Source organism: Psychrobacillus sp. 05T411, assembly GCF_056396485.1.
In genome coordinates, this window is the sequence record NZ_JBFTLO010000012.1 from 1 (window position 1) to 57,671 (window position 57,671).

Genomic DNA, 57,671 nt, shown 5'->3' on the forward strand with positions numbered 1-57,671 from the left:
TTATTCAGAAAAAAGCAGCCAAAGATGCAAAATTGGCTGCTCTTTCATTCCCACAAATATTTGCTTTTTTATTTTGAACTTTTTGGTACGTGACGGACAAATATCCACAACAAGATTAACGAAAAAAGTGTAGTAGGAAGTGACACAGTCACTTCCTACTACACTTTTCCCACGATAATGATGTAGTGATCATTTCGTCCAAAGCGTACCAAAAACGTAAACTACAAAATGGTTAATCGACAGTTGTGTTAATTTTTACAAGTGCCATTGGTGATATATTCCATCTTTCTGGAACCTACAAGCTTCGAAAATCTACAGCAGATATTACGACATTATTCTATTTTTATAATATTACAATTCTATGACATTGGATTTAATTACATTAGTTGGATTGTTTTATGGGGATAGGTGCATTAAAATGGAGAAAACACAGGTTTCAAGGAGGAACAAATGAAAAAAGTAATCGCATCATCTGTCTTAGCAACTTCCGTTCTTTTGCCACTAAATCTTCTTGTGAATGATTCACCAACAGCATATGCTACTTCTAACACATCTGTCGTATTAGATCAAATTGTAGGCTCAAAAGCTCAAATTACAGCGACAAATGTCAATGTACGAACTGGTGCTGGCACGGAATTTGATAGCATTGGAAAAGTACAAACCGGTCAAGCGGTATCCGTTATTGGCTACGAGAAAAATAATAAAGGAGAAGCTTGGTATAAAGTTTCCTATAATAGTGCAGAAGGCTGGGTTATTAGTGACTATGTAAAGCCAATCGCACAAACTGCCGTAAAAGCTGCATCTGCTTCTACTGGCATTTCTTACGCGGGCACGACGCAAAAAATAGGAAAAAATGCGGCGAATATGCGCAGTGGGGCAACAACTTCGTATAAAGTAGTTGCTACAATTCCAGCAGGCACTTCATTGAAAGTATTAAGTGCATTTACAAATGCGCAAAAAGAAATATGGTTTAACGTAGAATATAATGGTAAAAAAGGCTGGGTCACTTCGGAACTATTTGCACTAAATGCAACAGCTGGTGAAACCGCGACTTCGATGAAAGTGGTCCAACAAACTACTGTTCATAAAGGTGCGACAAATAGTTATGCAATCGTTTCCACAGTAAAGCCTGGGACAACTCTAGTAATCCATCAAGAGTTTACAAATGCATCTAAAGAAAAATGGGTGCAGGTTACTTATGCAACAGGTAAAAAAGGTTGGATGTTTGCTTCTGCATTCGAAGAGTCATCGATTGCAAGTAAAGTAGTGAGCACAACATCCACTGTTCACTCTGGCGCTACGAAAAGCTATAAAACCGTAGCGACGATTCAAGTAGGGACAAAACTATCAATCCATCAAGAGTTTACAAACGCATCTAAAGAAAAATGGTACCAAGTAAGCTATGCAGTAGGAAAAAAAGGTTGGATTCCTGCAGAAGCATTTGAAACTGTTTCTACTGTACCCGAAAATCCAACACCTGAAACTCCATCTACAGATGCTAGTGTAGTAGAAGAGAATAATAGCTTGAAAGTTTCTGTATCTGTTGCAAATATGCGTTCAGGCCCAGGCACTAATTTTGATGTAGTGACACAATCGAGAGAAAATGATCGATTCGAGTCAAAACAATATGCAACGGACGCAAAATCAGAAAAATGGTATAAAGTGAGCACGACAAGCGGAGATGCTTGGTTGCATCAATCAGTTGTAACCATCGTAGATGCTGCGGAAGATACACCTATTGTTACGCCTGGTGCGGGAGAAACAGGGACCATTAAACGAGCGAATGCTTTACTGTACGCAAACAGCAATTATAGCTCTGCCGTTCTACAAGGTCTTGCTAAAAACACAAGCTTTACCGTATTAAACAAAGTAGTCGCAACAGACGGTACTACTTGGATCCAAATTAATGCTGGTGGTAAAGAGGGCTGGATTCCAGACTTTGAAGTAAATGATAATATCCCGACTAAATACGGGACGAAAACAGCTACTGTTTACAATGGTGCAAGTGCAACTGCGAAAAAAGTGGATACGATTTATTTAAGCACGCCAGTACGAATACTTCGTTCATTGAATGGTTGGTTAAATATTGAAACACAAAGTGAAAAACGTGGTTGGATTCAAGCTTCCATGCTGTCGGATATTTCACCGATCCAACTATCAAATGGTCGAACAGAAGTAAGAAATGGTCAAAACTATATGGTATGGACTAAACCTTCTAAATTCGATATTACTTATTCGACGCCATCTGCAAACGTTTTGCGTATATTTGGTAATCTATCAGATATAAACGAGATTAAATCATCTGTTACTGGCGTGAAAAGTATGAAAGTGGAAAAAGTATCTGGTGGTACTTCCGTTTTATTAATCACCTTTGACCCGAATTACACATATACAATTCGAGATTACGATAAAGAATTGACGATTAAAGTTGTTGAAAAAGGATTAGCAGGTAAGAAAATCATCTTAGATGCAGGACATGGTGCAAAAGATCCTGGCGCAGTAGGACCAAATGGAAAAAGAGAAAAAGACGTAGTGCTTGCAACTGCTAAAGCCTTACAAGCTGAGTTAGAAGCTGCTGGCGCGGAAGTGGTCTTAACGAGAAGCACGGATGTCTTCTTAGAGCTAAAACAACGCACGGATATTGCAAATAAATCGGATTACGATGCATTTATTAGTATTCATGCAGATGCATTTAATGCCTCATCTAAAGGAACAACAACCTATTACAATGCGACGGTTAACTTTAACGGTCCGAGAAGTTTGACGTTAGCAAAAAGCATCCAATCGGACTTAGTAAAAGCAATAGGTACTTATAATCGTGGAGTAAAAGAACAAGTATTTTACGTCAATCGTATGAACGAGCTTCCTTCTGTTCTTGTAGAGCTTGCATTTATATCGAATCCAACGGAAGAAGCACAACTAGCTTCAGCCGCATTCCAGAAAAAAGCAGCAGCAGGAATTCGAAAAGGACTAGAAAACTATTTCAAACAATAAAAGGGAGAATTGTATACGATGAAAAAGAAACTTTTAGCAACAATTGGAGCAGTACTAGGTTTAAGTTTACTATTAACAATTACATTGCCTAGCGCAACAAAAGCAAATTCTAATCTTTTACTAGCTTCTGTAGAATGGGTACAAGCTCAACTAAATCCAATAAACACAAAAGTAACAGCACTAGAAAAACAAGTGGCAGAACAAGATGCGATTATTAAGCAATTACAAAAAGCAGTTGCAGAAGGTGGATCAGTTGTAACACCACCACCAACGACTGCACCCGATTCTTCTACTGGTCTACCATCTACGGTATACACAACTGGTAGCAATGTAAAAGTACATAGTGGCGCAACACGTGACTACAAAGTACTAGCAACTTTCGGAGCAAATAAAGGATTAAAAGTGATCGATCAACATAAAGCGGCTGCTGGCATTTGGTACCGTGTAGAAGTATCCGCTACGGTAAAAGGCTGGGTATTCTCTGGTGATGTGACGACAACAAAACCGAGCAATGTCCTACCATCCGAAGTAGTAACAAAACAAGCAGTGAACATAAGAAAAGGTGCTACGACAAACTACAAATCACTTGAATTAATAGCAAAAGGAACTTCTTTAAAATATTTAGACTCATTCAAAAATGCAAATGGTGAAATATGGTACAATGTGCAAACAGCTAAAGGAACTAAAGGTTGGGTGCTAAGTACGCTAACTGAGGTGAAATAATTGTTTAAACAAATAATAACCGGTCTATCAGTAGTGGCACTTAGTTTAGCAGTTTCGAATACGGCCTTTGCATACAAGCAAGAAAGTTATTCTAAGCAAGTCCAAGTAGAAGTCCACAACGCTACTACGACTTCGCTTCACTTAACTGGTGTCTATAAATTAGAAAACTTGACGACAAAAGAAATGTTTTTTGCCTTGCCAAATACACCCGTTACATTTTCGCAAGTAAACGGGGAAGTATCGATTTATCAAACAGGTGCCTCGATGTTTTCTGCGAACGGTTTTGCGCTACATGCACTAACTGGTAATGAAAAAATTGTAGTCTTCACATCAGATGTCGATGGAAAAAAAGGCGCAACTGCTGATTATGAAACAATAAAATCGTATAAAGCATTTCAAGGTGCCAACTTCGTCAATGAATTTACAAATGCAAACGGCGAAGTATGGTACTCCATTACAGACGAACAAGGTGCATCCTCATGGGTACCAGCAACGTCTGCAAAAGTAGCGGAAGTTTCATCACAACCACTTGGAAAAACACCAAATGGTACACAGTTTCGAGGAAGCTTTAGTGTTGTTAAATCCGGTGCTAGCGTACAAATCGTCAATCGTCTAGACTTGGAAAACTACTTAAAAGGAGTTATTCCAAACGAAGCGTATGCATCTTGGCACCAAGAAGCACTTAAAGCACAAACAGTTGCCGCAAGAAGCTATACTTTAAGTAAGGCTGGTATTTTAAGCAGTACAACAAAAGACCAAATGTACAAAGGCCATACTTCTGAACAAAAAAGTACCAACTCAGCTGTAGATGCGACAAAAGATTTAGTCATCAAATCTAATGGCAAACTTGTACAAGCGTATTACTATGCTGCAAGTGGCGGTAAAACAGCAAATATCGGAGAAGTTTGGGATTCTGCTCAAGTGCCACAATTCGTATCTGTAGATGATTCTATTGAAAAATCACCTTACGATAACTGGTCAGTAACAATTCCTACGGCAAATATTCTCAAGAAATTCGGATTTTCTAGCTCCGATGCTCTATTAGATGTGAAGTTAACAAAAGGTGGTTCTAATGGGGAAGTAACAGCTGTAACAGCTGTCACTACTTCAGGAGAAAAAACGATCAAGGGCAATGAAACTGTGATGAGAAACGTATTTTTAGATGCCAATAATGCATCCTTAAAATCTAGCTGGTATGATATAAGTTTCAATAAACCATCTGGCGGCATCACAGAACTTTCCGTACAACAAAAAAATGGAACAACTGATATCACTTCCTTAACAGGCGCTTCCGTGCAAACCGCAATAGGCGTGGAAACCATTCCAAATGGAGATATCAATATTCAAACAAATGAAGGAATCGTATCGACAAGCGGCACAACCGGCGGCATCGACTCCGTTACGGTAAAAGGAAAAGGATACGGCCATCGCATCGGCATGAGCCAATGGGGAGCAAAAGCTCGCGCTGACGCCGGCTGGACATACGACCGCATCCTAAAACACTACTACCAAGGCACGACAATCGAGAAGTACTAATAAAAAGGTGATCACAGATGTGGTCACCTTTTTATATTAGGAAAAGAAAATGAAAGTGAGCTTAACTATATACTTTGAAGAAGAAGATAGGATACTAAACTCTTTTGCATCAGTGATTCTAACTTAAAAGAATGACATTATAAAAGTTGGAAAGGGGAATAGCAATAGAGAGGTGTTGAGCAGCCAAAATTGCATCTTTGGCTGCCTTGGATCATATAAGAAAGTAGTTATTCTCTAATTTACCTAAAGTATTTAAAGCTTATTTAATTACGTTGTAGGTGTACGACGGACGAATGTTAATAATAGGATTACCGAAATATAGAAGGAGGCGCTAGATTTGCTAGCGCCTCCTTCTATATAAAAAAACTAGGTAAAGGTATTACTATACGTTCAGGTTTAAAGTACACCGTATACGTATTTAATAAGTAGTTAAGGCTTAATAAAATTCTCCGTATAATAAGGAATCGAACCATAGGTCCACTTAGCAAAAAATACACCAACACCTACATGCGTATAGGCAGTACTTACAATATTCTTCCGGTGACCAAGCGAATTCATCAACGCCTCATGCGCAAAATATGCATTCGTATAACCAGTCGCTATATTCTCGCCAGCATTTCTAAACGTCACACCATCCATTGCAAGTCGATCAAATGGTGATTGACCCTTTAAATTATCATGGCTAAAATATTCATTTGTCCCCATATCAGCACTATGTTTTCTAGCAACTGTCGCCACTTTAGCTGCATTTTGCAAAACAGGGACACCTTGAACCTTTCTTTCCGCATTGATTAATTCGAATAATAAAGTTTCATAATTTGCTTCTAGAGTAGTAGATTTTTTCGGATATAAATTTGGGTTTTTATTCATCAATTGATAATCTACTAATAGAATGGCAGAAACTTTATTGTCATTATGTACATCGATAAAAAAGGTTGCTTCGTATTTTGGCAATTGGTAGGTGATGATTTCGACTGGATATGTGTTGCCGGTCGTTTGATAATTGGCGCCTAGTTTATTTTCTAGGTCGCTAATGGTACTCGAAATCGATATACCATTTACTTGGTAGTGCTTATCTTTCGTATAAAGGGACGCAATTTTATTGTTTAATAAACTGATTGCATAAAAGTTTTGATAATTTTTGTGATAAATAGAAGTGGAAGTTCCAAATTCATTGTTTACCATTTTTTGCGCTATGCCCAGTTTAGTTGAAACAGATGTTGCCGAGTCCCCAATTGATAACGATGTAGATGCATTTTTAGCACAATTCAATTTGTGCTTGGAAGGCGTTTGATATAAAATCGATGCGTCCTCTTTAATTACCAAGCCRCCGCCAAGATGGTAATAGGTCGATTTATTTGCATAAACGCGATAATTTTCACCAGGTTTAACCGTTCGAGAAAATTCGAAAGTCCCATGAACATTTTTGTAAATGGTCGTCGGTTTTTGAATAAGCACTCGCCCGATTTGCCCTGACTTGAGTTCCACACCGTCCCAATAGACAGGTGTCGGACAAGCAGCAGAAGAAATCATGGGAGCCGCACTTAAACTAAAAAGCAACAGGATCAATATGGATATCTTTTTCATGTAATCACCTCTTATGTAAAAGTATAATTCAATTCACATCAAATTCCAAAAATTCTTTTTCAACAACTTCCGTTTTTGCTTGCCCATTGGTCATTTCCGTCACCCATTCTGTAAATACAGTTTCCTCATTTGCTGGCGTGTAAACAAAAAATTCGACCGTCTCTGCATAATTTATTTCTTTGAGCGGATAGTTTGAATTTCGAATTTCATTTTCTACTTTACCGAGCCAAGTGTAATCTACTTGTATTTTCACTAAATGATGCAACTTTCGCTCTACTACTTTTGCTGCGTCAATACCTTCTGTCGTCGCTTTCCCGTAAGCGCGAATAAGACCGCCACCACCAAGTTTGATGCCTCCAAAGTAACGCGTAACAACGACCACTGTATCTTTTAACCCTTGTTTTTTTAGTACTTCAAGCATAGGCACCCCTGCAGTACCACTAGGTTCACCGTCATCGTTGGCTTTTTGGACATTATCATGCTCCCCAATTATGTAAGCAGAACAGTTATGAGTAGCAACTTTATGTAGTTGTTTGATATTATTAATAAAATCCTGGGCTTCTTGTTCGGTATCGGCACGGTCGACAAAAGTGAGGAAGCGTGACTTTTGAATAATAATCTCGCTCTCTCCGTAGCCTTTCACTGTCTGGTAATCATTTCTCATAAAAAATTCCTCCCTGTATCATTTGAAATATATCTGTAAAGTAATTTTAATTTATTTTTAGTTATTAAGTGCTATAATAAGGTTTGTCAGCATTTATGAATGGACACTCATTTGCATGCTTAAAGGAGAAAAAAACAGATGACGAAAAAGAATCTAAATACTCAATCGTTAGATGTTATTTTCGATCGAATGGTTGAAGTAATGGATCATTCGAAAAGGGATATATTCATTATAAGCGAACAAAGTCGACAAAGCTTCGAAGAAATGAAAGTTGAGTTAGAAGTAATAAGAAGTAATATCGAAATAGTTATTTCAGAAGGGGATACGCTGGAAAAGAACTCAAGGCTAGCGCGAAACCGATTAGCTGAAGTCTCCAAAAACTTTGATTCGTATGATGAACCGCAAGTCCGTAGCGCTTACGAAACTGCGAACGAACTTCAAATAAACCTGCTTATTAAACGAAACGAAGAAAAACAGTTAAGACAACGAAGAGATGAGTTAGAACGTAGGTTACAAGGGCTTTTAGAAATGATTGAGCGTGCAGATCAATTAGTTAATCAAGTAAATATCGTGATGAATTATTTAACATCGGACTTGAAAAATGTAGGACAAGCACTAGAAAACGCTAAGATTAAACAAGATTTTACACTTAAAATTATCGAAGCACAGGAGGAAGAACGTAAAAGACTTTCTCGTGAAATACATGATGGTCCTGCACAAATGCTTGCCAATGTATTACTTAGAACAGATTTGATCAATCTTACATACGAGCAGCGTGGTGGAGACGAAGCAATGAAAGAAATTATCGAACTAAAGTCAATGGTTCGGGATGCGCTTTCAGAAGTTCGTCGAATCATTTACGATCTGCGTCCTATGGCACTCGATGATTTAGGACTAATTCCAACACTTCGAAAATACATATCAACGATAGAGGAATATAATCCAACGAAAAAGATCAATTTCCAAGCATTCGGAGAAGATCAAAGAATGCCAACCAATTTCGAAGTAGCCATTTTCCGATTAGTACAAGAATGTTTAACAAACAGTATTAAACACGGAAAATTTGGAGAAGCATGGGTGAAAGTAGAATGGTTGCAACAAAAAATAAATATTATCGTCAAAGATAATGGGGTCGGCTTTGACCCACAAGTGGCAAAAGAAAAATCATTTGGTTTAATCGGCATGCAAGAACGAGTGGACTTGCTCGAAGGAACGATGAAAATCATTTCATCCCCGGGCAAAGGAACAACCATTTTGTTTGGCATTCCGATCAAAGAGGAATAATAACTATTGCGCTTTTAATTTAGGAGGAAATGAACATGACAAAAATTATCATTATAGATGATCACCAACTATTCCGTGAAGGAGTAAAACGTATCTTAGATTTTGAAGATTCATTCGAAGTAGTAGCAGAAGGCAACGACGGCAATGACGTACTTCGTCTATACGAACAACATATTCCAGACGTAGTACTTATGGATATTAATATGCCAACCAAAAATGGTGTAGAAGCAACAGCAGAGCTATTAGAAAAATTTCCAGAAGCAAAAGTAATCATCTTATCCATTCACGATGATGAGTCATACGTATCCCACGCCCTAAAAACAGGTGCACTAGGATACATGCTAAAAGAAATGGATGCAAACGCAATCGTCTCAGCAATTAAAGTAGTAGCAAAAGGCGGCTCTTACCTACATCCAAAAGTAACACGCAACCTAGTAACAGAATTCCGTCGCCTAAGCGAACGTGAAAACAAAGGCAACTTCCATCAAACAGAAATTCGCCGCCCATTCCACTTACTAACAAAGCGCGAATGCGAAGTGCTTCAACTGCTAACAGATGGTCAAAGCAACCGCACCATCGGAGAAACACTATTCATCTCCGAAAAAACAGTAAAAAACCACGTTTCCAGCATTTTAMAAAAAATGAACGTAAACGACCGCACCCAAGCCGTAGTAACCGGCATCAAAAATGGCTGGGTAGAAGTACGATAATAGATAGTGAATCCTTTTGCCCACGGGCGAGAGGATTTTTTTGTAGAGAAGAGAGGTGGATCTTGCGATTTGGAGAGTCCATCTTGCGATTCGCATTTTCTATTTTGCGATTCTGGCATAGTATCCTGCGATTCGGAGGTGCTACCTTGCGATTCACAAAAAATGTCAGCGGATCTTGCGATTAAGAGAATCTATCTTGCGATTTGCAGGCCCCATTTTGCGATTCCGGCATAGTATCTTGCGATTCGGAGATGCTACCTTGCGAATCACAAAAAGTGTCACTGAATCCAGTCATTCACTACTAACTACAACAGAAAAAAGGACCGATTTTCATCGATCCTTTTTCTCTGTATAAAATGTCTTTGGTCCTGCCCTATGAATTTGTAAATCCATACCACTTAACATGCGGGAGGCTGCATAAATAGAATCTACCTGACAGAAAACACGAAAATCTTTATTTCGCATTTCTTTACTCACCAGCCAAAAGTACTCTTGCACAGCGTTTTTATGTGCTTCACGAGAACTATGCTTGCATTTAGTGCAAGTCCAAGTTTTTCCTGTCCGCTTCATTCCTAAGGTGCTACAGTTTGGGCATTCCACTCCGAATACCAACTCATTTGGAGAAATATGATAGTTTTCACAAAGGGGGCGGGGGATAAAAGTAGATTGCTTTTTCCATATCATTTGCTCAACGAAGTTTAATTGTTCCCTACTCAATCGAAGGGAAGATGGAAGGTCATACATTTGCAATATTTTCTCAATAATACTTTCTAACTTGAATATGGGATAATTGGCAGGTTTCTGGCGGATTCTACAGGACTTGGCGGTTAATACTACAGCACCTGTTACGTTCATTTCGGGGAAATTTAATAATCGGAAGAACTCTTTCATAAAGCGGATATGTTTCATCAGTTGAAAATATGGATTTCGATAAACTATTTCTCTACCATTTCTATCTACTTTGTAAAACTCATCAGAGCCCTCATTAAAATACAAATCGTCACTAATATTTTTGGACTCCAACACGATGCAACAGCGGTCAGTAACTATTAAACAATCAATCTGCACTTTCCACTCACCAGATTGCAACCTCACATCCGGGAAAATTTGATACGATCCAGGCAAGCGCAATTCGTTTAATTTTTGCAAAAGTCGATTTTCTCCTCGAACACCAGACTCGATTTGGTGAATATCTTGACGTATTTCCTCTTCTTTCAAATGTGGTGTTCGTAATCTTTTTAATAAAGCAAGTTGTCTTCTAACCAAAAACTTCACCTCCCTCCCAAAAATCATACAACAAACTAACAGAAGATTCCACCTAGTCTAACAGGAAACTAAATAATTGAGTTTTCGTCATAAGTATGACAAAATATCCACAGCAGGAGGGAAATTCACACATGAAAATCATACAAACACTAACTATCGCAACCCTAGCACTACTTCTAGCGGCATGTAATAGTACTGAAGATACAAACGAAAACACAGGATCCGTAAACGACATCGCACCAACAGACACCCAAAAAACGACCGACCACGGCGCAAACGACAAATCTGAAGTCGGCTTCGAAATGGCTGGTGGCAACATCGAAGAAGCAGCAAACGTTCCAGCAAAAGAAAAGGATTCAATTCTAGCAGCCTTTGATGAATATATGGAGGCATTTAACGACGAAGACATCGATCGCTACATGAAGACCATCGCCAAAAATCCTGAAGGCTTCAACTATGACGATGAAAAAATAGTCGTCGAGCAAACATTTAACGACTACGACACAATTCGAACTGCCGACAAAACAACCATCATCAAATACGATAAAACACAAGCACAAGTTTTCGCCAACATCCATATCGCACTAGAACAACCAGACTCCGGCGCAAAACTAGAGCGTGAAGGACGCCAAGTAACCGTATTCGTAAAAGAAGACGGAAAATGGCTAGTGACAAGCGTATACTTTATCGGAGATTCAGCAGCTGAATAAACCACACCCCGGACATATATGACAAATATCATGTCCGGGGTATTTTTATGCTTCCAATTCCTACCCCAATTCAGTAAAATTAACAATAGGAGTGTGATTCACAAAATGAAGACAGCAATCGTAACAGACAGCACCGCCTATATCCCAAAAGAAATTCGCGAAAAACTCGACATTGGCATGGTGCCACTTAGCGTTGTTATCGGAAACGACACTTTCAAAGAAGAAATCGACATTAGCGCAACCGAATTTTACGACAAAGTACGAAACGAGCGCACGCTACCAAAAACGTCGCAACCTGCCCTAGGGGACTTTGTCAGCACTTTTGAGGAACTATCTAAAAACTACGACGCAGTCATTTCCATCCACCTATCGAGCGGCATTAGCGGAACACTGGCGGGTGCCAAACAAGCTGGTCAAATCGTAGACAACATAGATGTATATACATTCGACTCGGAAATTTCCTGTATGGTACAAGGATTTTACGTGCTCAAAGCTGCACAAATGGCGAAAGAAGGAACGCATCCAGACGCAATCCTACAAGAACTAAACACGATGAAACAAACAATACGCGCCTACTTCATGGTGGACAACCTGGACCATCTGCACCGCGGCGGTCGTCTAAACGGCATCGAACGCGTCATCGGCAACGTCCTGCAAGTGAAACCAATCCTTCACTTCAAAAAAAAAATCATTGTCCCATTTGAAAAAGTCCGAACACGTAAAAAAGCGATGAAACGCATTGCAGACCTTCTCCAAGAAGACGCAAACAAACACGCTAAACTACAAGCGACCATCATCCATGCAAACAACGAACAAGAAGCAAACGCATGGAAAACCGACTTAGAAGCAACTCTACCAAACGTTGAATTCACGATCAGCTACTTCGGTCCCGTAATTGGCACGCATCTGGGCGAAGGCTCGATGGGTCTTGGATGGGTAAAAACCAACTAAGGAGAATGCCTATGGACAAACAACTGCAGCAATTTCTCACTGGCCGCATCTGGCTTCGCGAACATACCCCATTCCCGCGCGAAGCTATCGACGCCCACATCGAAAGTGGCCACATTCACCTCAAACCCGGCATCCAAACAGACCAAAACCAAGCCTTTTTTGGTCAATTAAAGAAGCACGTCTGCAACCGATGCCACAACACAAACCAGAACTTATTTCACACATTTCACTGTGCACGCTGTAACAAAAACTGCACCTATTGCCGCCACTGCATAAGGATGGGGCGGGTGAGTAGTTGTTCCGAGTTGCTACTTTGGAAAGGAGAACATGCTCGCGGCGCGAACGCTCATGTGTTTGCATGGAGCGGCCAATTAACCCCTCTACAGCAAAAAGCAAGCGAAGAACAACTAACAAGCGTTGAACAAAACAAATCCCACCTTTTACATGCAGTCTGCGGAGCAGGAAAAACCGAGCTACTATTTCCATCCATCTATCAATGCCTAAAACAAGGCAAACGAGTATGCCTTGCAGCGCCAAGAACCGACGTCATCCTAGAACTATTCCCACGTTTCCAAAAAGTGTTTCCAAAAACAACCATTCACGCCCTATACGGCGGAGCACCAGACCAACAAGGCTTCGCCGAACTAATACTTGCAACAACTCATCAGCTATACCGATTTGAAAACGCATTCGACGTTGTATTTGTCGACGAAGCGGACGCTTTTCCCTATTACGCAGACGAAACACTCCAACGCGCAGTGAAAAAAGCAGCAAAACAAGACGCTGCCATTCACTACGTAACCGCAACACCAACAAGATCACTTCAAACAACAAACCAATCCGTGCTCTCCAGAAGATATCATGGACATGACCTACCCGTACCTAGATTTGACAGTCTATGGGGATACGCAAGACAACTAAACAAAGGAAAAGTCCCACACAAACTAAAGCAATGGATCGAAGAAAAAACAAAAAACAAGATCCCATTTTTAGTATTCCTACCAACAATTGAAATGCTCGAAAACTTCCCGGGAGACCTACCAAGAGTACATGCAGAACACCCAGACAGAAAAGAACTTGTCATGCAGCTCAGGGAAAAGAAAATACCTGGACTCCTCACCACAACCATCTTAGAACGTGGCATCACCATCGAAAATGTCCATGTAGCAGTAGTAGGAGCAGAACAAAAAATCTTCACTTCAAGCGCACTAATCCAAATAAGTGGTCGAGTCGGTCGCTCCGCACAATATCCAAATGGAGACATCGCCTTTTTCCATCACGGCATCTCCCGTGAAATGGACAAAGCACAAGCTGCAATCGAAGGGTGGAATCGCTCATGAATTGCTTACTATGCGGTACAAATTTCCAACCAGCCCCGACATGGCGAAGACTATTTCTCCATGAAAAAGAGTCCTCTACATGCAATAGATGTTTTAGTAAATTTATAAAATCCGACGTAGAAATCCATTTCCATGATTTTAAAGATACTCGCTACGATGGAGCAGTCGATGCGGTGGTAGCACTTTATATGTACAACGAGGCGATGAAGAGCTACTTACATCAATACAAGTTCTTACAAGACCTAGCACTAGCGCAAGTATTTTCGACAAACTTGCACGATGCATTCGAAGGAAAAGAGAGCATCGTCGTCCCAATCCCCATGCACCCTGAAAAACTTTTCCAAAGAACATTCGCCCAAGTCGACGAACTACTCACCAGTGCTGGCATTCCTTTTCAACATTTGCTCACTAAAACAGCAAAAAACGAACAAGGAAAAAAGTCGAGAAAAGAACGTTTAGAAGCGACCCCGCTTTTTGAAGTGACATCTATAATCGAAGCACGAGACTATATTTTATTCGATGATATTTACACAACAGGTGCAACCATCCATCATGCCGCAAAACTATTAAAAGACGCAGGAGCAACAAGAGTCGAAGCAATTACTTTAATAAAAGGATAAACTGTCGATATAAAAGAGGAGACAACTGAACTTGGAGGGATCCTCATGGGAGAACTAAAAAATTGCCCATCCTGCGGCGAATTTTTTAACTATACAGGCATAAGAGATGTGTGCAATAACTGCGCCATGAATGAAGAAAAACTATACGAAACAGTCTACCGCTTCCTACGTAAACGCGAAAATCGCGCTGCAACCGTAGAACGAATCGTCGAAGCAATGGGCGTAGAAGAATCACTACTACACAAATGGGTCCGAAAAGGTCGCTTGCAACCAGCAATGTTCCCAAACCTTGGCTATCCATGCGACAACTGTGGTAAACTAACAACACAAGGGAAACTATGCGATAACTGTACCGAACAACTAAAATCTGGACTTCGCCAATTTGAAGCTGCACAAGAGTTTCGTGAAAAAGTAAACAAACAAGATGGCACATACCATAAAGACACTAGAAAATAACATGTAAAACTCTCACCAAAAGTGAGAGTTTTTATTAATTAGTAAATAAGCCTTAGCTAATTAACCCGAAGACATTTCCTACAAAAGACTCTAAACACTTGCCGATTAAAACCGAAATAATAGATAGATACTTTTATCGAAGAGGAGGGGCATATCATTATGAAAATCACAAACATCGGTGTAAACCAAGTAAATCCATACAAACGCAACCAACAGCAAACGGAAAAAGCACAACAAACAACAAGACCAACAACGGATAAACTAGAAATCTCATCCGCAGCAAAGAGCATGCAAACCAAATCTCCAGTGGAGGTAAATCAAGCAGAGCGAGTTGCTGCCATCAAAGCGGAAATCGATGCAGGCACATATAAAGTAGATGCCAAAAAACTAGCATCAAATATCCTCAATTATTACCGCTTGTAAAAAAGGAGCATAAAACCATGTCCATCGAAAAGATTTTGCAATCTCTAAACAAACTTGACATGCTACACAAAAGTTTACTAGAAATTGCATACAAAAAAACAGAAGTCATCAAAACGGGAGACATGGACAGTCTAAACCAACTACTCAAGGACGAGCAGGCGCACGTAGCAGGCATTTCTCAGCTAGAACAACAGCGTCAAACAGAGGTAACGGATTACCTTCGAGCAAAAGGAATTGCTCCTACTGACAACCCAACTGTTGCACTAGTCCTAGAAAATACCAACACAACCGAAGAAAAAGAGCAACTAGGAGCAGCACGCAACAAGCTCCTACTAACACTAGAAACGCTCAAACACCAAAACGACCTAAACCAAAAGCTGACACTGCAATCATTACAATTCGTCAACTTAACACTAGATACATTACGACCAAAGCCAGACCAAATAAACTACTCAAAATCCGAAGTACGAACGCCTTCAAAAGGCCAAGCATACTTCGATTCACAAGCATAAGGAGGCGAACCCATGGGCTCCACATTTATGGGACTAGAAGCAAGTAAACGCGGACTGACAACCCAACAATCGGCTCTATACACAACGGGACATAATATCTCAAACGCCAATACACTAGGGTATTCACGCCAACGAGTGAATATGGAAGCAACTTTAGGTTATCCTGGGACAGGTTTAAATGCACCAAAAGTTCCTGGTCACTTAGGGACTGGGGTGCAAGCGCAGTCTGTACAGCGGATTCGTGATCAGTTCATCGACCGCCAATATCGTCAAGAATCTAACAAGCTAGGCTATTGGGAATCAAGATCACAGTCTATTACCCAAATGGAAGATATTATGGCCGAGCCGTCTGAATTTGGTTTGAACGAATCATTAAATCAGTTTTGGAAATCCTTACAAGATTTAAGTACCAATCCTGAAAATGCGGGTGCTCGTAAAGTAGTAGCTCAGCGAGGAATTGCTGTTGCAGAATCGTTTAACTATATTCATAAGCAACTTTCTGATATTCAAGGGAATATAAAAAATGAAATTTTAACATCCACAGATGATATCAACTCAATATTAAAACAAATCGCTTCAATGAATGAGCAAATTCAAGCTATTGAACCAAATGGTTATATGCCAAATGATTTATACGACGCTCGCGATAATTTATTAGATGAGTTATCTACCTATTTTCCAATCGAAGTGACATACACTAAATCGGGAGGAAATGCCCTACCAATAGCAGAAGGTGCAGTAAATGTATCTATTAAACTAAATGGTAGATCAGTAGATTTAGTTAATGGAAAAGATGCAGCAAGTTTATCAGCAAATGGTATGACAACTAGCGAGGATTATGAACCTTTTACTAGCTTTTCTGTAACAGGAAATGGAAGTGTACCGAATGATACAATTAATTATAATGAGTTAGAATCAAATAAAGGGAAAATATTGTCCCTAATTAATTCATATGGTTATGGTGCTATTGGAGATGAAACTGGGTTCTATCCAGAAATGTTAAAAAATTTAAATGACATGGCTGACGCTTTCGTAGATAGATTTAATACAGTTCATGCATCAGGTAGCCCTCTTCCTGGCAGTGCCGATGTTGACGACTTTTTTGATACTTCGGCAACTGGAGCAAAAGGAATAAAAGTAAATCAAGCGATAATAGATGATCCTGGAAGTATTGCAGCTTCTAGTGCAGTAGATGAAGAAGGAAATGGAACTAATGCCTTAGCATTAGGAAATGTGAAATCTGAATCATTAACAATTGGTTCTAGTAATGCAACAGTTCAAACCTTTTATCAATCAATTATCGGTCAACTTGGAGTAGATGGAGAACAAGCTGCAAGACTTACTTACAATTCTACAACTATCAAGTTAACTGTCGAAAACAATCGAGCTTCTGTTAGTTCCGTTTCTTTAGACGAAGAAATGACAAATATGATTACATTCCAACAAGCATACAACGCAAATGCACGTATGATTACAGTAATCGACGAAACACTAGATAAAATCATCAACGGCATGGGCCGAGTTGGACTATAATAGGAGGACTTTCACATGCGCGTAACACAATCAATGCTTTCCACTAATATGCTTCGTAACTTATCTAACAGTTATAATAAAATGGGTACATTACAAGAACAAATAACTTCAGGAAAGAAAATAACTCGCCCTTCACAGGATCCTGTAGTTGCGATTAAAGGAATCGGATATCGAACAGATTTAGGGAAAGTAGAACAATATCAACGAAATCTTGGAGAAGTTCACAATTGGCTTGATAGTTCGGATGACGCACTTGATAAAGTAGGTATTGCCCTTATTCGTGTACAGGAACTAGTTACTGATGCGGCCAATGATACTAAAACTCCCGAGGACCGAGAAAAAATAAAAGCGGAGATTACTCAAATTAAAGAGCAAATCCGTGATATGGCGAATACAAAAGTTGGGGAAAAGTATATTTTTTCAGGCACCAAAACTCTCACGCCATTATTTAATGGAACAACATTTGAAACAGCTACTGGAGTTAATGGGGATGTTAATATTGAAGTCTATGACGGTGTGGAGATTAAAGTAAATACAAACGGAAAAAAAATGTTTGAAGACATCGACGCTATGATGAATAGTATTGAAACCGCTTTKGGTTCAGCTACAACAACTGGAGACACTATTGGAGGATTTTTGACAACCATTAGTGATAATCAAAATGTAGTTTTAGGATCTCGTGCCGACATAGGTGCTCGTCAAAACCGAGTAGATATGATGGAAAACAGATTAGGAACACAAGAGGTAATTGTAACAAAACAACTCTCTAACAATGAAGATATCGATTATGAAAAAGCTATTACAGAATTAATCACGCAAGAATCGATTCATAGTGCGGCACTTTCTGTCGGAGCACGTATTATTCAACCATCATTAGTAGACTTTTTAAGATAGTAAAATGAAGCGTTTGAACAATCCGTTCAAACGCTTTCTTTAAAGGAAGATGACGATGAGAATCCCACAAATTCAAATACAAACAACTAAAGCACAACTTGGGTTGGACATTCAACAACCTCAACAACATTTAGAACAACCGAAAGCAGATTTACGAATAAGCCAACCAGCTGCCGAACTTTCTATTCATACTACAAGAGGTCAACTTCATATTGATTCATCTCAAGCAAGAAGGGATCTTGGATTGATTGGTCCTTTAGAAGCCACTCGAAATTATGCACAAAAAGGAAAGCAGGCTGCGCTTTCGGGAATCGCTCGCCGTGCTAGAGAAGGAGAACAATTAGCTAGTATTGAAAAAGGTGGTAATGCTATTCAAGCAATTGCTGCTTCAAAAGCAACACCACATAAGAAACCACTAGGTATTAAATTCGTGCCTTCCATCAACTCCGTAAAAACTAGCTATACTCCAGCAAGTGTTGATATAAATGTTCAAACGAACAAAGCTCAAATCGATGCAACAATAAATAAACCAATTCACAACTATACACAAGGAAAAGTATCGGGCTATATGTTACAGTACCCATCGATAGAAATAGACGTTACAATCTAGAAGGAGCAGATCATGATTATCGAAACAAAGTTTTTAGGAGAAATTACAATAGAAGAAAAGGAAATCATTCAATTCTCAAATGGTCTCCCAGGATTTGAAGACATAAAAGAATTTGTCATACTACCTTTAGAAAAAGATTCACCATTTGCTATTTTACAATCTATTAAACGAAAGGAAATAGGTTTTGTAATAGCCCTACCATTTGTATTTAAACAAGACTATGTGTTCGATATTAATGAAGAAGACAAAGAAGAATTAATGATAGAATCACTAGAAGATATATTAACTTATTCAATTGTTACGTTGAAAGAACCTTTTAATAGTTCAACATTAAACTTACAAGCACCAATACTAATCAATCATAAACAAAAAATCGCAAAACAACTTGTATTACAAGATTCAATTGTATTTCAATTAAGATTCCCTATTGAAGGGAGCAATAAATAATGCTCGTTCTATCAAGAAAAAAAGACGAATCCATCATGATTGGCGATCAAATTGAACTGAAAATCTTAAGCGTGGACGGCGATCAAGTAAAATTAGGTATCGTAGCGCCAAAAAGTGTCAAAGTATACAGAACCGAAGTATACGAAAGTATTCAGCAACAAAATAAAGAGGCCTTAAATGTTTCCAAAACATTATTACAACAACTTTCTAAAAAAAATCTTTAAAAAACTATTAAACATTTCCAATATAGTACGATACTATTGATGTAAGGCAAAAATGGGGCGGCCGACCTTATCCTGCCAAACAAATTCCACAAGGACGTGGAACTAACTAAACCAAAATTCAAGGAGGAATCTCATAATGAGAATTCAACACAATATTTCAGCTTTAAACACACACAGAAACTTAACAGCTAACCAAGGATCTTCTGCTAAAAACTTAGAAAAATTATCTTCAGGTTTCAAAATCAACCGTGCAGGAGACGACGCTGCTGGTCTTGCAATTTCTGAAAAAATGCGTGGACAAATCCGTGGTCTTGACATGGCAACTAAAAACTCTCAAGACTCAATCTCTTTAATCCAAACAGCTGAGGGCGCGCTTAACGAAACTCACTCAATTCTACAACGTATGCGTGAGCTTGCAGTACAATCTTCAAATGATACAAACGTATCTGCTGACCGTGAAGCAATTCAAGCAGAAATTGATGCTTTGGCTTCCGAAATCACTCGTATTGCAGATAATACAGAATTCAATACTCAAAATCTATTAGGTGGTTCTTTTAGTGGTAAAACATTCCACATCGGAGCAAATGCTAGCCAATCGATTACTTTAAGCATTGCTACAATGGATGCAGCTGCATTGAGTGTAAATTCTTTAGACTTAGAAACTCAAACAGGAGCAGACAAAGCTATTACAACTATCGATGCTGCAATTGAAACTGTATCGAAAGAGCGTTCAAAACTAGGTGCTGTTCAAAATCGTTTAGAACATACTATTAATAACCTTGGCGCAACTTCAGAAAACTTAACTGCTGCTGAATCACGTATCCGTGACGTTGATATGGCAAAAGAGATGATGGCATTTACTAAAAATAATATCTTGACACAAGCGGCACAATCTATGCTTGCTCAAGCTAACCAACAACCACAAGGTGTTCTTCAATTACTACAGTAATATAGATAGAAGATCGAACTTTTATTTTAAAAGTTCGATCTTTTTTTTTGTCCTTCTTTATATATTTATAATTGAACCGATAATAAATTAGAGGTGTAACTATGAATAGAGACTTTGAAATAGAAAAAATGATAACTAAATCCAATGATTTAACTGTAAAAGTAAACGGTTTTTTTTTACATAGTAAATATGACCCCAAAAAAGAAGCTTACCAATTGGTTGAAAAAAACTATAAGGCAAATAGTTTGCATATTCTTTTTGGTTATGGACTCGGGTATATTGCAGAAGCTTTTATCGAAAAATTAGGGAGCAATGAAGATATTTTAATAATTGATCCTTTATTTGATTTATTGAATGATGGAATTGAACCAAAAGGTATAGTATTAAAGAAACTAGAAGATGATATATTTAAAAAAATTATTGGTACAAAGATTGAGAAATTTAATAGACGAGTACATGTGATTCTATCACCTAACTATGATAAAATAGCGAATGATTATTATAGGGAAATGTTAGGAATTGTAGCGAAACAAGCAAAATTAAATCGTATTAATGAAAATACAATCAGATTTTTTGCAGAGGATTGGCAAAAAAATTATCTTTTTAACTTATACAATGGCGTTAGTGACAGATCTCTTCTAGAACTAAAAGGAAAATTTGATCTTCCAATTGTAATAGCTTCTGGAGGTCCATCTTTAACAAAGCAATTACCATTATTGAATGAAGTAAAGGATCAATTTTTAATTATTGCGGCAGGCTCAACGATTAATACATTGCTCAGTTCCAATATAATTCCTGATTTTGTTGTGTCTGTTGATGGATCTATTGCTAATTATAATCATTTTAAAGATATTCATTCAAAACAAATAACGTATATTTATAGTTTTACTAGTCACTTTGGTATTCGAGAGAGTTTCAAAAAAACAGCATTTATATTCAATACTTTTGGAAAAGAAAAAATGAAAAATCATTTTGAAAAAATAACTAACATAGAACTCCCTGACATTGCAGGAGGTGGATCTGTTGCGAATTTCGCACTTACAGTCGCTACTTATATTACGAGTGGACCGATTGCGATCATTGGACAAGATTTAGCGTTTACAAATAATAAGACCCATGCAGAAAACAATAAACACTACAAAGTTATTGATGAAGAATATAAAAAAGCTAGAGGAATGTTTTTAACAGAAGGATATTACGAAGAAGCAGTATTAACAGATTATGTGTTCCTTTCTATGAAAGAGAGTTTTGAAAGTTTACTTCTTTCAATTGGAAAGGGAAAAGAAATTTATAATTGTACAGAAGGTGGAATTCATCTAAAAGGATTTTTGAAGCTTTCTTTTAAAAAGTTTTGTCAAAATAATATAAAAGATGAAATTGTAGAAAAGAATATCCCCAATTTTCAAGATAAACAAAATAGAACTATCCTATTGGAAACAATGAAAAAAGAATTGGAGACATATAGTAAAATTAAAGACTTTTTGAGTGACAATTTAAAGCTATTAAAAGCAAATAATTCGAATTACTCTTTTTTAGCAAGTGTGCTTAAGAGGCTAAATAAAAATGATGAAAAGTTGAAAAAATTAATTGAAGAAGTTTCAATGAATAGCATTTTAGATCCAATAACAATTAATATTCAAAACAATTTTCTACCATCTCCAAAAGAGACTGCAAAAGATGCATTCCAAAGAGTATTTAATCAAAATAAAGAATTATACAGTAGTTTAATCAAGGCACTCGACTTGACAGTTGGGTATACCGAAGAACTAATTTCAAAAATAGAAGAAAACGAGGTTGTAAAAAATGGAGGAACTAATTAAAGAAACAATAGAAAGTTATAATGGATATTTATCGAAATTACCATCAGGATGTCAAAAAATTGCAGATGACATTAGAACTGATAATCTATCTGTTGCTCTAAAAAGCATATTAGAATTTTCCGAAGGGGCTGGGTGGTTGATAGATGCAAATGTATTATTAGAAAATAATTCTTTTTCAAATCCTCTGAATCCTGAAAAAATAAATGAATTTTTAAATGAAGTCAATAGTGGATTAGAAATTCAAGACTTTGTATTAGTAGCGGATATGTTTGAATACGAAATTAAGCCATTTTTTGAAGAATGTTCTTTTTACGAAATAAGTGAATTGATGTGATATTTGATGTCAAGTTGGCAAAAAATGGTGAATATACACTTTCTGTGAATAAAATAAATTTATATAGTAGGTATAATCCAAGGAAAGATGCAGAAAAATTTATCACTCAAGCATATAACAAGAGTGCAGATGGTTATGTTTTAATTGGGTTGGGTTTAGGGTATCATCTAGAACAATTAGTAAAATTAAATAAAAAAAAGAAAATTATTGTGGTACCTATTGATAAACAGGAGATAGAAGTTTTTAATCAATTCTCGTCTATCAAGAAAATAATAATTTCTGACAATGTGGAATTAATTAGTGAGAGTAATTTAAAAGGTCTCTTCTTAAATTTTCAAATGATAATTCCTTTCGCTGTGATGAAGGCCATAGGTTATKATCATCATTTGTATCCTTTTTTAGAAAACATCAAAATAAGGCAAATGAGTAATAATACATTCGGCACATTAATGAAGGAAAATTTTAAGTATAATATTGATAATAACGACTCATCTATTAATTTTTTACATGATCAATATATAGGGAAATTAGCATTTTTAATATCAGCTGGACCATCTTTGGTAAGTTCAGTGAATATTTTAGGGAAAATACAAGAAAAAGCGTTTGTTCTTTGTGTAGGCTCAGCGTTAAATGTCTTATTAGAAAATAATATTGTCCCAGATGCAGTCATTATTACTGACCCATCTCCACTTGTCATAAAACAAATATCAGAAGTAGATTATGATGGAGTTTTATTTTACCTTGCTACTGCTCATCATGAGATGACATTAACTCACGCAGGGGAGAGATTTATAATATTTCAAGAAGGCTACTCTCTTTCAGAGGATTTTGCTAAAACTCATGATATACCATTATTAGAAACTGGTGGTTCAGTTGCAACAACAGCATTTTCTTTACTTGAGTATATGGGATTTGAGAAGATATGTTTATTTGGACAAGATTTAGGGTTTTTCGGTACTAATACACATGCTATGAATTCTACATCTAATATTAAAATTCGGGAAACAACGAATTTTAGAAAAGTTATAGCTAATAACGGAGAGTACATTAATACACGAGCAGATTTAAATAGTTTTAAAAGATGGTTTGAAAAAAAAACATCTAAAACTAGTATAAAATTGTATAATACAGCTTTAAGGGGAGCTAGAATAGAAGGCATTCCTTATATTACTGATAACGAATTATTGCATATTTTGAGTGAATAATGTCTATGTTCAAAAAAAAATGTAGTAAAAGTGCATAAAAATAGAGGAGTGTTCTGTATGTCAAAAAAAATTTTAATAACTGGTGCTGATGGTTTTATTGGCTCCCATTTAACTGAAGAATTAGTAAGACAGGGACATGATGTTAAGGCTTTTGTATATTATAATTCATTTAATTCTTGGGGCTGGTTAGATCAATCGGCAAAAGAAGTAAAAGAATCTTTAGAAGTTTTTTCTGGTGATATACGTGATCCTTTCGGTGTAAAAGACGCGATGAAAGGGTGCACACATGTACTCCATTTAGCATCGCTTATTGCGATTCCATACTCCTATCATTCACCGTGTACTTACATTGATACAAATATAAAAGGTACGCTTAATATTATTCAGGCAGCACGAGAATTAGAAGTGGAAAAAGTAGTCCATACTTCTACAAGTGAAGTTTATGGTACGGCACAATATGTGCCCATAGATGAGGATCACCCTTTGCAAGGACAGTCACCATATTCAGCATCTAAAATTGGTGCAGACCAAATGGCGTTATCATTTTATAGTTCTTTTGACACTCCAGTAGCTGTTATTCGCCCATTCAATACATACGGTCCACGCCAATCAGCACGTGCGGTAATTCCGACGATTATTAGCCAATTAGCGAATGGACAAACTACTATTAAGCTAGGTGCAATTAGCCCAACACGTGATTTCAACTATGTAAAAGACACAGTAGGCGGTTTCATTTCTGTAATGAATTCAATAAGATCTGTTGGAGAAGTGATTAATGTTGGTTCCAATTATGAAGTATCAATTGGAGAAACAGCAGAAATGATTGCAGATATCATGGGTGTTAATTTAACAATTGAAACGGATGAACAACGTCTTCGTCCTGAGAAAAGTGAAGTTAATCGTTTATGGGCTGAAAATAAAAAAGCAAAAGAATTAATTGGGTGGCAGCCTCAATACGGTGGTAAAGATGGCTTCCGTCGTGGTCTTGAGGACACAATCGAATGGTTTACTAATCCAAAGAACTTATCTCAATATAAGGCAGATGTATATAATATATGAATACACAATGGCTAGAGTTTACCAGACAGATTAAAGAACATTATAAGAAGGATTTTGTGCCATTGCACGAACCAACCTTCAATGGCAAAGAACTCGAATATGTGACAGACTGTATCGAAACAGGATGGGTATCATCTGTAGGTGCTTATGTGACACGTTTTGAGGAAGATTTAGCACGTTTTACAGGCGTAAAACGTGCTGTTGCTGTTATAAATGGAACCGCTGCATTACATATTGCATTAAAGGTAGCAGGAGTCCAGGCAAATGAAGAAGTTTTCATGCCTGCATTGACGTTTATTGCAACAGCGAATGCTATTACTTATTTAGGTGCAGTCCCACATTTTGTGGATGTATCTGAAAAAACATTAGGTCTTGATCCAAAAAAGTTAGAAGCGCATATTTTAGCAATTAGTGATGTGAAAGGCAATCAGTTAATCAATAAAGAAACAGGCCGTGTTATTCGCGCAGTCGTGCCGATGCATACTTTTGGACATCCAATAGAATTAGAAGAGTTACAACATATCTGTGAAAAATATCATTTAGTATTAGTAGAAGATGCCGCAGAATCATTAGGCTCATATTATAAAGGTAAGCATACTGGAAGCTTTGGTAAAGTAAGCGCTCTAAGCTTTAATGGCAATAAAATTATTACAACTGGTGGTGGTGGTGCCATTTTAACGGATGATGATGAAACTGCAAACTATGCAAAGCATATTACAACAACAGCAAAGGTGCCTCATCGCTGGGAATATGAGCATGATGAAATTGGATATAATTATCGATTATCAAATATAAACGCTGCACTAGGTTGTGCACAGCTTGAAAAAATGCCAACGTTTATCGAGCAAAAACGCCTACTAACAGCTTTTTATGAAGAACTAGTAGAACCATTAGTAGGTGTAACACTTTTTAAAGAACCAAAGCATACGACTAGTAACTATTGGCTACAAACATTGGTGCTAGATGATACGTTAAAAAGAGATGAAGTACTAACGTTTTTAAATGAAAATGGCGTAATGAGTCGTCCGATTTGGACACCTATGCACCAATTAGGCATGTTTCAAAACTGTCCAAAATCGACATTAGTAAATACAGAGTTAATTCAAAAAAGAATAATAAATATTCCAAGTTCTTGTATTAAACAGATAGGTAGGTCAGACATATGATGAAAAGTGCAGTCGTAGTAGGTGGAGGGATTGTTGGATTATTTTCAGCAATATATTTAAAAAGAGAGTTTGATCAGGTTGTTATTCTCGAAAAAGATAAAGAAATCGGTGGATTATTAAAATCAATTACTAATGAAGATGGTATTAAATTTGATTACGGAACACATATTCCATGTGAAACATTAAATTCTACTATAGATGATATTCTATTTAAGCATGTAAACTCAACAGAGTGGGAAGTATTTGATAATTTTGATGTAGGTAATTATTTTTTAGGTTCAATGGATGAGAATAGCGGGTATGCTAATACATTAAAATTATCTAAAGAAAAATATCAAGAAGGTTTAATCGATTTTCTTAACGGAGAAGGTGCAAATTATCAAGAAGAGAATTTAGAACGCTATTTAAATAAAGTTTACGGAAATGAGTATACAAAATTAATTTATGAACCGCTAATGAAAAAAATAGTCGGGGAGCCACTATGTAATCTTCATACAAAATCATTTAAGTTATTCGACATAGGTAGATTAATTATTGGAAGTTATGATCTTACTGGAGAATTAAAAAAATCTGCAAAATTTGATAGTAAGTCTGCATACCCTGATTATGCGCAAGGAGCGTCATCCAATAAAAAGTTTTATCCCAAAAATAATCAGGGTATAACAAAATGGATAGAAGAATTAACCAGACAAGCAATGGAATTAGGTATAAAAATTAAAACAAATTGTGATATTAATGGGATTAAATATGAAGATAAAAAAATTACAATGTTAGAATTATCAAATGGTGAATATATTTATCCAGAAAAAGTTATTTGGACCGCAGCTCCTTATTTTCTATTAAAGCATCTTGATATAAAAAGAGAGACGAAAGGATTTAAACCAGAATTTCGAAAATCTATAATCTGTAATGTAGTTGTAGATAGAAATTTTAAGGTGAAAAATCAATATTTATATTGTTTAGATCCAAATATGAAAAGCTATCGTATAACGCTTTATCCTAATTTAACAAAATCATTAGTTGAAAAAAATATCTTTAATTGCACCGTTGAAATTTTTTTAGATAAAGAGATGGAATTTAATAAACAAGAGATTATCCAAGAGTTAATTAAAATGTCTATTATAGATGAAACCTGTAACATATTAAGCTTCGACTATAAGGTAATTGAGAATGGATTCCCAATTTTAACAGAAGCATATATCAAAGAAATGAAGACCCAAAATGATTTATTGTTAAGTAACATCAATAATGTTATCTTACTTGGAAAAGCAAAAGGTGAGAAGTTTTTCATGATGGATACCTTGATTGAGGCATACGAGGAGTTGACAGAGGGCTATGAAAGAGGATAAAGCAAATTACAAAGTATCAATCCATCAAAGTCAATATTTGCCTTGGTCTCCTTATTTTAAAAAAATAGCGCTGTCAGATTATTTTGTTTTACTGGATGATGTTCAATTTCAAAAAAATGGTGTGCAAAATAGAAATAAATTACGAAGTAAAAATGGAGAGTATTGGTTAACTATTCCTGTAAATCAAAAGTCAGAGGAAAGTATTAACGCCAAAAAAATTTCTGATAAGAAAGTTCTTGCTAAACATTGGAAGGCAATTGAACAGAGTTATTCTAAATCTAAAAACTGGTTTAAATATAGAGATGAAATTTATGAAATATATAATTCTGATTACAATAATTTGGGAGACCTGAATTTTGATTTAATAACGTTCTTCGTGAAAATATTGAATATTGAAACACCTATTATAAAATCTTCAAGTTTAAATTTAAATGAAAAAAAGGGTGACCTGGTACTAAAAATTTGCGAGATTTTAAATGCCGGTGTATATGTATCAGGTCTTGGGAGTAAAAATTATTTAGAGGAATCTAAATTTAAGGAAAAAAATATAGAGATAGTATATTTACAATCTCATTCACCAAAGTATAAACAAAATATAGAGCCATTTATAGCTGATTTATCAATCTTAGATTTTATAATGAATGCTTCAGATGAAGAAATTATTTTATATTTTAACGAATTAATATAGGGGGAAAATAATATGAACGAAAAAAATATAGCAATTTGGGAAGAAATTTATTCGAAGGGTTTGTCCAATTTAAAATATCCAAATGAGATGTTAATACGCTTATTTAATAGCCATTATGCAAATAATGATGTGGAAAGAGTTTTAGATTTTGGATTTGGGGCAGGAGCAAATCTAATTCATATTGCAGAGAGTGGGTGTGAAGTTTATGGAGTTGAAGTGAGTGAAAGTGCTATTCAGCTAGTAGAGCAAAAACTTAAAGAAAAATCTTTAAATGCTAAATTAACAAAAGTAGAAAATCACATATTACCATATGAAGATAATTATTTTGATGTTGTTCTTGCATGGCAAGTTTTGGCGTACAATAGTTTGCAATCCTTTGAAGAGACAATGAAAGAAATTTCAAGAGTTTTAAAACCTGGTGGCCTATTTATAGGAACAATGACAGCTGTGAATGATATTACTCACGTTATGAGTGAAAAAGTAGGAGATTTTCTCTTTGAATCAAAAGTACCTAATCAGATAGGTGCAACTTGTATAATAGTAGATAAGCAGGAAATACAGCAATTTTTCCCTAATAAAGTATTGGATATAGGAGAATATTATTTTGATTTAAATGGTGTTGTTGCGAGGCACTGGGTGGTTACGTATGAAAACTAAAGTATTAGTTTTGACAGGGATTCGTTCCGAGTATGACTTGTTATATCCTTTGTTAAAAGAAATTGATAATAGTGAGGATTTTGAGTTAGGTATCGTAGTATCAGGAGCACATTTAACGCCATTACATAATTACTCTTTTCGGCAAGTTGAACAGGATGGTTTTAAAATTGTAGGGAAAATCGATAATTTATTTTACTCTAATACAGCTAGTGCAAAGGCAAAATCGACAGGTGTGTTATTACAGTCATTAGCCGAAACTTTAGATAATTTTAAACCTGATTATTTAGTAGTTTTAGGAGATCGAGAAGAACCAGTTATTGGTGCTTTAGCTGCAACTTATATGAATATACCAGTGATACATATTGCTGGTGGAGATCATACCATCCCTGAAGACGGTGATGTTGATGAACAAATAAGACATGCGACGTCAAAATTAAGCCATATTCATCTAGTGATGCATGAAGAACATGGACAAAGACTTCTTAAGATGGGTGAAGAAGAGTGGCGTGTTTTTGTAGTTGGAAATGGTGGAATTGACCGAATTAGAGAAACTAAACTATTAACAAAAGAAGAATTAGCTAAAGTGATAAGTAATAATATTAATGAAGACTACGCGGTTGTAATTTATCATCCACTGAGTTCAGAAATAGAGGAAGCTGCGCAAAATCTTAGATTAATATTGGACGCACTATTAGAGTTAGATTTGAAAATTTTTATAGGTAATCCAAATAGTGACCCAGGATATGAAAATTTACTTGAGGTAATTCAAGCATATTCATCGAATCCTAATGTACATAACTATTCAAACTTAGATAGGGAATTATTTGTGAATCTATTAAGGCATTCAAAGCTCTTAATAGGTAATTCGTCATTAGGAATTTTAGAAGCACCATACTTAAAATTACCAGCCATTAATGTAGGAGAAAGGCAAAAAGGAAGAATATCAGGGGATAATATCCAGTTCGTGAAAGCCGATTCTAATGAATTGAGGGCATCATTAGAGAAAGTACTTTTAAATAGTAAATTTAATAATGCTGACAATATAGATTCGCTAATTTATGGAAATGGTAATATGGCTAAAAAGACTATAAGTATTTTGCGAAGTTTACCATCTAAAGAAAAACTTTTAGCGAAAAAAAACATGTATTAATACTAGAAAAGGTGAGTATTTTGAAAAAAGTAATTGTTTTAACGCCTCACCCAGATGATGAAACACTCGGATGTGGTGGAACTTTACTAAAGCATATAAATCAAGGCGATAAAGTTTACTGGTTGATAATTACTAAGATGAGTGATTATTTTACTCTAGAAAAAAAACTAAGCAGATCTAGAGAAGTTGAAATTGTAGCCAGTTCCTATCCATTTGAAAAAACATTCAATCTTGGATTTGAAGCTGCGGCGCTTGATCAGGTGCCAAGTGGTGATTTGATTGGAAAAATAAGTGAAGTGTTTCAAGAAATCCAGCCTAATATTATATTTGCACCTTACCCAAGTGATATTCATTCAGATCATAAAGCAGTATTTGATGCAACAATGGCTTGTACAAAATGGTTTAGATATCCATCTGTAGATAAAGTATTGGCTTATGAAACATTATCTGAGACAGATTTTACGATAAATCCTGATGCAAATGGTTTTAGACCGAATGTATTTGTAAATATTGCACCCTTTCTCGATAAAAAAATTGAAATTATGAAAGTTTATGATTCAGAAATAAGTGAATTTCCATTTCCTCGTAGTGAAAAGGCGATTCAATCACTGGCGTATGTCCGAGGTGCGGCTAGTGGCTTTGAAGCAGCAGAGGCTTTTATGTTATTAAAGGAGAGAGTACTATGAAAACTTATATTATAGCTGAAGCAGGTGTCAATCATAATGGTTCACTAAGGATGGCAAAAGATCTTGTAAATGTTGCCAAAGAGACTGGTGCGGATGCAGTAAAGTTTCAAACCTTTAAAGCAGAGAATTTAGTAACTAAGAAGGCGCAACAAGCTAATTATCAAGTCGAAAATATAGGAGAAGCAACATCTCAATTTGCAATGTTAAAAAAGCTAGAATTAACCTACGATGAATTTACCGAGTTACAATTATATTGCGAAACAAAGAAAATTGAATTTCTATCGACACCTTTTGATTTTGAGAGCGCCGATTTTTTACTAGATAAACTTACTATTTCCAAAGTAAAAATTCCTTCTGGTGAGTTAACAAATGCACCATTCATACATTATATTGCGACAAAAGGAAAGCCAATTATCTTATCGACAGGTATGGCAACAAATGAAGAAATTCATGAGGCATTAGCTTTTATTGCCTATGGTTTAGCAAAACCACAAGAAAAAGTTCTATTAGAACAAGTATATGCTTTTTATAAGACTGTCGAGGCAAAAAAAGTATTAAAAGAATATGTAACATTATTACACTGTACAACAGAATATCCAACTCCGATAGAATCAATAAATTTAAAAGCAATGAATGAAATGGAAAGTAATTTTTATTTGCCCATTGGTTTATCTGATCATTCGGAGGGCATTAATATTCCAATAGCCGCTGTTGGCATGGGAGCGAAGGTTATAGAAAAGCATTTTACATTGGACAAAACATTAGAAGGACCGGATCATATTGCATCTTTAAATCCAGATGAGCTAAAAGAGATGATAAAAGGGATTAGAGATATAGAGCTGGCGTTAGGCGATGGAATTAAAAAACCGACAGCGATAGAAATGCAAAACCGTATTCCTGCGCGTAAAAGCTTAGTTGCTAAAACTCCGATAAAAGCAGGCGAATTATTTACCACAGAGAATTTAACTATAAAAAGACCAGGTGGTGGTATCGAGCCTTCAAAATATTGGTCCATTATTGGGGAAACAGCTTCGATATCATATGATGAAGATGCTTTAATAGATGAATAAATCTATCATTATCATTGGAAACGGCGGCCACGCATCTGTTTTAACAGAGATATTATTACTTCATAAGCGAGATATTCTTGGCTATACAGGACCTAGAGAAGAAGCGAATTCATACTGCGTAAAGTATCTAGGTACAGATGAGATAATAGAGACCTATAGTCCAGAAGAAGTAGAGCTTGTTTTAGGACTAGGTACTATCCGTGTTTCTACTGTTCGTCATAACATTTTTGAAAAAATGAAAAGGCAAGGTTATACATTTGTTACATGTATCCATCCCAAGTCAATCATCTCTCTTAATTCGAGGCTAGCCGAGGGAACACAAATAATGGCAGGAGCGATTATACAGCCACACGCACAAATTGGAGAAAACACGATTATTAATACAGGAGCAATTATAGAACACGATTGTTTAATAGGTGCTCATGTCCATATAGCGCCAGGAACTACTCTTTCAGGGGGTGTTATTATAGGTGACGACACGCACATCGGTTCTGGAAGTACTATTATTCAAGGCGTTGAAATTGGAAGGAACACGCTTATTGGTGCGGGTTCTGTTGTTATTTCAAATATAGGTACAAACAAAAAAGCTTTTGGAGTACCTGCAAAGGAAGTGTAGTCGATGAAAAATTGGAGAAGTATCTTAGTCTATGCAAATAACACCCTTTTAGAAACGATGAAAATCATCGATGACTCCTCCATGCAATTTGCAGCAGTTGTAGATAAGAACCAAAATTTACTCGGTACTGTAACGGATGGAGATATTCGAAGAAGTATTTTAAGAGGAGAAGGATTAGATGTTCCGATTAATCAGGTCATGAATTCTTCTCCTATTTGTGCTTCCATCGAAAATACATATAGTGATTGCTTGAATTTGTTAAAAAAGCATAAACTAAAGCAATTACCAATTATTAGTGAAGGTAATAAAATTATTGATATTATTTTTGCGGATGAAGACCCAGCTATTAAACATAATGAAAATACAGTCATTTTAATGGCAGGTGGTCTTGGCACCCGCTTGCGTCCATTAACAGAAAATATTCCAAAGCCAATGCTAAACGTAGGAAATAAACCAATTTTAGAAACAATTATTGAAGGCTTTAAGCAATATGGATTTACAAATTATATCATATCTGTCAATTACAAAAAAGAAGTCATTCAAGATCATTTTCAAGATGGAACAGCTTTCGGTGTGTCTATATCTTATATAGAAGAAAATAAAAGGATGGGAACGGCGGGAGCCTTGTCTTTGTTGAAAGAAAAACCTACTAATCCTATTTTTGTTATGAATGGAGATTTACTAACACAGGTTAATTTCGAGCAGCTTCTACACTTTCATGAAGATACAGATGCGGTAGCAACGATGTGTGTGCGAGAATATGAATATCAAATTCCATATGGCGTTATTGAAACAGATGGACAGCAATTAGTTTCCATTAAGGAAAAGCCCATGCAGCGCAGTTTCGTGAATGCTGGGATTTATGTACTTAGCCCAGAGGTATTTGATTATATTCCACAAGGTGAGTTTTATGATATGCCAGACTTGTTTAAGCAATTAATGAATAAACAAAATAATGTTTCGGCATTTCCTGTGCGAGAATATTGGTTGGATATAGGTCACATGTCAGACTTTGAGCGGGCTAATTCTGATTACGAGGAGGAAATAAAATGAAGCCTACTTTTTTAGCGGTAATCCCTGCGAGAGGCGGATCGAAAGGTGTTCCTCGTAAAAATATTAAAGAATTAGCAGGGAAACCGCTTATCGCTTGGACAATCGAAGAAGCGAAAAAATCTAAGTTTATTGATCGTATAATTTTGTCATCAGAAGATGCAGAAATTATAGAAGTGGCGAAACGATATGGTTGTGACGTACCCTTTACTAGACCAGTTGAACTTGCACAAGATGAAACACCAGGAATTGCTCCGATATTACACGCAATTGAACAGTGTCCTGACTATGACTTTGTTGTTCTATTACAACCAACTTCTCCACTCCGGACAGTTGAGGACATAGATGGAGCAATTGAGACACTCTTTGAAAAAAAAGCTGATTTTTGTGTTAGTGTAACAGAATCAGACCAATCTCCTTACTGGATGTACAACCTAGATATAAACGGGAAGATGAATCCAGTAATAAAACAAGATAATTTTGCTTTTCGTAGACAAGACTTACCAAAAGCATTTTCACTAAATGGAGCCGTATACGTAGCAAATACTGAACAACTGAAAGTGACAAAGTCATTTCTAACTAGCGATACTGTAGGATATGTGATGGAGAAGGAACGATCTTATGATATAGATACTGAGGAAGACTTCTTCCTGTGTCAACAAATGATTAGAAAATAGTATCAGGCAGGTACCAGTTTCTAGCACAATTCTGAATTCAACGAGAACCTGGTGCCTGTTAATGTTAATAGTAACTTCAGAAGTATCATATTCGCTAGACATTTGACCAACGTGTATACTGCAGAGTTAAAGTACAACAACAGTTTGTATAAATTCATGATGATATCATTTTCAACTCATAAAATGGACACGAACTTTTGTTAATTCAAATTTTTTTGACTTAGCCCAGTCATGTCTATATGATTCTACAATCAAGTTTTTTCACAGTAGGAGGATAAGTTTATGATACATATATTTTTAATTTTATTATTGCTTCTTTTGACACCAATAGTATTAAATTTTACCATTTTTGAATTTTCTTCTAATTTGACTAACGGTAAGTTAGAAGATTGGTTTACTTTTTTTGCAAGTTATTTTGGAGGAATAATTGGTGGTGCAGTAGCATTTTTAATTGCTAAATTACAAATTGATTCGAACCGTAAGGATGATAGAATAAAGCAGCTTGCAAATGAATTGCCAGGATACATAATGATTCAAATTGAATTAAAAAAATGGAAAAAAATTATAATTAAAGTTAATGAGAATAAAAAATCTATAATTTCAGAAATAGGTGAGGATTCCTTTAAAGAACAATTATTAAAGGACTTTTTAGATATCGATATTGAATTTAAAACTGAAAATTGGGAAAAAAAGTGGTTAATTAAAGATCCGATATTGTTAGAAGAATTGATTCAATTTGAAGAAATGTTTAAGCATTCCTATGAGTATTTGACAAAAGATTTCACTGAATTTATAAATCAATTTAAGGTGAATATTAAATATGTAGGTAATCAAGTATTAATGCCAGAAGACCCAAGAAAAAAGTTAGAGTTAGAATTACAGGCAAAACAAGAGGCATTTAATGAGTTAGAGTATATTATAGAAAAAATCACCAAAATAGAAGTGGTGTTATTGATGCATATTGAACATATTCATAATTTTATTGAGTTTCCAAAAAAATATGACTTGAAACTTATTCGCTCCCAAAAAGATGATTTTAAAGTAAAACGAGATGATGGAATTACTGAAAATATGCATTTTGTGAAATAAATTACTGTCCTAAAGAATATGTTATCAAGTGGGAAGAGACTATCTACAATCTTCAAGTAATCTGGAATTTTATTAATGAAAGCAATTCTACAAAGGTGATGGCAATCCTTTTGATTGGTCAGATGTAAAGATTCCTCAGGAGAAAAGATGAACTTTAAACGGAATTTTATATAAAATGTCAAGTAACAGGTTCCAACGCAATTTCGATTTCAACGGGTACCTATTACGTTTTTCATATAACTAGAAGACATCTTTGCGCACCTTACGTTCACGGTGAGTTAATTACCTCAAAGACTCTGTCACTGCAACTGGAAACCAGTTCTGCATATTGAATAAAAAACACCTTTTTAGGGTTCTAGTTTATGGTATACATTATGTACGGTTACCAAAATTGTGAGGGACGTCTTCCATGTTATCGACCAGTACTAGTGATCGATAACATGGAAGACGTCTTTTCCTCTAAAGTTTCTATCTATGAATAGTTATTTCAGAATTTCTAAAATCCCCTGACTCATTTGATTAATCTGAGTCATCATGGATTGCGAGGATTGAAGTAGTATTTGGTTTTTCTGAAGCTTTGTCATTTCTTTTGCCATATCTGCATCTCGTAATTGCGATTCCGCTTTTGTTAAATTTTCTTCCGCATTTTTCACATTGTTATATGCATGCTCTAAGCGATTCGATGCAGCACCATATGTAGCACGACGCTCGGTAATGATCTTGCTTGCGATGTCCACACGGCGAAGTCCTTCCATCGTTATATCATACGATTCAGTTACGTCAATGCTATTAATGCCGATAGCTTCCGCACGGTTGTCGTATAAAGGAACAATAATTTGTTGGCCTGCATTGGCTCCAGTATGGATGATTAAATCTTTTTGTAATAGATGCTCTAAATCTGTATTTTTAATAATTTCATCTGCTAAGTTTGGTGTCAGATTTTCAGAGATATCACTAGATGAATTAGGAACAAAAATGTCAGTAGCAAATTCGCCGTAATGAGAGTTGAAATAATTTATATCATTTGAGCCATGATTGTTTATACCTAATACGTAGACTTGTGCATTCGTTGCATCCACTGCATTTTTAATAGTCAAATTATCGAGGTTGTTACTTTCAGGATAGGTATCCGTTAAGATAACATATACTTTATGACTATCAGAACGTAAATTTAAATTATTTGGTCCACCATTTAATAAGTTCAGCAATATTTGATCGGGATTTGTAGAACCACTATTAGCAACATGGTTAGTTTTTAAATGATTCTTTACTTCTTCAATATCATTAGTAGCAGCTAGATCACGATTTGGATGAACGATACTAGTACTAGCAATGCGTACATCTCCATATGTATTCATCTTTTCTGAAAAAGTAGAAAGACCTTGAGTCACCATTCCTATATCCGACCCCATTGTACCGGAATCATCAATTAAAAATACAATATCAAATTTAGATGCACTCACAGTGTCCTTTACCTTTAAATCTTCAGGAATCAACGTTTTAACTGTGTTAAATTCTGTTCCGTTTGCTATATCGTCTATCCCACGTTTTAAAGCTTCAATCTCAAGTTGAATTTTTTGACGATCCTCCGGTGTATTTGTATCATTGGCTGCTTGGATAATTAGTTCGCGCATCCGAACAAGGTTTGGATTTTGAATTTGTCCTAAACCAGCTTCGGTAGTATTAATTAATGACAGACCATCTTGAATATTTTTACTTGCTTGATTAAGCCCACGAATTTGCCCACGCATTTTTTCGCTAATACTTAAACCAGCAGCATCATCTGAAGCGGAGTTTATTTTGTATCCTGAAGATAGTTTATTTAATGTTTTGTTTAATTCGGTATTTGTCTGATTATATCTATTTTGAGTAAATAATCCCTGATTATATTGTATACGCATAGATGTTCTCCTTTCATTATAAGTGATTATAGGTATATGATAATGTTCTCTTAAGTATGTTTATAGGTATATGATAACATTTTTTTGTGCTAAACTACATTAAAAATTAGGTGTGGAGTCGAGAAAGCAGAAATTCCATCCTGTATATTATGCTTTGTACTTCTAAATCTTCTGATTGGTCCTCGCAGAGTTTCTGAAGACATTATCGGCTTGTACGAGTTAGTTTTCTTACCCAAAATTTTTCAAGTATTTTTATAATGGCCTTTTCATTTTGGATATCGATTCATTGAAAAGACTGTCGATATCTGGTTGTGTATTTTCAATCCATTCAGAGTTGGATTAAAATAAATATAAAGAGTTGAAAATTAAGACTACTAAATATATAATGAGTACAAGAACGTTAGTTCTCTTTCGTTATACAAAAAGAAAAGGAGTGATTTTGATGGAACGTTATGTATTGAATTTGAATATGCAAGTAAATGGAGATTATGAAGTTCATAAGGAGGGATGCTTCAAGTTTCCTGTTAATAATTTCGAAGAATTAGGTAAACATTATAATTGTGAAAGTGCTATTCAAACAGCAAAAAATAGTCATCCATTTAAGAGTATTGATGGTTGCATACATTGTGTACCAAAGTGTCATGCTAGCTAAATAACTGTGTAAAAAGAATAGTTTATTTAAGAAATTTCTAATTCGATTAGACTTCATTTCACTTTAATAACTTAAGGAAGCAACTAGATTAATAGTGTTCTTCTATTTTATAAATTACAATTTACACCATATCAACGCTTACCTTTAAATTAAAACCAGACTATCAGGGTGAATCCCCTGACAGTCTGGTTTTATTCATTTATCCAAACAATCTCAACACATCACTAACATTTTCATTCGTATGCTTAATCAGCAACTCATCGCCTTTTTGACGAATACCTTGCTTCACAAACTCCATCATTTCAAGTGCCATATCTGGATCGCGAATAAGAGATTCCGATTTTTGAAGGCTAATTTCGATATTAGAAACATTGTCTTTATGATGAGATAGTGTTTCGTAATCTGAACCCGTATTTGCTAAATGTTTGGAAATAATGGATTGGGCTTTATCTACCATTGAAATAAGTTCTTCTGCTTCTTCTCTAGTTAATAGACCAGCATTTTTGATACCTAGTGAATCTGTGCTCACGTTTACAGTGTCGATTCGAAGCGTTTGTCCAGCGTTTGATCCGACATGTATGTATAAAGGCCGAACATCGCCGAGAATGTTTTGCGTATTAAATTCCATTTTATTTGCGGTATCATCGATGGATTGTAATAGCTGATCTAATTCTTTTTGTGCTGCTTCTCGATCCTCATTTGTCACAGTGTCTGTAGAAGATTGGACTGCTAATTCACGAACTCGTTGAAGCACACTACTCACATGTTGGAGTCCTGCATCCGTAGTTTCTAATACGGAAAGTCCATCCTGCATATTAAGCTGTGCACGTGCAAGTCCACGAATTTGTCCGCGCATAGTTTCTGAAATAGATAATCCGGATGCATTATCTGCTGCACGAGTTAGCTTGTCTCCACCAGATAGTTTTTCGAGTGTTTTCGTAATTGCTGACTCATTTTTTTGATATCGATTCGTTGAAAAGGCTATCCATGCCTGGTTTTGTATTTTCAATTCATTCACCTCCATGTGAATATTATCGCTTACATTATTATTATCGACAGATTACATGAAAATTTTGCTAGAAACTGAAAACTTCTAAAAAAATGCCGATAGTGTAAGTAAGGACATTGTGGAGATAGGGGGATGCCTAAGATGCGCATAACAGCTCAGGCTCAGAATGATATTGCAGTTGCTTCTCAACCAAAAAAAGAAGCAGTTGAAGAAGTGACTAACGCAAGTTTAACCGAGAATTCTCTAAATCAAATGATGCAAGCAGAACAAATAGCAAATGAAAAAGACGCAATTCCAAAAGAAAAAGTGCAAAAAGCAGTAGATGCTCTTAACGAGTTTATGACTGTTCAAAATCGCAATTCTAAATTTATCATGCACGACGGTTTAGAGCGCTATTATGTGGAAGTCGTAGATGCAGAAACAGAAGAGGTTATTCGCGAAGTACCACCTCGTAAATTATTAGATGCCTTTTACACGATGCAAAAATTTTTAGGGATGATTATAGACGAAAAAATCTAGGAGGTCATATAGATGGCAGGATTAAGAGTAGGCGGACTAGCATCCGGTATGGATATCGATTCCATAGTTGCAGATTTGATGAAAGCAGAGCGAATACCGCTTGATAAACTAACAGCAAAGAAAACCACATACGAATGGCAGCGAGATGCATTCCGTTCGGTGAATACGAAGTTAAAAACTTTTGATGATTTCTTATTTAATAATTTTTCATTGTCTAGTAATTTCAATAAAAAGACAGTATCAAATACCAATTCAGATTTACTGAGTGCCACTGCAAATTCAAATGCAACAGGTACTTTGTCAATTGAAAAAGTGACACAATTGGCTACCGCCGCAAGAGCTGTTGGTACTGAAGTAAAAACAACAGCTACTACTACTGCTACAGGTAGCTCCAAAATGAGTGAACTTGGAATATCTGCTGATACTTCTATTTCACTGAAATCCATTAAAGCAGACGGTACAATGTCGGATGCTGTAAAAATTGATATTAAATCGACTGATACGATTGATCAAGTAGTTTCTCGGATTAATAGTAGTAATGCAGGTGTTACCGCATTATTTGAAGGTGGAAAACTTTCAATCACTGCCAAAAACACAGGAGGTAATGGAGGTACAGAAATTCAAGTTGCGGCGGATACCAGTGGTGTAATTGGAAAATTAGGTATCGATTTCGCTAACATAACTGCTGGCAAAAATGCAAAATTTAGTGTTAATGGTCTTGAAACAGAACGTTCTTCAAATACTTTCACCATATCAGGATATAGTGTAACGCTTAAATCGACATTCAATGTAAATGACACTTCTGTTGCACCTGTTCAATTAAAGGCAGACACAGACATCGATTCAATGGTCGACAAGGTGAAAGAATTTGTTGAAAAATATAATGAATTAATCACAGGTATGAATGATTCGCTAAAAGAAAAGAAATATCGTGATTTTCCACCGTTAACAGATGAACAGCGTAAAGATATGTCTGAAAAAGAGCAAGAACTTTGGGATGAAAAAGCTAAAAGTGGTCTGCTGAAAAACGATCCTATCATTAGAAGCGGGCTTGGAGATATGCGCAATGCTATTTACGGCAAAGTCGGTAACGGGGCAAACATTATCGACACATTGTCTGAAATGGGAATTACCACTTCTAGCGTTTATTCAGATGGCGGTAAATTAGTAATCAATGAAGATAAATTAAAAAAAGCTTTAACTGAAAATCCAGATCAAGTTGTAAAAACGTTAACTAATTCTGGAACGAAAACCGACACGGAAGACACGCGTGGTATTGTACAAAGACTTCGTGATTCTATTAAAGATTTTACTGGAAAAATCGAAAAGAAAGCTGGAAAAGCGACTTTTACGGATCAACAATATACAATTGGTAAAAGTTTAATCGATATGAATGATCGCATAACAAATTTCCAACGTCGTTTAGAAGACGTAGAATCTCGTTATTGGAGACAATTTACTGCAATGGAAAAAGCAATCTCTCAAGCTAACCAGCAGTCCTCATTCTTAATGGGACAATTTAATGGCGGTTAATGATTAGATTATTTGGATTTAACACAGAAGGAGTTGTATAAGATTGGCAGCACAATCGGCCCATCAAGCATATAAAAATAATAGTGTGAGTACGGCATCACCCGGTGAATTAACGCTAATGCTCTATAATGGATGTTTAAAGTTTTTAGGGAAAGCGAAAATAGCGATTACCGAAAAGAATATCCAAGAGAAAAATATTAATCTGCAAAAGGCACAAAAAATTATTCAAGAACTCATGGTTACGCTTAACATGAACATTGAAATTTCTAAATCTATGATGCAAATGTATGAATATATGAATCATCGTCTAATTGAGGCAAATATACAAAATGACGTAAAAATCATTGAAGAAGTAGAAGGGTATGCACTTGAATTTCGAGATACTTGGAAGCAAGTCATTCAGCTGAATCGCCAAAAGCAATTCACTGGAGACCAAGCATAATGGGCCAAGTAGAAGATTTTCTAACTGCTTCTCAAAATCTTTATAACCATCTTCTCAATACTCCAACAGAAGAAAATCGGGATGAACATATTGAACAAATAAATATGCTGTTAGATGTTAGAGAACAAAGTATAGAAGGAATAAGTTCCAAATCCACTTTAGATATAAAGAGCCATGAATTATATGAAACTCTTTTAAAGTTGGATAAAGGTATTGTAACAGAACTAGAAAAAGTAATGACTTCAATAAAAACGGATATTAAGTCTCTTCAACAAAAGAAACGACATGAGAGTTCCTATACGAATCCATATGCTGCTACACAAACAATGGATGGTATGTATTTTGATAATAAGAAGTAAACTAACACCTGCCTTTTTTAATAGAAGAAGGTAGGTGTTGTGCTTTAATCTTGCCATTCTATCGTCTATTTCCCAGGCAATAAATTTACAAAATTAATAGTGTGAAAACATCAAATAAATGCTATGATAAAATTACTAGTCTAATAGAAGGAGGGTTTATATGTTCAAGGAAGTGCTAATAGTAACAGCTCTTATATTTTCATTTGCATCAACAGTCTCAGCAAGCACGAATACCCTATACGAAGTGAAAAAAGGGGATACTTTATCGAAGATTGCAAAAGCGAATAAAGTTTCCGTGAAAGAACTACAAACATGGAATAAGCTCACAAAGGATAGTATTTATGTGAAGCAGAAATTGGTTGTGTCAAAGCCGACAACTGCTAAAACTCCAGCCAAAGCTCCTGCTAAAGCAACAACACCAGTAGTAACGACAAAACCTGTAACACAAGCCCAAGCAGAAAAAGTGGTACAACCAGTTCAGGTAAAGGCGGAACAATTTATTACTTCTCCTGAATCTGTAGAAGTGGAAGCAAAAGCTCTATCTGCAAGTGGACAAGCTGTTTACAGTACGCTAGTAGATTTTGCGAAACTATTAGAAGGTACTCCATATTTATACGCTGGTAATACCATTGCCGGATTTGATTGTAGTGGATTTATTCATTTTGTACATATGCAAGCTGGGTTGAATATGACACGCCAAAGTAGTGAAAGTTATTTCACGCAAAGTGCGACCGTTTCTGATCCACTTGTAGGAGATTTAGTATTTTTTGAGAATACATATAAAGAAGGCATTTCCCATATGGGCATTTACATAGGCGATGATCAATTTGTTCACGCTGGGTCAAAAGGCGTGGAGATTGCAAAGTTAAGTAATGTTTATTGGAAGGAACATTTTGTATCATTTAAACGATTTCATGCAGTAAGTATGGAAAAATAATAGATAGAGGAGGTTTCTTATGCAAATGACCATTGGGAAAAAAATGTGGTTAGGTTTTTCCGCTGTATTATTTCTCTTGTTAGTAATCTCCGGTTTAGCATTTATGACGGTGTCTAGTGTTAGTGAGCGATATCAGTTTTTATTGGATGATCGGGCGGTAAAAGTTAATCTAGTGAAAGAGTTAGAGATTGCCCAAAAAGATACTGGGCGGAGTATGCTCGATTATATATTGTTTAGTACAGATGCCTCTTTAAAAAACGTAAAGGTTCATATGGACGAATCGATCAGTTTGTCGGAAGAGCTTCGTGGGAAGTTATTTTCTCCGGAAACAATCGAAATGATCGATGAATTAGACAAAAAGGGAAAAGCATTTTCGTTGAAAGTCGATGAGACAATTGCTGCTAAACAAAGGAAAGATACGGCGGCAGTTAATAAACTGACGGCAGAAGCCAAAGAGATGAATGCTAATTTGGTTAATATCCTTAGTGAAATCGAACAATTTTTGCAAAATGATATGGATAAAACGAGAGAGGAACTAACGGCCTATGAAGCAGGGGCTAAAATGTTTATTATCATTTTAGTTGTTGCGAGCATTCTACTTGGTGTTGCCGTAGCCTACTTCATCAGCAAAAGTATCGCAAATCCAGTTAAGAAGGTGACGACTGGGCTATCTGAAATTGCTGCTGGTAACTTAGCAGTTGAGCCTATTCGTATAAAAAATAAAGATGAAGTTGGAGCAATGGCGACTGCCTTTAATACGATGACAGCGGACCTTAAACAGATTGTTTCTGGTGTGCGTGATTCTTCTATGCAGCTTGCAGCTAATGCGGAAGAACTTTCTGCAAGTTCGGAAGAAAGTCTTGCTTCTTCTCAAATGGTGGCGAAATCTGCGGAAGAGCAGATGGCTACTAGTGAGCAACAAGTTCGTTATATGGATGCATCTGTGAATTCGATGAGTGAACTGTCCCAAGGAATTGGCCAAATTTCTGATAATAATGAAGAAATGTTACATGCTGCGGACGATGTGACGAAACTCGTGAAAAAAGGATCGGATGTCGTGACAGATGTTGCAAGTCAAATGAACACGATTCATACAACATTCAAAGATACGGCGGTTATTATGCAAAATATGGCCAAGCATTCGAACGAGATTCAAACTGTTACAGCGCTCATTACGGATATTTCGGAGCAAACGAATTTGCTTGCCTTAAATGCGGCAATTGAAGCAGCACGAGCTGGTGAGTATGGCAAAGGCTTCGCAGTTGTAGCAGAAGAAGTTCGAAAACTTGCAGAGCAATCAAAAAACTCTGCCTCAGAAATCGAAAAAATGGTGGATATGATTCAAACGGCTTCTGGTGATGCAGTGAAAGCAATCTCGGCAGGTGGAGATAAAGTGGAAGATGGATTAGCTAAAACAAATGAATCTCTTCATGTGTTTACGGAAATCGAATCAGCAGTTGAAGTGGTCGGTTCTAAAGTTGAATCTGTTTCTGCAGCAATCCAACAAATTCAAGCGATGGCTGAATCTGTTTCCGAAGGTGCGCTTGAAGTGCAACGTTTGGCAACTCATGCTGCTGATGGGGCAAATGATACAAGTGCGGCTACGGAAGAACAACTTGCTGCAAACGAGGAGATTTCTTCCAATGCACAGACTTTAGCGGATCTTGCAGAAGAGCTACAAAATAATGTGAGTCATTTTAAATTATCTTAATGAGTGTTTATGGCTTTAAATCGTTCTATATGATTTAAAGCCATTTTTATGTTTAAATGATATGACAAAGTACCTTTCATTATGTATAATGATATGGTTACTATAGAATTACTGATTACATAAATAATAGGAAAAAGGGGCTATATGATGAAGTATACACTTACTAAAAAAATGTGGGCTGGATTTTTATCTGTATTGATTTTATTAATACTTTCAAGTGGTTTGTCTATATTTGCAACTGTTGATATTACCAACAAATATAAGACTATAATTGATGAAGATATAGAAAGAGTAAACCATGTGGAAGAAATCGAAAAGATTCAAAAAGCAATGGCAACTTCTATATTAGAGTTTGTTATGTTCGGGAAAGAAAGTTCGGTTGAAAACTTCCAAGGCGAAATCGAAAAAGGTTCCGTTTCTGCGAAAGCACTTATTGATAGTGTGTCAGATGAGAAAACATTAGCATTAATGAAAGATTTACAAACGACTACAGTAGCCTTATTTGAATCGAATGATCGCATTATCGAATTGAGACGTCAAGATGGGAATTTCGCTCAATACGCAGGTAAATCGGTTGAACTTAACACCGAAATTCTTGCTACTTTAGCTGACATTAAACAAATTCAACAGGATCGTGTTGATCAAACGAGAGCTGATTTAGATGCATACACTAAAATGGCAAATATGGTCACGGTTATTTTAGCTATCTCAAGTGTCATTATTGGTGCACTTGTTTCTTATTTCATTAGTAAAAGTATTTCCAAACCAATTCAGAAAATGACTGCTGGCCTAACAGAAATTGCAGCTGGCAACTTGGCAGTGAAATCAATCAAGATTAAAAACAAAGATGAAGTGGGCGAGATGGCGGCTGCTTTTAATAAGATGGCTGCGGATCTTCGAAATATTGTTTCGAATGTACGAGATTCTTCGATGCAACTTGCAGCGAACGCAGAGGAACTTTCCGCTAGTTCTGAAGAAAGTTTAGCATCTACTCAAATGGTCGCAAAATCCGCAGAAGGTCAAATGCTCGCAAGTGAAGAACAAATGAATCACATGGATTCTTCTGTGAAATCGATCGTTGAATTACAACAAGGTATCGGTCAAATCGCGAAAAACAACGAAGAAATGCTACAATCGACGGATGGTGTCCATAACCTTGTAACAAAAGGGTCATCAGTTGTATCGGACGTTGCAAGTCAAATGGATACGATTCATACGACATTTAATGAAACAACAGAGATTATGAAAAGTATGGCCAAGCATTCCGATGAAATCCAATCCATCACGTCACTTATTACAGATATTTCGGAGCAAACGAATCTTCTTGCCTTAAATGCGGCAATTGAAGCAGCTCGTGCTGGAGAATACGGAAAAGGTTTCGCAGTAGTGGCAGAAGAAGTACGTAAACTTGCAGAGCAATCGAAAAACTCCGCGTCTGAAATTGGATCCATGGTTCAACTAATCCAGTCTGCATCCGGTGAAGCTGTTAAAGCAATTACGACAGGCGGGGCAAAAGTAGAAGAAGGTCTATCGAAAACAACAGAGTCTATCCAAGTATTTAAAGAAATTGAAAACGGTGTGGGCCAAGTAGTGTTTAAAGTAGAATCTGTCTCCGCAGCAATTGAACAAATTCACGCAATGACGGAATCTGTAACAGAAAGTGTACAACAAGTGCAAAATCTAGCATCCATTGCTGCAGATGGTGCTAACGACACAAGTGCAGCAACCGAAGAGCAACTTGCGGCAAACGAAGAAATCACTGCCAATGCGCAAACTTTAGCAGATTTAGCAGAAACACTCCAAGCTGAAGTAAGCCATTTTAAAATTTAATAAACATAAAGTAACGACTCCAATTTCTGAAACGAGAATTAGAGTCGTTAATTTTTACGTTTATCTAGTTTATCATACGCGGTCCAGGAAATCTTCGGACCCGTTTTGGGATCAAAGATATCCCCAAATTGTTAGTTCATTACCTTTTATTTATATTACTGTGAACTCAAAACCAACTCTTTATTTTCTTTCTCAAAGATACCGCTCAAATGTTCGAGGACCGTCAAATAAACGAGCCCATTACCTTCAAGCTTGGACGAAAATCCTAGTGGAATGGTCCTTTTAATTAGCTGGGCATAGAGCTCTGGCTCTGAAAGTTCTCGACCGAAATTTTCGTTGACTAAACTTTTTATGAGAGCAAGCGCACCAGAGACATGGGGAGCAGCCATGGAAGTTCCGCTTAATGTTGCATACTTTCCTTTTAAATACGTAGAGAGAATCTTTTCACCCGGAGCCACTAAATCGACTTCATTGTGAGAATTGGTAAAATCGGAAGAGCGGCGTTCAAGATTTATTGCGCCAACACAAATGACCTCGTTATAAGAGCCTGGAAATGCGAATTCATCGGTGGAATCGTCACCGTCACCTTCATTTCCTGCAGCACAAACTACAAGGATATTGTTATTGACAGCTTTTTTAATCACATCATGAAGTTCAGGCATATCGTTTGGACCGCCTAGAGACATGGAGATAATATCCGCTTTTTGTTCAATGGCATAATTGATTCCATTGATAATCCACTCATATTGTCCAGAGCCTTTTTTATTCAGTACCTTTACGATAAGTAGGCTTGCTTCAGGAGCGACTCCGATTACGCCTTGATCGTTCTCTTGTGCAGCAATCGTTCCAGCAACGTGCGTGCCATGTCCGTTGTAATCGAGGAATATATCCGGATTACTTTCATCATCGTCCGTAAAGTTCCGACCACCTATAATCCGTTCTTGTAAATCGGGATGACTAGTATCGCATCCTGTATCAAGGATAGCTACCTTAATACCTTTTCCTTTTGTTTTGTCCCAGGTCTTAGGTGCTTGAATTAATTCTACACCTGAAGGAACTTCATTGACCTCCGACGCTTGTACAATCACTTTATACGGAATTACATGAACAAAATTCTCCATTTCGTGCCTCCTCAAAGTATTATTGGAAACCTAATAAAAAACTTTTGTCATTAACTAACTGTTACAGGGAATCTACTAATAGTTTTGTTTCTATTAGAAGTACTAGTTACATGCTGTAAAATAAATTTTATCATTATCTGATTATTCAGTCCAATTAATATTGGATAGATTGAATAATAGATTCAGAAGGCTTATTTAAGAGATGCCCTTTTTAGCGCTTATTCACTATTAAAGTGAAGATACATAAAGAATTATCTCTATAAGTAGTACATGCTACATGTTAAGAGTAACCGTTCTTAACTATTGAGTCTTTAGACTAAAAATCTATTAAAATACCCTTAAAAAGTAACTTTCAATAAAATGATGGAAATGTTAGAATAATCGAAACAAATGGAATGTACTTCCATTTTATAATTTAAGGAGGATAAACATGTCTATTAAACGACTTGATAAGTTTCAGAACGTTAATATGGATCTTGTAGATTTGCAACAAGAAGAAGCATTAAAGCGTTACATCGAACGTTCAAGTGAACGGAAACGAATTGCTAATGAACTGCAAACTAAAAACCCTTTGGAAGTAGATACTCCTGAGCGAGTTACACTTCGTAAAGAGATTATTGATCCACATGATGGACTTGCTATAGAGCGTATTATTGGTCAAGATGATTTATTTCCTATTTCTTATCTTGAAGCAGGTTTGCAAGCAGCCAGTCCAGTTTGTAGAATCGAAATTCGAGATCGTATAGGCAGGGTTCTCGGGCACGCTACAGGTTTTCTTGTCTCACCTTCCTTACTGCTTACAAATAATCATGTTTTAGAGAACTACGAAACGGCTCAGTTTAGTCGCGCACAGTTCAACTATGAAGTTGATCTTGACTTAAAGGAACGTCCGATGAAAACATTTCGTTTTACACCCGAGCGTTTATTTATAACGGATCAGAAGCTGGATTTCACATTAGTCGCCATAGAGGATATGTCTGATGATGGCGCAAAAGTAAGTGATTTTGGGTTCTTGCCCCTCATTCCGCAGACTGGTAAAGGGTTGGTTGGTGAATATGTATCCATTATTCAACATCCTTCAGGGGCACCTAAAGCTGTAGCGATTAGGGAGAATCAAATTATGGATGTATTTGACGATTATGTTCACTACTCAACAGATACCATGCCCGGTTCCTCTGGTTCGCCTGTATATAATGACGAATGGATTGTAATCTGCCTACATCATGCAGGCGTTCCAGATCCGAAGAACGGTGCTGAATTTATTGCCAATGAAGGGATTCGCATAAGCAGTATTATCCAGTTTGTCGTGGAGCAAGGTGCCAACTTGAGTGATGCTCAACAGTTGTTAATAAATGACGTTGTGAATGGGTGGGAAGTCCAAGTTCCTACGTCTGAAGAGATGGTAGTTGAGGAGTTAAGTGATTCATGGTATGAAGATTCGACCGGTTATGACACTCAATTTCTTGGTGACGATTATGAAGTTTCCCATCCGAAATTCCGGTCTGATCTTGAACAAGATATTGCCCAGTTAAAAGACGGAAGTAATATGCTTCATTATACGCATTTTTCGATCGTCATGAGCAAATCTCGCCGTTTAGCATACTATACGGTGGTGAATATTGACGGAAATCAGTTGAAGAAGATTGGCCGTAATGATAAATGGTATCTCGATTCCCGCATCGATATAGACTACCAGTGCGGACCTGAATTATATAAAAATAATTCGCTTGATCGGGGACATCTTGTTCGCCGGCTTGATCCTGTTTGGGGAGATTCGGCGGAAAAGGCGAATAAGGATACATTCCACTTTACAAATTGTGCTCCCCAGCAAAGTAATTTAAATCAAAAAAGCTGGCTGGATCTGGAGAATTATATTTTAGATAATGCCGAAAACTCGAATCTTAAAGTAACCGTGTTTACTGGACCCGTTTTTCGGATGGATGACATTATTTATAGAGGTGTTCAGATACCGGCGGAGTTTTGGAAAATAGCTGTCATTGTTAAGAAAGATGGCAACCTATCTGCAACTGCTTATTTGCAGACTCAAAAAGATCTTATTGGGGATTTGGAATTTGTTTACGGTGAATATAAAACGTATCAAGTGCCCATTTCAAAAATAGAAGCGATTACAGGTCTTGATTTTGAAGATTTAAGTAATTACGATCCAATCAATCAATTAGAATCGACAATAGGCTATGTCATTGATGCACCTGGGGATATAAAACTCTAAAAAATTGAATACACTTGAACATTAAAATTTAGTTATTGTTCCCCTAGTGGTAGCGCCTCTGCCACTGGGCCTAGATAACCCTTAGTATAGCTAGATACTATTAATTGAAGGAGCGATTATAAATGGGGACTAGTAAATTTAATGGAATAAAACAAGTTTCCTATGAACAAGCAAAAAGTAAAATAAAAACAGGAGATATTCTTTTATGTAGCGGTCGCTATTTAGTCAGTGAGATGATAAAAAAACTATCAAACTCTGTATTTAGCCATGCAGCCTTGTTAGTCTATTGGAATGAGCATGTACTTGTACTGGAGAGTGTGGAAGACGACGGTGTGAGGGTAGTTCCTCTATCTCATTATCTTTACAATTATGAAAATAGTAAGGAAAAGTATAATGGAGAAATGTATGTAGCCCGCCATGATGTAGTTGATAGTCCTGACTTCGATAAAGAAAAAATAAAGAGTATGTGTGGAAAAGCGATTGATTTGCTTAATCGAAATTATGACAAAGACGAGATAGCGAAGATTGTTGCACGTATAAGTTTAGGCATCGGAAGACATGCGGAGGATTTTGAATATATGTGTTCTGAATTTGTAGATGAATGCTTCAAGCAATTGGAAATTGAGCTTTTACGTGATCCAATGGGTTTTATCTTCCCAGAACATATTGCCGCAGATCCAAATGTCAAACCATTGTTCGAAATCTCTTCATGAAATCATTTCAGATTTAAAAAATTACTATGAGCTACTTGGGTTCCAGATAATGTGGGGACCTATTGGTTTAAAAGAAAATTCTGGAGTTTTAAGCGTTTAATCACTGACTCTAGGAAAATACTAAAAGTATTGTTTCTATTAGTAGTGCTTGTTGCATACTATAGATAAAAGTTACTTACTTACCTGAGTTGTAGTAAGTCCTATTTTGCGCAAGCTTTAATAAGCAAGTATGATAAAATCTAGGTTTGCTAATGAATTTAGTGACATCGTCTTGCACTTCAAACAGCAATTCCTCATATAATTAAAAACTCGACATACAATAAAAAGGACTGAGTGTTTCAGCACTCAGTCCTAGAATAGTAGAATGTAAGACAAAATCATGGTCGATTTTGTGCATCGTACGACAAAGTAATTAGTTGGGCAGGAAAAGCTTTTGGTTAAAGAAGAAAGAAGTAATTGTCCACATATTTGCCGACGGGGCGGTTACTTCTTTTTTGATAAGAAAAAGATAACTGACAACGCCACCGACATAAAAGCAATCCATCCGCCAGATAGTTGAATAAGTAAGCTCAGCAATTCGTATGTTGTCATTGGTTTTCACCTCTATTCATAGTACATTTTTTAGGGCGAAAAATAAAAAGGATAGCCCTTTTATTATGTATATGTGCATTCAAATACGTATATGTTTAATATTAGGGGATTTTTACTAATTAGTCTTTTATCTCTATGAAGTGAAGCTTTAGCTCCTGTAGGATAGTAAAATAATAATAGGTCTGGGCAATTTGTGTGTCCAGAAGCAAAAATCTTCCCCAACTCGACACAACCTTCTCTCAAACAATACCGTATAATATACATAGGTGATAATTCTATGTATTCTTTTATAATATTTACACATGTATTAAGTGCGATTTTATCTATCGGTCCGTTTTTTGTACTTTTTCCTGTATTAAATAGGATGAAACTCCAAAATAGGGAGACGCTAGATACACAATTAGAAGTGTTCCAGGCTGCTATTCGAATAGTGAAGCATGCAGGGCATGTGCTTGTTGGATCTGGTATTTTGCTTATGTGGCAAGGAAATTGGCCGTGGTCGACGTCATGGGTCATTATGACGATAATTGTAATGGTTAGTTCGATTGTGTTCCTTGCGCGAGCATTTAAGCCGAATATTCGCTTGTATCGAGATGAAATGATTGATTTGGATACGCTAGTTCTGAAATTACGACGCTCTGTTTGGATGTATATTTTATTGTTACTCATCATGCTTTGGTTTATGGTTGCCAAACCGAATCTATGGTGAGCATTTTGCCTTCCCGTGTCTGCGGGAGGGCTTTTTCTATGCTTGAAATTTCAGTTGGTTGCTCTCGGTGCAATATTGGTTGCTTTCATTGTGGGACTGGTTGCTCTTCATATATGTATGGTTGCTTTCATACATCAAATGGTTTCCCTTAGCTTAATTTTGTTATTTAATAGAAAATAATTCCACGCCCCGACACTTCATTCCCAATACAATACCCCTAAATTTCAATAAAATATAGACAGTTTCTACCTTTGAGAACCTTTCTCACAAGTCAATAGGAGAAGGTTCTTTATTTTGAACAAAAAATTCACAATTATTTTTTAAGTGTGCAAACTGCGATATATCGCAAATGTAAACGATTACAATTAAAACGAATAGTCTAAACTAACAGATTATTTTAAAAATGTTGTTGACGCGGCATTTCAAAGGCGATATGATAACTACAATATATTAAATATTGTGAGAAAATTCACAAACAAAAAAAGACTTTAAATAGTCTAAAGCTGCAAAGCTAAACGCTAGATAAGCGGAAAGTATAGGAGCGATTGAAATTGAGAAGTGACATGATTAAAAAGGGTGTAGACCGTGCCCCTCATAGAAGTTTACTTTATGCAACTGGGGTCAAAACAAAAGATTTAGATAAACCATTTATTGGTGTTTGTAACTCCTATATTGATATTATTCCGGGCCATATGCATTTAAACAAATTTGCAGAGGTTGTAAAAGAGGCAATACGTGAAGCTGGTGGGATTCCATTTGAATTTAACACGATTGGTGTAGATGATGGAATTGCAATGGGACATATCGGGATGAGATATTCACTTCCGAGTCGCGAACTGATTGCAGATTCAGCAGAAACAGTTATTAACGCTCACTGGTTTGACGGTGTATTTTACATTCCCAACTGTGACAAAATCACGCCAGGTATGTTAATGGCAGCAGTAAGAACCAATGTCCCATCTGTTTTCGTTTCAGGTGGTCCGATGGAAGCTGGAACTTCAGCTGACGGCAAACAACTTTCCTTAACTTCCGTTTTTGAAGGTGTTGGTTCTTATAAATCAGGTGGAATGACAGCGGAACAGCTACTCGACATCGAACAAAATGCATGTCCAACATGTGGTTCTTGTTCAGGGATGTTCACAGCAAACTCGATGAACTCACTGATGGAAATGCTTGGTGTAACACCACCAGGTAATGGAACAATTATTGCTACATCCGATGAACGTCATCGCCTCATAAAAGAAGCGGCTCAACATCTTGTAAGAATGGTAAAAGAAGATATTAAACCGCGTGATCTAATTACAAAAGAAACAATTGATGATGCATTCGCACTAGATATGGCAATGGGTGGTTCTACAAATACAGTACTACATACATTGGCTATCGCACATGAAGCAGAAATCGAATACGACGTGAAAGAGATTAACGAAGTAGCCAAGCGTGTTCCTTATTTATCGAAAATTATGCCAGCTTCTGATTACTCTATGCATGATGTCCATCTTGCTGGAGGGGTTAGTGCAATTATAAAAGAACTTTGCGAGATTCCTGGAGCTGTTCATCCGGATCGCATGACGATTACGGGTAAATCACTCTATGAAAATGTAAAAGATTCAGAGATTAAAAATGATCAAGTCATACGTCGAAAAGAAAACCCATATAGTCCTGTAGGAGGCTTATCCGTCTTATTCGGAAATATAGCACCAGAAGGCGGAGTTATTAAAGTCGGCGCAGTGGATCCTTCTATCAAAGAGTTTACTGGGAAAGCAATTGTCTTTGATTCACAAGAAGCGTCTCAAGAAGCAATTGATAACGGGACGGTAAAAGAAGGTCATGTAGTTGTTATTCGCTACGAAGGCCCAAGAGGTGGACCGGGAATGCCGGAAATGCTCGCTCCAACTTCAGCGATTCAAGGTCGCGGGTTAGGAACGAAAGTGGCACTTATTACAGACGGAAGATTTTCAGGAGCATCTAGAGGAATTTCCATTGGACATATTTCTCCAGAAGCAGCTGATGGTGGACCAATCGCTTTAGTTGAAAATGACGATATTATCGTAATCGACTTGACTAATAGAACGATAGAATTGCAAGTAAGTGAGGAAGAATTAGCAAACAGAAGAGCGAAACTTCAACCATTTGAACCAAAGATTAAAAAAGGTTATTTAGCAAGATATTCGAAGCTCGTTACATCTGCAAGTACAGGTGGAGTCATGAAAATCTAAAACCTAATAGTATAAATCATTGATGAGGCAAAAGTTAAAGGAACCTTGTATTTACAGAGAGCCGGTAGCGCTGGGAACCGGCAATACAACCTTTAGCGACATCCCCTCGGAGTGAAGTGTTGAATGGGAAACCTATTAGATACTTCCGGGTGTAGTAAAACTTAACTACTCTCGTTAAAAATGGACGGTCGGCTGTTTTTGTCGGTTGTCTGCGAGGTAGCGGTTGCGCTGCGAACTAGGGTGGTACCATGAAAAGAATTTCATCCCTATACAAAAGAACGATAGTTTTTTTGTGTGGGGTGAAATTCTTTTCTTTTTATATAAGAGTTTTAACTGGACGATTTGATCAAAAGGAGGAAATTATGATGAAGATGACTGTTGAAGAAACAGAACAAATGTATGAAGAGCCCGAAACCTCGGTAGCTCCGAAACAATTGGATGGTGCAGATGTTTTAATTGAAACACTAAAAAAGCATCAAGTTGAAGTAGTTTTTGGTTATCCAGGTGGCGCAGTTTTACCTATTTATGATGCGCTACATAAAAATCCTATTAGACATATTTTAGCTCGTCATGAGCAAGGGGCGATTCACGCAGCAGAAGGATATGCTCGTGTTTCTGGAAAAGTAGGAGTAGTCATTGCTACCTCAGGACCGGGTGCAACAAATGTCGTAACGGGAATTGCAGATGCAATGATGGATTCGATTCCACTCGTTGTATTCACAGGGCAAGTTGCAACGACGGTCATTGGAACAGATGCTTTCCAGGAAGCGGATATCATCGGAATTACACAACCAATTACAAAGCATAACTACCAAGTAAAAGATGTAGCTGACTTACCAAGAATTATTAACGAAGCTTTTCATATTGCTTCCACAGGTCGTCCAGGACCAGTCGTCGTAGATATTCCAAAAAATATGGCAACAAGTATTTTTAATCCATCTGATGTGACATCAGATGAAGTAAATCTACCAGGCTATCAACCGACGACAACACCGAACTTTTTACAAATTCAAAAAGCAGCGCAAGCCATCACAGTGGCGAAACAACCGCTCATCTTAGCTGGAGCAGGTATATTATTTGCAAAAGCTTCTGATCAATTAGTCGAGCTTGCAGAAAAATACCAAATTCCTGTAACGAATACTTTACTCGGTTTAGGGACGATCGAAGGGGATCATCCACTATTTATCGGTATGGCAGGAATGCACGGCACGTATACAGCGAATATGGCGATTCAAACTTGCGACTTACTCATTAATGTTGGGGCAAGATTTGATGACCGTTTAACAGGTAACTTAGCTCACTTTGCACCAAATGCAAAAGTGATTCATATCGATATAGATCCTGCAGAAATTGGAAAAAATGTACCAACCGAAATTCCGATTGTAGCGGACGCAAAAGAAGCTTTAACTGCTTTATTAGAACAAAATGCTCCGAATGGCAACACGGCAGCATGGTTAGAAAGCTTACAAATCAATCAAGAGGAATATCCTTTATTTTATGAAGCAAGTGAAGAAAAAGGACTGCTCCCACAGCAAGTAGTAGAACTCATTCACGAATTTACTAACGGAGATGCAGTTGTTACTACAGACGTAGGGCAACACCAAATGTGGGCAGCACAATACTATAAATTCAACCACCCACATAACTGGGTAACATCTGGTGGGCTTGGCACAATGGGCTTCGGCTTTCCGGCAGCAATTGGCGCACAGCTTGCAAAGCCTGAAGCAAAAGTAGTTTCCATCGTTGGAGATGCTGGATTCCAAATGACCTTGCAGGAATTGTCGCTGTTACAAGAAATGCGCATTCCAGTGAAAATAGTTATTTTGAACAACCAAGCACTTGGAATGGTTCGTCAGTGGCAAGAGACCTTCCATGGTGAGCGTTACTCACAGTCTTTAATTCCTGTTCAACCGGATTTTGTGAAACTGGCAGCGGCTTACGATTTGAAAGGATACAAAATCGAAACATATGAAGACGCAAAGGTTCAATTAAAAGAAGCATTAGCATCTGATGAACCGGTATTAATCGATTGCCGAGTTGTTCAAAAAGAATTAGTCTACCCAATGGTTGTACCAGGTACAGCACTACATGAAATGATTGGAGTGAAGCCAGAATGAAACGCATCATTACCGTAACCGTGATTAATCAAAGCGGTGTTTTAAATCGCGTAACTGGCCTTCTCATGAAACGTCAGTTCAATATCGAAAGCATCACAGTTGGTCATACAGAACAAGCTCAAATTTCTAAAATGACCTTCGTCGTAAATGTAGAAGATGAACAAAAGCTGGAACAGCTATTGAAACAACTACAAAAACAAGTAGATGTGTTGAAAGTCAATGATATTACAGAGAAATCGATTGTCGTAAGGGAGCTCGCACTTGTGAAAGTCGTGGCACCACCGGCAGTAAGATCCGAGATTAACAGTATTGTAGAACCATTCAGAGCAGCGACGATCGACACAGGCAAAAACGTTGTGACTTTCCAAGTGACTGGTAACCCAGAAAAAATTGATGCATTCATCGATTTGCTCAAACCATATGGCATTAAAGACTTAACAAGAACAGGTGTTACGGCATTCGTAAGGGAAACTCAAAAAGTCCATACACCGCAACTATCTATTTTGTAAGCAAGAAAAAAATAGTAACAAAGTTTACACTTTAATATAAAAAAAACAAACAATCCTGAGGAGGAAATAACAATGGCTAAAATGTATTATAACGGAGATATCAACGAAGGACTTTTACAAGACAAAACAATCGCAATCATCGGGTACGGTTCACAAGGTCACGCACACGCACAAAACTTAAAGGATTCAGGTTTTAACGTAGTTGTAGGTATTCGTGCAGGAAAATCTTTCGATCAAGCAAAAGAAGATGGACTAGAAGTTTATTCAGTAAAAGAAGCTGCTGAAAAAGCGGACGTTATCATGATTTTATTACCAGATGAAAGACAAAAAGCAGTATACGAAGCGGAAATCCAATCGGCATTAACTGCAGGAAAATCTTTAGTATTCGCTCACGGATTTAACGTTCATTTCGATCAAATCGTACCTCCAGCTGATGTGGATGTATTCCTAGTAGCACCAAAAGGACCAGGACACTTAGTACGTAGAACATTTGAAGCAGGAGCAGGAGTACCAGGATTATTCGCTGTATATCAAGATGCAACTGGTAACGCAAAAGATCTAGCTTTAGCTTATGCAAAAGGAATTGGAGCAGCTCGTGCTGGAGTTCTGGAAACAACTTTCAAAGAAGAAACAGAAACGGATCTATTCGGAGAGCAAGCAGTACTTTGCGGTAGTACAACTGCAATCGTAAAAGCTGGTTTTGAAACACTTGTAGAAGCAGGATACCAACCAGAACTTGCCTATTTCGAAACATTACATGAATTAAAACTAATCGTTGACTTAATGTACGAAGGTGGAATGGCGACAATGCGTTCTTCTATCTCAGATACAGCTGAGTGGGGAGATTTCGTTTCAGGACCACGTATCATCGATGCTTCTGTAAAAGATCGTATGAAAGACGTATTAACAGACATTCAAAGCGGTAAATTTGCGAAAGAATGGATCGAAGAAAACGAAACAGACCGTCCAAAATATAATGCAATCAAAAAAGCGGAATCAGAACATCAAATCGAAGTGGTTGGTGCAAAACTTCGCGAAATGATGCCATTTATCAATGAAGGTAAAAAACAAGTGAAGAAAGAAGTGGTGACGAGTGCGCAAAATTGACATTTTTGATACAACGCTTCGTGACGGTGAACAATCTGCAGGAATTAATTTAAACACGCAAGAGAAGATAGAAATAGCTCGTCAGCTTGAAAAGTACGGAGTTTCCATTATTGAAGCAGGTTTTCCTGCTTCATCCCCTGGGGACTTTGAAGCTGTTAAACTAATCGCAGATACGGTGAAAAACTCAGTTGTGACGGGCTTAGCGCGTACGATTGAAGGTGATATTGAAGCAGCTTGGGGGGCTTTAAAAGGCGGAGTGCAGCCTCATTTACACACATTTATCGCAACATCCCCCATTCATATGCAAACGAAGTTGTTTAAAACACCAGAACAAGTGATTGAGCTTGCTGTTGAATCAGTGAAACTAGCAAGAAAATATTTTCCACTTGTACAATGGTCCGCAGAAGATGCAA

55 protein-coding genes and 1 other annotated feature (1 of these 56 running past the window's edge) are annotated in these 57,671 nt (G+C 36.7%); of the genes, 49 read left to right on the plus strand and 6 right to left on the minus strand.

Annotated elements, in window-relative coordinates; genetic code table 11:
- Positions 1 to 450 precede the first annotated feature (450 nt).
- Genes AC1DFT_RS11535 through AC1DFT_RS11545 form a run of 3 tightly spaced genes read left to right on the plus strand, consistent with a single transcriptional unit; the run spans position 451 to position 5,253 of the window.
- On the plus strand, positions 451 to 2,994 hold the full coding sequence (locus AC1DFT_RS11535; RefSeq protein WP_477919349.1) for an SH3 domain-containing protein: 2,544 nt from the start codon (positions 451 to 453) through the stop codon (positions 2,992 to 2,994).
- A gap of 18 nt (positions 2,995 to 3,012) precedes the next feature.
- On the plus strand, positions 3,013 to 3,717 hold the full coding sequence (locus AC1DFT_RS11540; RefSeq protein WP_477919350.1) for an SH3 domain-containing protein: 705 nt from the start codon (positions 3,013 to 3,015) through the stop codon (positions 3,715 to 3,717).
- The gene (locus AC1DFT_RS11545) at positions 3,718 to 5,253 is read left to right on the plus strand and encodes a SpoIID/LytB domain-containing protein (protein ID WP_477919351.1); all 1,536 of its coding nucleotides are present in this window, start codon (positions 3,718 to 3,720) and stop codon (positions 5,251 to 5,253) included. It abuts the gene before it with no gap.
- Between the two features lie 429 nt (positions 5,254 to 5,682).
- Here the strand turns inward: AC1DFT_RS11545 and AC1DFT_RS11550 are convergent, their stop codons facing one another.
- On the minus strand, positions 5,683 to 6,840 hold the full coding sequence (locus AC1DFT_RS11550; protein ID WP_477919352.1) for a CAP domain-containing protein: 1,158 nt from the start codon (positions 6,838 to 6,840) through the stop codon (positions 5,683 to 5,685).
- A gap of 28 nt (positions 6,841 to 6,868) precedes the next feature.
- The gene (locus AC1DFT_RS11555) at positions 6,869 to 7,504 is read right to left on the minus strand and encodes a YigZ family protein (RefSeq protein ID WP_477919353.1); all 636 of its coding nucleotides are present in this window, start codon (positions 7,502 to 7,504) and stop codon (positions 6,869 to 6,871) included.
- A 138-nt stretch (positions 7,505 to 7,642) separates the two neighbouring features.
- On the opposite strand from AC1DFT_RS11555, the gene AC1DFT_RS11560 reads away from it, so the two are divergent.
- Together AC1DFT_RS11560 and AC1DFT_RS11565 are read left to right on the plus strand one after the other, a co-directional pair.
- Positions 7,643 to 8,788 (plus strand): sensor histidine kinase, encoded by a 1,146-nt coding sequence (locus AC1DFT_RS11560; RefSeq protein ID WP_477919354.1) that lies wholly within the window; start codon positions 7,643 to 7,645, stop codon positions 8,786 to 8,788.
- A gap of 35 nt (positions 8,789 to 8,823) precedes the next feature.
- Positions 8,824 to 9,498: a response regulator gene (locus tag AC1DFT_RS11565; protein WP_477919355.1), complete on the plus strand. Its 675-nt coding sequence runs from the start codon at positions 8,824 to 8,826 to the stop codon at positions 9,496 to 9,498.
- A gap of 330 nt (positions 9,499 to 9,828) precedes the next feature.
- On the opposite strand, the gene AC1DFT_RS11570 is transcribed toward AC1DFT_RS11565, so the two are convergent.
- On the minus strand, positions 9,829 to 10,764 hold the full coding sequence (locus tag AC1DFT_RS11570) for a nuclease-related domain-containing protein (protein WP_477919356.1): 936 nt from the start codon (positions 10,762 to 10,764) through the stop codon (positions 9,829 to 9,831).
- A gap of 131 nt (positions 10,765 to 10,895) precedes the next feature.
- Between AC1DFT_RS11570 and AC1DFT_RS11575 the strand changes: the two genes are divergently transcribed.
- From AC1DFT_RS11575 to AC1DFT_RS11710, 28 genes are all read left to right on the plus strand, one after another.
- Positions 10,896 to 11,474 carry a YybH family protein gene (locus tag AC1DFT_RS11575; protein WP_477919357.1) on the plus strand — a complete coding sequence of 193 codons (579 nt, stop codon included), beginning with the start codon at positions 10,896 to 10,898 and terminating at the stop codon, positions 11,472 to 11,474.
- Between the two features lie 105 nt (positions 11,475 to 11,579).
- A complete protein-coding gene (locus tag AC1DFT_RS11580) occupies positions 11,580 to 12,425 on the plus strand; it encodes a DegV family protein (protein ID WP_477919358.1) in 846 nt (281 codons plus the stop codon).
- 287 nt (positions 12,426 to 12,712) lie between these two features.
- A complete protein-coding gene (locus tag AC1DFT_RS11585; RefSeq protein ID WP_477919359.1) occupies positions 12,713 to 13,765 on the plus strand; it encodes an ATP-dependent helicase ComFA in 1,053 nt (350 codons plus the stop codon).
- Positions 13,762 to 14,385 (plus strand): ComF family protein, encoded by a 624-nt coding sequence (locus tag AC1DFT_RS11590; protein WP_477919360.1) that lies wholly within the window; start codon positions 13,762 to 13,764, stop codon positions 14,383 to 14,385. The genes AC1DFT_RS11585 and AC1DFT_RS11590 overlap by 4 nt, the downstream gene beginning before the upstream one ends.
- A gap of 45 nt (positions 14,386 to 14,430) precedes the next feature.
- Positions 14,431 to 14,841 carry a TIGR03826 family flagellar region protein gene (locus tag AC1DFT_RS11595; RefSeq protein WP_477919361.1) on the plus strand — a complete coding sequence of 137 codons (411 nt, stop codon included), beginning with the start codon at positions 14,431 to 14,433 and terminating at the stop codon, positions 14,839 to 14,841.
- A gap of 159 nt (positions 14,842 to 15,000) precedes the next feature.
- Complete coding sequence (gene flgM, locus AC1DFT_RS11600) at positions 15,001 to 15,264, plus strand: flagellar biosynthesis anti-sigma factor FlgM (RefSeq protein ID WP_477919362.1); 264 nt, start codon at positions 15,001 to 15,003, stop codon at positions 15,262 to 15,264.
- 17 nt (positions 15,265 to 15,281) lie between these two features.
- Complete coding sequence (locus AC1DFT_RS11605; protein WP_477919363.1) at positions 15,282 to 15,776, plus strand: flagellar protein FlgN; 495 nt, start codon at positions 15,282 to 15,284, stop codon at positions 15,774 to 15,776.
- Between the two features lie 12 nt (positions 15,777 to 15,788).
- On the plus strand, positions 15,789 to 17,309 hold the full coding sequence (gene flgK, locus AC1DFT_RS11610; protein WP_477919364.1) for a flagellar hook-associated protein FlgK: 1,521 nt from the start codon (positions 15,789 to 15,791) through the stop codon (positions 17,307 to 17,309).
- A gap of 15 nt (positions 17,310 to 17,324) precedes the next feature.
- Complete coding sequence (gene flgL / locus AC1DFT_RS11615; RefSeq protein ID WP_477919365.1) at positions 17,325 to 18,203, plus strand: flagellar hook-associated protein FlgL; 879 nt, start codon at positions 17,325 to 17,327, stop codon at positions 18,201 to 18,203.
- Positions 18,204 to 18,258: 55 nt separating this feature from the next.
- Positions 18,259 to 18,813: a DUF6470 family protein gene (locus AC1DFT_RS11620; RefSeq protein WP_477919366.1), complete on the plus strand. Its 555-nt coding sequence runs from the start codon at positions 18,259 to 18,261 to the stop codon at positions 18,811 to 18,813.
- Positions 18,814 to 18,825: 12 nt separating this feature from the next.
- On the plus strand, positions 18,826 to 19,260 hold the full coding sequence (gene fliW, locus AC1DFT_RS11625; protein ID WP_477919367.1) for a flagellar assembly protein FliW: 435 nt from the start codon (positions 18,826 to 18,828) through the stop codon (positions 19,258 to 19,260).
- On the plus strand, positions 19,260 to 19,484 hold the full coding sequence (csrA, locus tag AC1DFT_RS11630) for a carbon storage regulator CsrA (RefSeq protein WP_477919368.1): 225 nt from the start codon (positions 19,260 to 19,262) through the stop codon (positions 19,482 to 19,484). Before fliW ends, csrA begins: the two co-directional genes overlap by 1 nt.
- Before the next feature lie 136 nt (positions 19,485 to 19,620).
- A complete protein-coding gene (locus AC1DFT_RS11635) occupies positions 19,621 to 20,433 on the plus strand; it encodes a flagellin N-terminal helical domain-containing protein (protein WP_477919369.1) in 813 nt (270 codons plus the stop codon).
- 101 nt (positions 20,434 to 20,534) lie between these two features.
- Positions 20,535 to 22,253 carry a motility associated factor glycosyltransferase family protein gene (locus AC1DFT_RS11640; RefSeq protein WP_477919370.1) on the plus strand — a complete coding sequence of 573 codons (1,719 nt, stop codon included), beginning with the start codon at positions 20,535 to 20,537 and terminating at the stop codon, positions 22,251 to 22,253.
- Entirely contained in the window at positions 22,237 to 22,587 is a 351-nt protein-coding gene (locus AC1DFT_RS11645) for a hypothetical protein (RefSeq protein ID WP_477919371.1), read from the plus strand. Before AC1DFT_RS11640 ends, AC1DFT_RS11645 begins: the two co-directional genes overlap by 17 nt.
- Entirely contained in the window at positions 22,584 to 23,792 is a 1,209-nt protein-coding gene (locus tag AC1DFT_RS11650; protein WP_477919372.1) for a motility associated factor glycosyltransferase family protein, read from the plus strand. The genes AC1DFT_RS11645 and AC1DFT_RS11650 overlap by 4 nt, the downstream gene beginning before the upstream one ends.
- Before the next feature lie 57 nt (positions 23,793 to 23,849).
- Positions 23,850 to 24,851 carry an NAD-dependent 4,6-dehydratase LegB gene (locus tag AC1DFT_RS11655; protein WP_477919373.1) on the plus strand — a complete coding sequence of 334 codons (1,002 nt, stop codon included), beginning with the start codon at positions 23,850 to 23,852 and terminating at the stop codon, positions 24,849 to 24,851.
- Positions 24,848 to 26,017 carry a LegC family aminotransferase gene (locus AC1DFT_RS11660; protein WP_477919374.1) on the plus strand — a complete coding sequence of 390 codons (1,170 nt, stop codon included), beginning with the start codon at positions 24,848 to 24,850 and terminating at the stop codon, positions 26,015 to 26,017. The genes AC1DFT_RS11655 and AC1DFT_RS11660 overlap by 4 nt, the downstream gene beginning before the upstream one ends.
- Positions 26,014 to 27,366: an NAD(P)-binding protein gene (locus tag AC1DFT_RS11665; RefSeq protein ID WP_477919375.1), complete on the plus strand. Its 1,353-nt coding sequence runs from the start codon at positions 26,014 to 26,016 to the stop codon at positions 27,364 to 27,366. Before AC1DFT_RS11660 ends, AC1DFT_RS11665 begins: the two co-directional genes overlap by 4 nt.
- Entirely contained in the window at positions 27,353 to 28,054 is a 702-nt protein-coding gene (locus AC1DFT_RS11670) for a WbqC family protein (protein WP_477919376.1), read from the plus strand. Before AC1DFT_RS11665 ends, AC1DFT_RS11670 begins: the two co-directional genes overlap by 14 nt.
- A 12-nt stretch (positions 28,055 to 28,066) precedes the next feature.
- A complete protein-coding gene (locus AC1DFT_RS11675; RefSeq protein WP_477919377.1) occupies positions 28,067 to 28,711 on the plus strand; it encodes a class I SAM-dependent methyltransferase in 645 nt (214 codons plus the stop codon).
- Positions 28,701 to 29,861 (plus strand): UDP-N-acetylglucosamine 2-epimerase, encoded by a 1,161-nt coding sequence (neuC, locus tag AC1DFT_RS11680; RefSeq protein ID WP_477919378.1) that lies wholly within the window; start codon positions 28,701 to 28,703, stop codon positions 29,859 to 29,861. The genes AC1DFT_RS11675 and neuC overlap by 11 nt, the downstream gene beginning before the upstream one ends.
- An 11-nt stretch (positions 29,862 to 29,872) precedes the next feature.
- Positions 29,873 to 30,547, plus strand: coding sequence for a PIG-L deacetylase family protein (locus AC1DFT_RS11685; protein WP_477919379.1), 675 nt, complete (start codon positions 29,873 to 29,875; stop codon positions 30,545 to 30,547).
- On the plus strand, positions 30,544 to 31,617 hold the full coding sequence (gene neuB / locus AC1DFT_RS11690; RefSeq protein ID WP_477919380.1) for an N-acetylneuraminate synthase: 1,074 nt from the start codon (positions 30,544 to 30,546) through the stop codon (positions 31,615 to 31,617). Before AC1DFT_RS11685 ends, neuB begins: the two co-directional genes overlap by 4 nt.
- Entirely contained in the window at positions 31,610 to 32,233 is a 624-nt protein-coding gene (locus AC1DFT_RS11695; protein WP_477919381.1) for an acetyltransferase, read from the plus strand. Before neuB ends, AC1DFT_RS11695 begins: the two co-directional genes overlap by 8 nt.
- Positions 32,234 to 32,236: 3 nt before the next feature.
- A complete protein-coding gene (locus AC1DFT_RS11700; protein WP_477919382.1) occupies positions 32,237 to 33,286 on the plus strand; it encodes a nucleotidyltransferase family protein in 1,050 nt (349 codons plus the stop codon).
- Positions 33,283 to 33,960, plus strand: a complete 678-nt coding sequence (locus tag AC1DFT_RS11705; protein WP_478158928.1) for an acylneuraminate cytidylyltransferase family protein — start codon at positions 33,283 to 33,285, stop codon at positions 33,958 to 33,960. Before AC1DFT_RS11700 ends, AC1DFT_RS11705 begins: the two co-directional genes overlap by 4 nt.
- A gap of 282 nt (positions 33,961 to 34,242) precedes the next feature.
- Positions 34,243 to 35,049 carry a hypothetical protein gene (locus AC1DFT_RS11710; protein WP_478158929.1) on the plus strand — a complete coding sequence of 269 codons (807 nt, stop codon included), beginning with the start codon at positions 34,243 to 34,245 and terminating at the stop codon, positions 35,047 to 35,049.
- Positions 35,050 to 35,531: 482 nt separating this feature from the next.
- On the opposite strand, the gene AC1DFT_RS11715 is transcribed toward AC1DFT_RS11710, so the two are convergent.
- The gene (locus tag AC1DFT_RS11715; protein WP_478158930.1) at positions 35,532 to 36,950 is read right to left on the minus strand and encodes a flagellin N-terminal helical domain-containing protein; all 1,419 of its coding nucleotides are present in this window, start codon (positions 36,948 to 36,950) and stop codon (positions 35,532 to 35,534) included.
- A gap of 442 nt (positions 36,951 to 37,392) precedes the next feature.
- On the opposite strand from AC1DFT_RS11715, the gene AC1DFT_RS11720 reads away from it, so the two are divergent.
- Complete coding sequence (locus AC1DFT_RS11720; protein ID WP_478158931.1) at positions 37,393 to 37,602, plus strand: hypothetical protein; 210 nt, start codon at positions 37,393 to 37,395, stop codon at positions 37,600 to 37,602.
- Between the two features lie 199 nt (positions 37,603 to 37,801).
- On the opposite strand, the gene AC1DFT_RS11725 is transcribed toward AC1DFT_RS11720, so the two are convergent.
- Positions 37,802 to 38,611 carry a flagellin N-terminal helical domain-containing protein gene (locus AC1DFT_RS11725; protein WP_478158932.1) on the minus strand — a complete coding sequence of 270 codons (810 nt, stop codon included), beginning with the start codon at positions 38,609 to 38,611 and terminating at the stop codon, positions 37,802 to 37,804.
- A 141-nt stretch (positions 38,612 to 38,752) separates the two neighbouring features.
- Here AC1DFT_RS11725 and AC1DFT_RS11730 point away from each other — a divergent pair, with 141 nt between their 5' ends.
- From AC1DFT_RS11730 to AC1DFT_RS11760, 7 genes are all read left to right on the plus strand, one after another.
- Positions 38,753 to 39,130, plus strand: coding sequence for a flagellar protein FlaG (locus AC1DFT_RS11730; RefSeq protein WP_478158933.1), 378 nt, complete (start codon positions 38,753 to 38,755; stop codon positions 39,128 to 39,130).
- A gap of 12 nt (positions 39,131 to 39,142) precedes the next feature.
- Complete coding sequence (locus tag AC1DFT_RS11735; RefSeq protein WP_478158934.1) at positions 39,143 to 40,663, plus strand: flagellar hook-associated protein 2; 1,521 nt, start codon at positions 39,143 to 39,145, stop codon at positions 40,661 to 40,663.
- Positions 40,664 to 40,706: 43 nt separating this feature from the next.
- Entirely contained in the window at positions 40,707 to 41,105 is a 399-nt protein-coding gene (gene fliS / locus AC1DFT_RS11740) for a flagellar export chaperone FliS (protein WP_478158935.1), read from the plus strand.
- On the plus strand, positions 41,105 to 41,464 hold the full coding sequence (gene fliT / locus AC1DFT_RS11745) for a flagellar protein FliT (protein WP_478158936.1): 360 nt from the start codon (positions 41,105 to 41,107) through the stop codon (positions 41,462 to 41,464). The genes fliS and fliT overlap by 1 nt, the downstream gene beginning before the upstream one ends.
- Before the next feature lie 160 nt (positions 41,465 to 41,624).
- Complete coding sequence (locus AC1DFT_RS11750) at positions 41,625 to 42,401, plus strand: C40 family peptidase (protein WP_478158937.1); 777 nt, start codon at positions 41,625 to 41,627, stop codon at positions 42,399 to 42,401.
- Between the two features lie 19 nt (positions 42,402 to 42,420).
- The gene (locus AC1DFT_RS11755) at positions 42,421 to 44,112 is read left to right on the plus strand and encodes a HAMP domain-containing methyl-accepting chemotaxis protein (protein ID WP_478158938.1); all 1,692 of its coding nucleotides are present in this window, start codon (positions 42,421 to 42,423) and stop codon (positions 44,110 to 44,112) included.
- Between the two features lie 147 nt (positions 44,113 to 44,259).
- A complete protein-coding gene (locus AC1DFT_RS11760; protein WP_478158939.1) occupies positions 44,260 to 45,942 on the plus strand; it encodes a methyl-accepting chemotaxis protein in 1,683 nt (560 codons plus the stop codon).
- A 155-nt stretch (positions 45,943 to 46,097) separates the two neighbouring features.
- Here AC1DFT_RS11760 and AC1DFT_RS11765 read toward each other — a convergent pair whose 3' ends face one another.
- The gene (locus AC1DFT_RS11765) at positions 46,098 to 47,063 is read right to left on the minus strand and encodes a S8 family peptidase (RefSeq protein ID WP_478158940.1); all 966 of its coding nucleotides are present in this window, start codon (positions 47,061 to 47,063) and stop codon (positions 46,098 to 46,100) included.
- A gap of 430 nt (positions 47,064 to 47,493) precedes the next feature.
- On the opposite strand from AC1DFT_RS11765, the gene AC1DFT_RS11770 reads away from it, so the two are divergent.
- The 8 genes from AC1DFT_RS11770 to AC1DFT_RS11805 all read left to right on the plus strand — a co-directional run.
- Entirely contained in the window at positions 47,494 to 49,293 is a 1,800-nt protein-coding gene (locus AC1DFT_RS11770) for a DNA/RNA non-specific endonuclease (RefSeq protein ID WP_478158941.1), read from the plus strand.
- A 122-nt stretch (positions 49,294 to 49,415) separates the two neighbouring features.
- Positions 49,416 to 50,006, plus strand: a complete 591-nt coding sequence (locus AC1DFT_RS11775; protein WP_478158942.1) for a YiiX/YebB-like N1pC/P60 family cysteine hydrolase — start codon at positions 49,416 to 49,418, stop codon at positions 50,004 to 50,006.
- An 868-nt stretch (positions 50,007 to 50,874) separates the two neighbouring features.
- Positions 50,875 to 51,306 (plus strand): hypothetical protein, encoded by a 432-nt coding sequence (locus AC1DFT_RS11780; RefSeq protein ID WP_478158943.1) that lies wholly within the window; start codon positions 50,875 to 50,877, stop codon positions 51,304 to 51,306.
- Between the two features lie 551 nt (positions 51,307 to 51,857).
- On the plus strand, positions 51,858 to 53,525 hold the full coding sequence (gene ilvD / locus AC1DFT_RS11785; protein WP_478158944.1) for a dihydroxy-acid dehydratase: 1,668 nt from the start codon (positions 51,858 to 51,860) through the stop codon (positions 53,523 to 53,525).
- 10 nt (positions 53,526 to 53,535) lie between these two features.
- Positions 53,536 to 53,796: a binding site (T-box leader), on the plus strand.
- A 124-nt stretch (positions 53,797 to 53,920) separates the two neighbouring features.
- A complete protein-coding gene (gene ilvB, locus AC1DFT_RS11790; RefSeq protein ID WP_478158998.1) occupies positions 53,921 to 55,642 on the plus strand; it encodes an acetolactate synthase large subunit in 1,722 nt (573 codons plus the stop codon).
- Positions 55,639 to 56,151, plus strand: coding sequence for an acetolactate synthase small subunit (ilvN, locus tag AC1DFT_RS11795; RefSeq protein ID WP_478158945.1), 513 nt, complete (start codon positions 55,639 to 55,641; stop codon positions 56,149 to 56,151). Before ilvB ends, ilvN begins: the two co-directional genes overlap by 4 nt.
- 72 nt (positions 56,152 to 56,223) lie before the next feature.
- A complete protein-coding gene (gene ilvC / locus AC1DFT_RS11800; RefSeq protein WP_478158946.1) occupies positions 56,224 to 57,258 on the plus strand; it encodes a ketol-acid reductoisomerase in 1,035 nt (344 codons plus the stop codon).
- On the plus strand, positions 57,245 to 57,671 hold the beginning of the coding sequence (locus tag AC1DFT_RS11805) for a 2-isopropylmalate synthase (protein WP_478158947.1). Its footprint extends 1,118 nt past the window's final position; only the first 427 of its 1,545 coding nucleotides appear in the window; the start codon lies at positions 57,245 to 57,247; its stop codon lies off the right edge, out of view. Before ilvC ends, AC1DFT_RS11805 begins: the two co-directional genes overlap by 14 nt.

Bases quoted from the DNA above. Each gene is read 5' to 3' on its own strand.
- AC1DFT_RS11535 (WP_477919349.1), top strand. From the start codon at position 451: ATGAAAAAAGTAATCGCATCATCTGTCTTAGCAACTTCCGTTCTTTTG.
- AC1DFT_RS11540 (WP_477919350.1), top strand. From the start codon at position 3,013: ATGAAAAAGAAACTTTTAGCAACAATTGGAGCAGTACTAGGTTTAAGT.
- AC1DFT_RS11555 (WP_477919353.1), bottom strand. From the start codon at position 7,504: ATGAGAAATGATTACCAGACAGTGAAAGGCTACGGAGAGAGCGAGATT.
- AC1DFT_RS11560 (WP_477919354.1), top strand. From the start codon at position 7,643: ATGACGAAAAAGAATCTAAATACTCAATCGTTAGATGTTATTTTCGAT.
- AC1DFT_RS11575 (WP_477919357.1), top strand. From the start codon at position 10,896: ATGAAAATCATACAAACACTAACTATCGCAACCCTAGCACTACTTCTA.
- AC1DFT_RS11580 (WP_477919358.1), top strand. From the start codon at position 11,580: ATGAAGACAGCAATCGTAACAGACAGCACCGCCTATATCCCAAAAGAA.
- AC1DFT_RS11590 (WP_477919360.1), top strand. From the start codon at position 13,762: ATGAATTGCTTACTATGCGGTACAAATTTCCAACCAGCCCCGACATGG.
- AC1DFT_RS11595 (WP_477919361.1), top strand. From the start codon at position 14,431: ATGGGAGAACTAAAAAATTGCCCATCCTGCGGCGAATTTTTTAACTAT.
- flgM (WP_477919362.1), top strand. From the start codon at position 15,001: ATGAAAATCACAAACATCGGTGTAAACCAAGTAAATCCATACAAACGC.
- AC1DFT_RS11605 (WP_477919363.1), top strand. From the start codon at position 15,282: ATGTCCATCGAAAAGATTTTGCAATCTCTAAACAAACTTGACATGCTA.
- flgK (WP_477919364.1), top strand. From the start codon at position 15,789: ATGGGCTCCACATTTATGGGACTAGAAGCAAGTAAACGCGGACTGACA.
- AC1DFT_RS11620 (WP_477919366.1), top strand. From the start codon at position 18,259: ATGAGAATCCCACAAATTCAAATACAAACAACTAAAGCACAACTTGGG.
- fliW (WP_477919367.1), top strand. From the start codon at position 18,826: ATGATTATCGAAACAAAGTTTTTAGGAGAAATTACAATAGAAGAAAAG.
- csrA (WP_477919368.1), top strand. From the start codon at position 19,260: ATGCTCGTTCTATCAAGAAAAAAAGACGAATCCATCATGATTGGCGAT.
- AC1DFT_RS11635 (WP_477919369.1), top strand. From the start codon at position 19,621: ATGAGAATTCAACACAATATTTCAGCTTTAAACACACACAGAAACTTA.
- AC1DFT_RS11640 (WP_477919370.1), top strand. From the start codon at position 20,535: ATGAATAGAGACTTTGAAATAGAAAAAATGATAACTAAATCCAATGAT.
- AC1DFT_RS11645 (WP_477919371.1), top strand. From the start codon at position 22,237: ATGGAGGAACTAATTAAAGAAACAATAGAAAGTTATAATGGATATTTA.
- AC1DFT_RS11655 (WP_477919373.1), top strand. From the start codon at position 23,850: ATGTCAAAAAAAATTTTAATAACTGGTGCTGATGGTTTTATTGGCTCC.
- AC1DFT_RS11660 (WP_477919374.1), top strand. From the start codon at position 24,848: ATGAATACACAATGGCTAGAGTTTACCAGACAGATTAAAGAACATTAT.
- AC1DFT_RS11665 (WP_477919375.1), top strand. From the start codon at position 26,014: ATGATGAAAAGTGCAGTCGTAGTAGGTGGAGGGATTGTTGGATTATTT.
- AC1DFT_RS11670 (WP_477919376.1), top strand. From the start codon at position 27,353: ATGAAAGAGGATAAAGCAAATTACAAAGTATCAATCCATCAAAGTCAA.
- AC1DFT_RS11675 (WP_477919377.1), top strand. From the start codon at position 28,067: ATGAACGAAAAAAATATAGCAATTTGGGAAGAAATTTATTCGAAGGGT.
- neuC (WP_477919378.1), top strand. From the start codon at position 28,701: ATGAAAACTAAAGTATTAGTTTTGACAGGGATTCGTTCCGAGTATGAC.
- neuB (WP_477919380.1), top strand. From the start codon at position 30,544: ATGAAAACTTATATTATAGCTGAAGCAGGTGTCAATCATAATGGTTCA.
- AC1DFT_RS11695 (WP_477919381.1), top strand. From the start codon at position 31,610: ATGAATAAATCTATCATTATCATTGGAAACGGCGGCCACGCATCTGTT.
- AC1DFT_RS11700 (WP_477919382.1), top strand. From the start codon at position 32,237: ATGAAAAATTGGAGAAGTATCTTAGTCTATGCAAATAACACCCTTTTA.
- AC1DFT_RS11705 (WP_478158928.1), top strand. From the start codon at position 33,283: ATGAAGCCTACTTTTTTAGCGGTAATCCCTGCGAGAGGCGGATCGAAA.
- AC1DFT_RS11710 (WP_478158929.1), top strand. From the start codon at position 34,243: ATGATACATATATTTTTAATTTTATTATTGCTTCTTTTGACACCAATA.
- AC1DFT_RS11715 (WP_478158930.1), bottom strand. From the start codon at position 36,950: ATGCGTATACAATATAATCAGGGATTATTTACTCAAAATAGATATAAT.
- AC1DFT_RS11720 (WP_478158931.1), top strand. From the start codon at position 37,393: ATGGAACGTTATGTATTGAATTTGAATATGCAAGTAAATGGAGATTAT.
- AC1DFT_RS11730 (WP_478158933.1), top strand. From the start codon at position 38,753: ATGCGCATAACAGCTCAGGCTCAGAATGATATTGCAGTTGCTTCTCAA.
- AC1DFT_RS11735 (WP_478158934.1), top strand. From the start codon at position 39,143: ATGGCAGGATTAAGAGTAGGCGGACTAGCATCCGGTATGGATATCGAT.
- fliT (WP_478158936.1), top strand. From the start codon at position 41,105: ATGGGCCAAGTAGAAGATTTTCTAACTGCTTCTCAAAATCTTTATAAC.
- AC1DFT_RS11750 (WP_478158937.1), top strand. From the start codon at position 41,625: ATGTTCAAGGAAGTGCTAATAGTAACAGCTCTTATATTTTCATTTGCA.
- AC1DFT_RS11755 (WP_478158938.1), top strand. From the start codon at position 42,421: ATGCAAATGACCATTGGGAAAAAAATGTGGTTAGGTTTTTCCGCTGTA.
- AC1DFT_RS11760 (WP_478158939.1), top strand. From the start codon at position 44,260: ATGAAGTATACACTTACTAAAAAAATGTGGGCTGGATTTTTATCTGTA.
- AC1DFT_RS11765 (WP_478158940.1), bottom strand. From the start codon at position 47,063: ATGGAGAATTTTGTTCATGTAATTCCGTATAAAGTGATTGTACAAGCG.
- AC1DFT_RS11770 (WP_478158941.1), top strand. From the start codon at position 47,494: ATGTCTATTAAACGACTTGATAAGTTTCAGAACGTTAATATGGATCTT.
- AC1DFT_RS11775 (WP_478158942.1), top strand. From the start codon at position 49,416: ATGGGGACTAGTAAATTTAATGGAATAAAACAAGTTTCCTATGAACAA.
- AC1DFT_RS11780 (WP_478158943.1), top strand. From the start codon at position 50,875: ATGTATTCTTTTATAATATTTACACATGTATTAAGTGCGATTTTATCT.
- ilvB (WP_478158998.1), top strand. From the start codon at position 53,921: ATGTATGAAGAGCCCGAAACCTCGGTAGCTCCGAAACAATTGGATGGT.
- ilvN (WP_478158945.1), top strand. From the start codon at position 55,639: ATGAAACGCATCATTACCGTAACCGTGATTAATCAAAGCGGTGTTTTA.
- ilvC (WP_478158946.1), top strand. From the start codon at position 56,224: ATGGCTAAAATGTATTATAACGGAGATATCAACGAAGGACTTTTACAA.